The organism is Rhodanobacter sp. sgz306013 (genome assembly GCF_057031145.1).
Window position 1 is genome coordinate 563,274 of sequence record NZ_JBXCIJ010000004.1, and the last position, 53,240, is coordinate 616,513.

A 53,240-nucleotide genomic window follows, 5' to 3' on the forward strand; every position below is an offset into this window, starting at 1 on the left:
CTGCCCAACAGCGCCCAGCCGCCGGCCACCACCAGCGCGCGTCGCAAGCCGGGCAGGTCGCGGGCGCCGATCGCATGGCCGCACAAGGCTTCGATCGCGTTGGCCAGGCCGTCGAGGCCGAAGGCGGCGAGCAGCAGTCCGTTCATCAGCAGGGCGTTCGCAGCCACCACCGCGTCACCCAGCCGCGTGCCGAGCAGTGAGACGGAGAAGAACACCGCCTCCAGCACAAGCGTGCGCAGGAAGATGTCGCGGTTCACCGCCAGCAACGGGCGCCAGTGCTGCCAGCCACGCATCGCGGCCCAGTCCACCCGCCCGGCCACCGTGCGCAGCGCCTGGCGTGCCCGTGCCAGGCCGAACAGCGTGCCGCACCACTCGCCGGCGATCGAAGCCAGCGCAATGCCGGGCACGCCCAGCCTGAAGCCCAGTACGAGCAGCAGGTTCAGCGCGATGTTCGCCAGGTTGGTGACCAGCAGCAGCGCCAGCGTGGTGCGCGTGTCGTGCTTGCCGATGAACCATCCGGCGAGGGCGTAGTTCAGCAGCGCGGCCGGCAGCCCGAACAGGCGCAGATGCAGATAGTCCAGCCCCGACGCGCCCAACGCGGCGGAGGGGTGCATCTGGCCGATCAGCCCGGGCAGCAACGGCCACATCAGGCCGCCGGCCAGCAGTCCCGCGACCGCCGCCAGCAGCAGCGCCTGGGCCAGGATCGTGCGCAGCGCGGAACCGTCGCCGGCGCCGTGGGCCTGCGCGGCGAAGCCGGTGGTACCCATGCGCAGGAAGCCCAGGCTCCACACCGGCAGCGCGTACACGGCACTCCCCACCGCCACCGCAGCCAGGTCGCTGGCGTGCGGCAGGTGGCCGGCCACCGTGCTGTCCACCAGCGCCACCAACGGCACGCTGAGGTTGGACAGGATCATCGGCGCCGCCAGCGCCCACACGCGGCGATGCGTGGGGCGATGGCGCCAGTCGGCCAGGAGCGGCGACGCGGTCGGCGGCATGAGTCGGAGGCCTGCGGGGGACGCAGCATTCTGGCACGGGAATCGGCTGTTTTCGGGGCGCGCCGGGTTGATCTGCTAGGCTTTTCCATTCGTGCCGGTGCAAGACCGGCTCATTCATCGTTACCGGAACTCCTTATGCAGATCGCCACGAACACCGTCGCCACCTTCCACTACACCCTCACCGACGACGACGGCCAGGTCGTCGACAGCTCCGCCGGCCGCGAGCCGCTCGCCTACCTGCATGGCCAGGGCCAGATCGTGCCCGGTCTGGAGAAGCAGATGGCAGGCCGCCAGGCCGGCGACAAGTTCGACGCCCACGTGGCTCCGGAGGAGGGCTACGGCGTGCGCCACGAGGAACTGGTGCAGGAAGTGCCGCGCGAGGCCTTCCAGGGTGTGGCGGACATCCAGCCCGGCATGCAGTTCCAGGGGCAGGGCCCGCAGGGCGTCATCAACGTCACAGTGACCCGGGTCGAGGACGACAAGGTGCACATCGACGGCAACCATCCCCTGGCCGGCAAGGCCCTGCACTTCGCGATCGAGGTCACCGAAGTCCGCGAGGCCAGCCAGGAAGAGCTGGCGCATGGCCACGTGCATGGCGCGGGTGGCCATCACCACTGATCGCATTGCGGTGGCCCGCCGCCACCGCGCGACACGACCAGGGCCCGGCAGCGCACCGCCGGGCCCTGGTCGTCAGAGCAGCTTGCGGTAGACCACGAAGCCGGACTTTTCCGCCACCTGGTCGTAGAGCCGCATCGCGGCCGCGTTTGTCTCGTGGGTCTGCCAGTACACGCGCGGCGCGGCGGCCTCTCTGGCGCATTCGTAGACCCGCTCGATCAGCGCGCGGCCCACGCCGCGGCCACGCGCGGCGGCGACGGTGAACAGGTCCTGGAGGTAGCAGCTGGGCCCCAGCTGGATCGTGCTGCGGTGGAACAGGTAGTGCGCCAGGCCCAGCAGCGCGCCGTCGCGGTCGGCGACCAGGGCGTGCACCGGCTCGGCCGGGTCGTGGAAGCGCGCCCATGTCCTGCGGGTGATTTCCTCCGGCAGGGCGGTGGAGCCACTGCGGCCATAGAACGCGTTGTAGCCATCCCATAGCGGCTTCCAGGCGGCGTAGTCGATTGCGGTCGCTGGTCGGATCCGTATCGCGTCGTTCACGGCAGTACTCGCGTGCATGGGGAAGGGTGGGTGCGTTCAGTACCAGTCGAGCAGTGAGACGCCCACCCCCAGGTAGGTGGCGTTGTGGTTGTAGTCGATCAGGCTTTCGCCGTAGCCCTTGAACAGCTCCAGGTAGCCGCGCAGGTTGCCCGCGATGGGAAAGCTCCAGCTGAAGCGCGCGGCGCCGTGGCTGCGGCTGCCGCCGCGCAGCGAGTGGCGCAGCATCATGCCGAATTCCTGGCCGTGCCATTCGTGCACGATCTGCACGTCGGCGCGGCCCATGTAGTTGCTGATGTCGGGGTTGTTGTCGTCGCTGCGCGCTTCCGGGATGCGCCACCACGGGCGGAACATCACGGTCCAGCCTTCGCGCTCGAAGCCGAAATCCGCGACTACCCGGTTCCAGCTGCGCGACAGCGGATTGCCGCGACCGTTGGACTGGTGGTCGACGCCGATGCCGAGCAGGCGGCCATCCCAGCCCAGCACGCGGTAATGCGTGCCGAACACCAGCAGCGCCTCGGGCTCGTAGTCGGTCTCGCGGAACGGACGCGAGGCCTGCACGTTGTAGACCTGCCAGCGGGAACTCTGTGTGTAGCCCAGCCACAGGTCGCCGGCGTCGCCGAACACGCCCTGCCAGATCTTGGTCTTCAGGCTGAGCTGGAATTTGCCCTCGACGTTCTGCAATGGCTGGGGTGTCTGCACGGTGTTGTCGGGGTTCGGGCTTTGCGGCCTGGTGTTCTGACTGCTGGTGGCGAACAGCGGCAGCGCGTACACCGGCTTGTAGCCGCGCAGGTTGAAGGTGCCGAGCTTGCTTTCCGGCGACAACTCCCAGCGGCTGTCGAGCAGCGACAGCGGCGCGGCCACCTGCAGCGTGGCTGCGGCGGCGACTGAGACCTGCCGGTCGTGCGCGAACACGCCGTCGCTGGCCGCGGCGGACTGCTCGTTGCGCTTGCGCGCCGCCGGCAACTGGTCGCGCCCGGTGGCGCGGTCGTAGCACGCGAGTCGTTGCGCGTCGCTCTCGATGGCGGTACAGGCGCGGATATCCATCGGGTCGGGGTTCTGCGCATGGCAGACGCTGGCGGCAAGACAGCCGGCCAGCAGCAGGATGCGACACTGTTTCATGGAGACTCCGGCGATGCGGTCCGGCGGGGACGGCTGGAGTATAGGGATGGCCTGACCGGATCTGGCCATCCCCAGGCCAATGCATGGCCCCGGTTTCCGGCGGGCAATAAAAAACCGGCCACATCGCGATGTGGCCGGTTCCACGCGCAGTGCCTCAGTGGATCTGCTTGACCCAGGCTTCGTACTGCGCCTTGGTGATGCGCGTACCGTGGTGGCTGACGTTGAGGAAGTCGTTGGCCAGTGGCGGATAAGCCTCGGCCTGCTCCTCGGTGATCCACTTCTTGCCACCGGAAAGCTGGCTGAACGGCGGCGGCGGCGCGAACTGCGGCGCCGCGGGCGGCACGCTGCGCACGGTCACTTCGGGCGGCGGTGTCTGCGCGGGAGCGGATGTCTGCGCGGGGGCCGGCGCCTGCTGCATGGTGTCCTGCGCCGGTGGTGGGGTCTGGCCGTTGCTGTCCTGGGCGAAGCAGGCGCCGGCGAAGATCAGCGCACCGGTGGCGAGAACGGGCAACAACGTGTTGCGTGCTTTCATGATCGTTACTCCATGCCAGAATGTCCGAGGGAGTTCGAGCCTTCGGCGGCGGCGGGGAATTCGCTGCCAGCGAGTGACGCTAACAAAGGCTGCATAAATGTTGCCGCAACATTCTTGTCGAGCAGGTGTGAAGGCGGCGTGCCGTTGAACGCAGCTTCAGCGAACGCCGTGGAATTGAGCCTGTCGCAGGCACGCGCATTGCAATTGCATGCCCAGGGCCTGCTGCAGGCGCCGCGGCGCAAGCCGCGGCGCGACGACGTGGTGGCGGTGATCGAGCGCATGCGCCTGCTGCAGATCGATTCCATCCACGTGGTCGCGCGCAGCCCCTACCTGGTGCTGCACTCGCGCCTGGGCGATTACCCCATGGCGTGGCTGGACGAGGCGCTGGCCGGCGGCCGCATCGCCGAGTGCTGGGCGCACGAGGCCTGTTTCGTCGCCGCGCGCGATCTGGCCGGGCATCGCGCCTGGCGCGAGCGGGGCAGCCACTGGGCGCAGCGCCACGCCGAGCGCATGCATCGCGAGCACCGTCCCGCCATGGACGCGCTGCTCGCGCGCATCCGCGACGGCGGTCCGGTGCTGGCGTCGGATTTCCCGCGCGAGGACCGCGGCGTTTCCGGCTGGTGGGAGTGGAAGCCGGAGAAGCGCTGGCTGGAGGCCTGGTTCGCGCTGGGCGAACTGATGGTGCCGCGACGCGAGCGCTTCCAGCGCGTATACGACCTTGCCGAACGGGTACTGGCGCAGCTCGATCCGCCGTTCGTGCCCAGCCCGCTCGACCCGGCGCAATTGCGACGGCACTTCATCCTCGACAGCGTGCGAGCGCTGGGCATCGCGCAGGCGCGCTGGATCGCCGACTACTTCCGCCTGAAACCCGCGGTGACGGCGGGCGAGCTGGCGCCGCTGCTGGCCGAGGGCGAACTGCTGGAAGTGGCGGTGCGCGGCTGGGACGCACCGGGCTACGTGCACCGCGGGCATGCCGATGCGCTGGAGCGTGCGCGCGGCGGCCGATTGCGCGCCACGCATACCACGGTGTTGTCGCCGTTCGATCCGCTGGTATGGGATCGTGCCCGCGCACTGGCCATGTTCGGTTTCGACTACCGCATCGAGTGCTACGTGCCCGCGCCGAAGCGGCGCTACGGCTACTACGTGCTGCCGATCCTGCATCGCGGCATGCTGGTCGGCCGGCTGGACGCGAAGGCGCACCGCGACGCGGGCGTGTTCGAGATCAAGGCGCTGCACCTGGAGCAGGGCGTGGAGCCTGCTCCGCGGCTGGCGAGCGAGCTGGCCGCCGCGATCGCGCGCATCGCCCGTTGGCACGGCACGCCGCGGATCCGCCTCGCGCGGTGTCGGCCGACGGCGCTGGCGCCGTTGCTGCGAGCCGCGTGGAAAGCGGAGTCCGCCTGAATCAGCGCGTGTCCGGCATCATGGCCGCCGTACCGGGGGGACTCCCCTGCGGCGGGCGCTGGCTCAGCTGGCTGGACAACAGGCGGCAGCGCGCGTCCAGATAAGGCCGGATCTGCGGGTCGCGGGCAGCCTGCAGCAAGCTGTCGCGCATGGCCAGGTAATGTGCCTGCAACTGGTTGGCCGGGAAGACCGCCGCGGCGCGATGGCCGGCCACGTAGTCGGCCAGATAGGCATCGCAGGAAGGCACACCGGTGATCGCCGCCGATGCGGGCGGCGTGGCCGGGTGCCGCGGCCGGGTGGTGGCGCAGGCGGCCAGCAACAGGCCGGCACACAGCGGGAGCAGCGGGCGGGTGCTCATGCGGGGAGTCCTCGGGGAAGGGCGACACGACATGATATTCGCGCTCCTCGCATCCGGATATCCGCTGCGGTTATGATGCGCGGGCTGAGTTTGCCGGGGTCGCCAAGCACCGGTGACCCGATGCAGCCGATCCGCGATCTGCCTCATCAGTTCACCCCGGGGTTGTTTTCCTTTGCACACCAGTAAGCCGGCTGCCGCATTGGCGGCGGTCGAGTCTCCTTTCATGCAATACCCAGTGGAGTGATTCAATGTCTGATCGTCAGATCGGTACCGTCAAGTGGTTCAACGACGCCAAGGGCTTCGGCTTCATCGCCCGTGACAATGGCCCGGACGTGTTCGTGCATTTCCGCGCGATCTCGGGCAACGGCTTCAAGAGCCTGCAGGAAGGCCAGCAGGTCAGCTTCAAGGTGGTGCAGGGCCAGAAGGGCCTGCAGGCCGACGAAGTGATGCCGGCCTGAGCCAGCGCTCACGCGTCATCCGGAACCGGGCAGCGATGCCCGGTTTTTTTGTGCCCACCATTCACGGCAGGGGCCTGCCGGCCGTCGCCGCGCGATGGCGAATATCGCTCCCGGCGATTTTCCGCCCGGCATCCGCCGGTTGGCGGTGCGCCAGGTTTCCCATTTGCTGCATGGAGGGGCGTTTCAGCGGGCAAAGCCCCTTCCCGGCCCCCTGCCGGTAAAGGGGAGCCAGGGCCTGGGCGGATCGGCCCGGGTATTTCCGCGCAGCAGCAATGGCGTTTCCGGCGATTTTGTGTCCGCGGACACTATCTGGCGATGACGCTTGACATGTCGCTTGCATTCGTGAAATTCCGTTATGCTTTGCCCGCTGCGTTTGCTCGGCCACGTGCGTGCCCGGTATGGAACCCCTGTCGCTTCCATGTCGCTACACCCGACCCCGGCATGCCCAGTAAGCCGTCGACCCGCCAGGGCCGGCTCGTCTCAAGCGTCTGGAATGGATCGGAGTGAGTCATGTCGGATCGTGAAACAGGTACCGTCAAGTGGTTCAACGACGCCAAGGGGTTCGGCTTCATCAGCCGTGAGAACGGCCCCGACGTGTTCGTGCATTTTCGTGCCATCACCGGCACGGGCTTCAAGAGCCTGCAGGAAGGCCAGAAGGTGACGTTCAAGGTGGTGCAGGGCCAGAAGGGCCTGCAGGCCGAAGAAGTCGCCCCGGCTTGATGGCGATAGAGCAAGCGGAAAGGGCCGGCGCAAGCCGGCCTTTTCTTTTGTTTTTGCGGTCGACATTGCTTTTGCGATCGTCCGTGATCGCGAAGATCAAATGGGCGGCCATCCATGGCCGGGTCCTGCCATTGCGATCATCCATGATCGCGGAAGTCAAACGGGCGACCATCCATGGCCGCACTTCTCAATGAATACGATCGCCGCTCCGGAGCCCGCCGTGGTGCCGTTGACGATGGCGGACTGTGCACGCGCGGAGCTGTTGTGCGTGGCGCCGGACGGCGAGCCGCGGGCGGCGGTGTACTGGCTGCCGGCGATGGGCGTGCCGGCGAAGCATTACCTGCCGCTGGCCGGGGTGCTGGCGGCGCGGGGCGTGGCGGTGGCGTTGCACGAGTGGCGCGGCATCGGTTCCAGCAGCCTGCGGGCCGGCCGGCGCAGCGACTGGGGCTACCGCGAGCTGCTGGAGACTGACCTGCCCGCCGGCATGGCGGCGATGCGCTCGCGCTGGCCGCAGGCGTGCCCCTGGCTGGGCGGGCACAGCCTCGGGGGACAGCTTGCCTGCCTCCATGCCGCCCTGCACCCGGCCGAAGCGACGGGCATCGCCCTCGTGGCCTGCGGTGCACCGTACTGGCGATGTTTCCGTCGCGGCACCCTGGTCGGCCTCGCCTGCGTGCTGGCTCCGCTGCTGGCGGCGCTGCTGGGACATTTGCCCGGCCGCCGCCTCGGCTTCGGCGGCAACGAGGCGCGCGGCGTCGCCGCCGACTGGGCGTGCAGCGGTCGCCGCGGGCGTTACGCCGCAGCGGGCATGGCGACGGACTTCGAACAGCGGCTGGCCGCGCTGGAGTTGCCGGTGCTGGCGTTGCGCCTGCGCGACGACTGGCTGGGGCCGGCCGCCTCGCTGGACTGGCTGCTGGGGAAAATGCCGCGCGCATCGCGCCGCCACGAACTGGTCACCCCGACCGACCTGGGCGGCCAGCCGGCCGATCACTTCGGGTGGATGAAGGCACCGGGCGCGGTCGCCATGCGCATCGCCGACTGCATTGCCGCGCACGACACTGCGTTCGCGGCAATGCATCGCCTCGACCCTTGATGCGGCGTCGGCGCGTCGTCACTGTAAGGGTCTCCTTCCCCATGCCGGTCATCCGATGAAATTGTTCGAGCCCCTCCCGCAACGCAGCCTCAGCCTGCGCAACCGCGTCGTGGTGTCGCCGATGTGCCAGTACTCGGCCATCGACGGCGTGCCCGACAACTGGCATCTGGTGCATCTGGGCAGCCGGGCGGTGGGCGGCGCGGGCGCGGTGATCGCCGAGGCCACCGCGGTATCGGCGCAAGGGCGCATCTCGCCGGGCGATACCGGCATCTGGAACGACGCCCAGGTCGCCGCCTGGCGGCCGATCACCGCCTTCATCGCGGCGCAGGGCGCGGTTCCCGGCGTGCAGCTGGCGCATGCCGGCCGCAAGGCCAGCGCGCACCGGCCGTGGGACGGCGGCGGTGCACTCACCGCGGCCGAGGGGGCATGGACCACGGTGGCGCCTTCGGCGCTGCCGTTCGACGCCGGCTGGCAAACGCCCGTGGCGCTGGATGCGGCCGGCATGCGCCAATTGATCGGCGATTTCCGTGCGGCCGCGCAGCGCGCACTGGTGGCCGGCTTCAAATTGATCGAGCTGCACGCCGCCCATGGTTACCTGCTGCACCAGTTCCTGTCGCCACTCAGCAACCGGCGGGAGGACGAATACGGCGGCAGCTTCGAGAACCGCACGCGGCTGGTGCGCGAGGTGATCGGCGCCCTGCGCGAGGTATGGCCGGAAGAACTGCCGCTGTGGCTGCGCATCTCGGCCACGGACTGGGCCGAGGGCGGCTGGGACGTGGAGCAGAGCGTGCGGCTGGCGCGCGAGGTCAAGCCGCTGGGCGTGGACCTGATCGACGTGTCCAGCGGCGGCCTGGTGCCGCACGTGAAGATCCCGCTGGAGCCGGGCTACCAGGTGCCGTTCGCCGCGCGCGTGCGCCGCGAGGCCGGCATCGCCACCGGCGCGGTGGGCCTGATCACCGATGCCCGGCAGGCTGCCGCGGTCGTGGCCAACGACGAGGCCGATGTGGTGCTGATCGCCCGCGAAAGCTTGCGCGACCCGTATTTCCCGCGCCGGGCGGCGCAGGAGCTGGGTGCGCCGTTGCCCGCGCCGGCGCAATATCAGCGGGCATGGTGAGCGGGGAAAGCCGATGGAAGCGCAACCGATCCTGATCGACGGCCGCCTGCACGATCTCGGCGACGGCTTCACGGTGCGCCGGCTGCTGCCGGTGCTGCAGGCCCGCCACGTAGGTCCGTTCGTGTTCTACGACCACATGGGACCGGCGGATTTCGCACCCGGTCGCGGCATGGACGTGCGGCCGCATCCGCACATCGGCCTTGCCACGGTGACTTGGCTGTTCGACGGCACGATCCGCCATCGGGACAGCCTGGGCAGCCTCGCCGACATCCGGCCCGGCGCGGTGAACTGGATGACCGCCGGCCGAGGCATCGTGCATTCCGAGCGCACGCCGCCGGAGTCGCGCGCCGCTGGCCAGCGCCTGCATGGCATCCAGGTGTGGGTGGCGCTGCCGCGCGACCACGCGGAGATCGCGCCGGAGTTCCACCACCACGAGGCCGAGGCCTTGCCGCAAGTCCGCCATGTCGGCGTCGAGCTGGTGCTGATCACCGGCACCGGCTGGGGCGTGGCCTCGCCGGTGAAGGTGTACGCGCCGATGTATTTCGCCGAGGCGCAGCTGGCGGCCGGCGCCGGGCTGGCGTTGCCGGCCGAGCATGCCGAGCATGGCGTGCATGTGATCGAGGGTGAACTGGAGTGGGGTGGCGTGTCGCTGGAAGCGGGCGGGATGGCGGTGCAGGTGGATGGCGCCGCGCCAACCCTGCACGCCGTCCGGGCCAGCCGCGTGATGCTAATCGGCGGCGCACCGCTGGATGGCGAGCGCCACCTTTGGTGGAACTTCGTGGCCGCCGACCGCGAGCGCATCGAGCAGGCCAAGGCTGACTGGCGCGAGGGGCGGTTCCCCAAGGTGCCCGGCGACGAAGACGAATTCATTCCCCTGCCACCGGGCTGACGGAGTACGCATGAGCGAGTTCGCCAGTTTCCGCGCGTTCTACCCGTACTACCTCGGCGAGCACAGCCAGCGCCTGTGCCGCCGCTGGCATTTCATCGGCAGCTCGCTGGTGCTGCTGATCCTGCTGCTGGCGATCGCCAGTGGACGCTGGGCACTGCTGTGGCTGCTGCCGGTGGCCGGCTACGGCTGCGCGTGGATCGGCCACTTCGTCTACGAGAAGAACCGGCCGGCCACGTTCCGCCACCCGCTGTACAGCCTGCTGGGCGACTGGGTGATGTACGCGCAGATGTTGCGCGGCAGGGTGAGTTTCTGATGGCTCCTCCGCCCTCTGCCGGTGCGGGGAGGGGCTTTTCCCTCAGCGGTACTGCCGGTGACAGCTCTGGCAGGTCTCGCCCACCGGCTTGAGCGCCGCGGCCAGCGCCGCGCAGGTGGCCGGCGCGGACACGGTAGCCCGCTGCAGGCGAGTCTGCAGCTGGTTCGCGTCGTCGACGAAGGTTTTGTCCGCGATGCCAAAGGTGGGCACGATGTCGGTGGCGGTGGATTGCAGGCGCAGCAGGTGGTGCTGGATCGTCGCCGCGTCGCACTTCTGCGCCTTCATCGCCTGCTTCAGTTCGCCGATGTGGTAGCCCATGGTGTGCATCACCGCCTTGGGCATGGGATTGCGCGCGGCCAGCGCGTCCATCACGTTGACGGTGCCGATCACGCCGATGACCAGGCCGAGCAGGATCAAAAGTGCAGCGCGCATCGCGGGGTTCCCGGTGGAGGTCGATTCGCGAGGATAACCCGGTTCATCGGGGCGAGGCGATAGAATCGCGGTTTTGTGCAGTGCCACCCGGCAGGGTCTTCCGATGAGCGATCCGTCCTTCCCGCACGAACGTTTTGCCGGTATCGAGCGGCTGTACGGTGCCGGCAGCGTGGCCAAGCTGGCGCAACGCCACGTCTGCGTGGTGGGCGTGGGTGGCGTGGGCTCGTGGGCGGCCGAGGCGCTGGCGCGCAGCGGGGTGGGGCGGCTCACCCTGATCGACGCGGACGAGGTTTGCGTGTCGAATACCAACCGCCAGCTGCACGCGCTGGACGGCGAGTACGGCAAGCCCAAGGTGGGCGTGATGGCCGCGCGGCTGCACGCGATCAACCCGGCGCTGCGGCTGGAGGCGATCGAGCGTTTCCTCACCACCGCCACGCTGGACGAGCTGCTGGACCGAGGCTACGACGCGGTGCTGGATGCCTGCGACGCTTTCCGCGTGAAGCTGGAGATGATCGCCTGGTGCCGCCGGCGCAAGCTGCCGATCGTCACCGTGGGCTCGGCCGGCGGCCGTACCGACCCGACGCAGATCCGCGTGCGCGACCTCTCGCGCACCGAGCACGACGCGATGTTCAGCCTGATCCGCAAGAAGCTCCGCGCGGACTTCAACTTCCCGCGCAGCCCGCAACGCTACTTCGGCGTGCCGGCGGTGTATTCGCTGCAGAACGTGCAGTACCCGCAGCCGGATGGCAGCGTTTGCGGCACCCGGCCGCCCGGTGGCGACGCGCTCAACCTTGCCTGCGGCGGCGGTCTGGGCGCCGCGACGCATATCACCGGGGCGTTCGCGTTCGCTGCCGTGGGGAAGGTGATGGAGCGGCTGCTGCAGGCCGACAGCTAGGCGCGCCAGCGCCTCAGGAGCGCCCGCGGCCGGGAACGTCCACGGCTTCGACGGCACCCGCGAACCGGGCCTGGTCGCCGCCGGCCTGCTTGGCGCGGTACATCGCGCGATCCGCGGCGCGGGCCAGTTGCTCGCCGTCCTCGCCGTCGGCGGGAAAGACCGCCACGCCGATGCTCGCCGACATGCGGATCGGCTGCTCCGCGATCCGGAAGACCGGGCCGAGCGCGGCGCGGATCCGCTCCGCGATGTCCACGGCGTGGCCGGGCGATGCCAGCGTATCGAGCAGCACCACGAACTCGTCGCCGCCGATGCGTCCCGCGACGTCGTTTTCGCGCAGGCAGCCGCGGAGGCGGGCGGCGACCTCGCACAGCAACAGATCGCCGACGGGGTGGCCGTGCATGTCGTTGACCTGCTTGAAGCCGTCCAGGTCGATGTAGAGCAGCGCCACCAGCGTCTTGCGGCTGGCGGCACGCAGCAGCGTGGCGTCGAGCCGGCGGCCGAACAGGTTGCGGTTGGGCAGATCGGTCAGGGGGTCGTGCAGGGCGAGATGGTGCAGCCGCACCTGCGCCTTCTTGCGCTCGATCGCGGTGCTCAACTGGGTGGCGACGAACTGCAGCAGTTCGCTGTCGGCGTCGCTGTAGCCGGCCTTGCCGCGATGCTCGACCACCAGTGCGCCGATCGGGCCGTCTTTCGACTGCAGGGGCACACCGAGCCAGCGCGCGGCGCCATCCCCCGCCGTCGCGGCCAGCTGCACGGGCTGGCCGCTGCGGATCACCGCGGCGATGCGCGGATCGGCGGCAAGCACCTCCGGTTCGGGTACGGTCTCGTCTTCGCCGTACCTCACGCAGGGAAAGCGCAGGCGGTTCTCCGTGCGATCGTGCAGGGCGACGAGGAAGTTCGTCGCGGGCAGGATGCCGCCGATGATGCGGTGCACCTGCCCGAACAGCGCAGGCAGGTCCTGCGCCGCATGGGCCGCCTCGGCGACCGCGTGCAGCGCCAGCCGCATCGATTCGCCGCGCTTGAGCGCGGTGATGTCGTGGGCGACGGCGATCCTGACCCGGTCGGCTTCAGACCAGCGTGCCGACCACATGATGTGGACCACCCCGCCGTCCTTGCGCACGTAGCGGTTCTGGAAGTTCGATTCGGGCTTGCCGTCCATGATCGCCGCGGCGGTGCGCAGCGTCATTTCGCGGTCCTCCGGATGCACCAGCTCGATCATCGGCCGTCCGATCACCTCCTCCGGCGCATAGCCGAAGATGCGCTCGAACGCGGCGCTGACGAACACGTAGCGACCCTCGGCGTCGACGACGCAGATGGCGTCCAGCAGCAGATCCAGGATCTTGCCCAGCGGTGTGTTTGCGGTCGTTTCCATCGGGTCCGGAAGGGTCGCGGCATTCGCGCCGAATCGGCGGCATGCCTGGTGCCGTCGCCGCGCGGGATACGCCTCGACGCATCCCGCGGACGCGGCGATTACCAGCCCATGTAGTGCCCGCCGTTGATGGCGAGGTTGGCGCCGGTGATCCAGGCCGCTTCCTCGCCGGTGAAGAAGGCTACCGCGTGGGCGATTTCCTCCGGCTTGCCGAGCCGGCCCACCGGGATCTGCGCGACGATCTTCTCGCGCACTTCCTCCGGCACCGCCATCACCATGTCGGTGCCCACGTAACCGGGCGAGACGGTGTTCACGGTGATGCCGAACTTCGCGCTTTCCTGCGCCAGCGAGATGGTGAAGCCGTGCATGCCGGCCTTGGCGGCGGCGTAGTTGGCCTGGCCGTACTGGCCCTTCTGGCCGTTGATCGAGCTGATCTGCACGATGCGGCCCCACTTGCGCGCGCGCATGCCCTCGATCACCGGGCGGGTGACGTTGAAGCAGGCGTTGAGATTGGTGTTCACCACGTCCGTCCACTGCTGGTAGCTCATCTTGTGGAAGGTGGTGTCGCGGGTGATACCGGCATTGTTGACCAGGATCTCCACCGGGCCGCACTTCGCCTCGATCGCCTGGATCATTGCGGCGCAGGAGGCGGGGTCGGAGACGTCGCCGGAGACCATGCACACCTCGATGCCTTCGGCAGCCATCGCCTTGCGCCAGGCCTCGGCCTTGTCCGGGTTGCGGTAGTTGGTGGCGACCCGGTGGCCCTGCCGGGCAAGGTAGCGCACGATCGCGCTGCCGATGCCGCCCGTGCCACCCGTGACCAAAGCCGTGCGTTGCGTCATGTCCAGTCTCCTTGGGGTTCGCTGCAGGGCGCGCGTCGCGACGGTCGGCGACCGTCGCTGGCCCATGGAGAGATTTATAACCGCTCAGCCGGCAAAGCAACCGCCGCGTTTTGGAATAAGCGCCGGATCGAAGCGGGCTGCCGCGGCGGCCAGTAGCGCAGGCGCATCGGCGACGTCCGCGGGGGACGGCTGGCCGAGGAAGGCAAGGGCGCGGCGCAGCGCCGGCAGCGGATCGCCCGGGTCGACCGGCCAGGCCTGCGTCGACTTGGAGAGCTTGTGCCCCGCGCCGTCCAGCGCCAGCGGCAGGTGCAGGTAGCGCGGCGTGGGCAGGCCAAGCAGGCGCTGCAGCCAGATCTGGCGCGGCGTGGAGTCGAGCAGGTCGCAGCCACGCACCACCTCGGTGATGCCCTGGTGCGCGTCGTCCACCACGCAGGCGAGCTGGTAGGAATACAGGCCCTCGACGCGGCGTATCACGAAGTCGCCGGCGGCTTCGCGCAGGTTCTGCCGCTGCGGGCCCTGCACGGCGTCGTCGAAGGCGATGTCGCGGTCGGGTGCGCGCAGCCGCCAGGCCGGCTCGCGCCGCGGGTCAGGCGGCGCCACGCAGCGACCGTCGCGATGGAGCCCTGCGCTGGCGGCCAGTCCGCTGCGGCTGCACCAGCAGGGGAACACCGCGTCGATAGCGCGCAGCCGCGCGAACGCGGCGTCGTAGGCGGCCCGGCGCCGGGACTGGTACAGCACCGGTTCGTCCGCTGCGAAACCGAATGCCGGCAGGGCGTCGAGGATGGCGGCGGCCGCGCCGGGTACTTCGCGCGGCGGGTCGATGTCCTCCATGCGCAGCAGCCAGCGGCCACCGGCCTGGCGGGCGCGCAGCCAGCTGCCGAGCGCGGCGACCAGCGAGCCGAAGTGCAGCAGTCCGGTGGGCGAGGGGGCGAAGCGTCCACGGTATTCCATCGCCGAAGTCTGCCTGTCGGCCGCCCCGCTGGCGAGTGAAGCCGCGGCTTGAAAACATCCGGCAGCGCCTACACTCATCGGCAAGATTTCCATCCCCGTGACTGCCAACGAGACAGCCATGCGCCGCATCATCCTGTTCCTCGGCACCAACCTTGCCGTCCTCCTCCTGCTGGGCATCGTCTGCCACCTGCTCGGGGTGGACCAGATGGCGGCGGCGCAGGGGTTCGGCGGCAGCACCGGCCTGCTGATCTACGCCGCGGTGTTCGGCATGGGCGGCGCCTTCATCTCGCTGGCCATGTCGAAATGGATGGCCAAGATGACCACTGGCGCCCGGGTGATCGAGCAGCCGGCCAGCGAGACCGAACGCTGGCTGCTGGACACCGTGCGCCGCCACGCGCAGAACGCCGGCATCGGCATGCCCGAGGTGGCGATCTACGACGCGCCGGAGATGAATGCCTTCGCCACCGGCATGACCAAGAACAGCGCGCTGGTGGCGGTGAGCAGTGGCCTGCTGCAGCAGATGGACCGCGAGCAGATTGCCGCGGTGCTCGGGCACGAGATTGGCCACGTCGCCAACGGCGACATGGTGACCATGACCCTGATCCAGGGCGTGCTGAACACGCTGGTGATCCTCGCCGCACGCATCGTGGGGCGGTTGGTGGACAGCTGGTTGTCGGGCGGCCGCGACGACAACCGGGGCGGCAGCGGCATCGGCTACTTCGTCACCGTGATGGTGCTGCAGCTGGTGTTCGGCCTGTTCGCCTCGATGGTGGTGATGGCGTTCTCGCGCTGGCGCGAGTTCCATGCCGACGCCGCGGGTGCCAAACTCGCTGGCCGTGGCGCGATGATCTCCGCATTGCAGCGGCTGCAGATCGGGCACGGCGAGAACAGCCTGCCGAAGACCCTCGCCGCGTTCGGGATCTCCGACCGCATGGGTACAGGCTTCCAGCGCCTGTTCATGAGTCACCCGCCGCTGGAAGAGCGCATCGCCGCGCTGCAGAACGCTGCTTGATTTGTGCGCCTTGCCTGGGCGCAAAGAACAAACCGGCGTCCATGCCGGACTTTCAGGGAAGCCAGACCGATGAACGCATCCACCACCGAAACCCGCAAATTCGAGGCCGAAGTCGCCCAGGTGCTGCACCTGGTCACCCATTCGCTGTACTCGCACAAGGAGATCTTCCTGCGCGAGCTGGTCTCCAACGCCTCTGACGCCTGCGACAAGCTGCGCTTCGAGGCCATCGGCATGCCGGAGCTGCTGGCGGGCGAGGGCGAGCTGCATATCGACGTGAGCTGGGACGAAGCCGCGCGCACCATCACCGTGCGCGACAACGGCATTGGCATGACACGCGACGAGGTGGTGGCGAACATCGGCACCATCGCCAGCTCCGGCACGCGCCGGTTCCTGGAAGCGATGAGTGGCGAGCAGAAGGCCGACGCGCGCCTGATCGGCCAGTTCGGCGTGGGCTTCTATTCCGCCTTCGTTGTGGCCGACAAGGTCAGCGTGCTGACCCGCCGCGCCGACGCGGCGGCTGGCGACGGCGTGAAGTGGGAGAGCGACGGCAAGGGCGAATACCTGCTGGAGCAGGTCGAGCTGGCCGAACGGGGCACCGCGGTGGTCCTGCACCTCAAGGCCGACGAGGACGAATTCCTCAAGAGTTGGCAGCTGAAGTCGCTGATCCGTAAGTATTCCGACCACGTGGCCTTCCCGATCCGCATGCCGGTAGAGAAGGAGGGCAAGCTCACCGACGAGTGGGAGACCGTCAACGACGCTTCCGCGCTGTGGGCCAAGCCGAAGTCGGAAATTTCCGACGCGGACTACCAGGGCTTCTACAAGTCGCTGGGCCACGACTTCAACGATGCGCTGGCCTGGACCCACAACCGCGTCGAGGGCAGCCAGAGCTTCACCACGCTGCTCTATATCCCCGCGCAGCCGCCGTTCGACCTGATGATGGGCGGCCGCGACGAGCGCAAGGGGCTGAAGCTCTACATCAAGCGCGTCTTCATCATGGACGCGGCCGAGGAACTGCTGCCGAACTACCTGCGTTTCGTGCGCGGCGTGGTGGATGCCGACGATCTGCCGCTCAACGTCAGCCGCGAGATTCTGCAGCACAATCGCCAGCTGGAGCGCATCAAGGCTGCCTGCGTGAAGCGCGTGCTGGACCTGATCGAGAAGCTGGCCAAGGACGAGCCGGAGAAGTTCGCCACCTTCTGCAAGGCCTTCGGCAACACGCTGAAGGAAGGTATCAGCGAGGACGCCTCGAACCGCGAGCGCATCGCCAAGCTGCTGCGCTTTGCCTCCACCGGCACCAAATCACACCCGGGCGAGGGCGCCGAACAGAAGACCTCGCTGGACGACTATGTCGGCCGCATGGCGGTGGGCCAGGACGCGATCTGGTACATCACCGCCGACAGCTACAAGGCCGCCGCCGGCAGCCCGCAACTCGAAGCGTTCCGTGCCAAGGGCATCGAGGTGCTGCTGATGTTCGACCGCATCGACGAATGGATGGTCGGCTATCTCGGCGAGTACGAAGGCAAGAAGCTGCGCAACGTCGCCAAGGGCGAGCTGCCGCTGGACGAGGCCGAGAAGAAGCAGCAGGAGGAAGCGGCAAAAGAGGCCGGTCCGCTGCTGAAGAAGCTGAAGGAGCTGCTTGGCGAGCGCGTGGGCGAGGTCAAGGTGTCCGCACGTCTCACGGACTCGCCCTCCTGCCTCGCGCTGAACGACTACGAGATGGCGCCGCACCTGGCCCGCCTGCTGCGCGAGGCTGGCCAGGAAGTGCCCGAGAACAAGCCCGTGCTGGAGATCAACCCGGCCCACCCGCTGCTGAAGCGCGTGGAAGCCGAGGCCGACGAAGGCCGGGCGAAGGATCTCGCGAGCCTGCTGCTGGACCAGGCCGAGATCGCCGCCGGTGCCCCGTTGTCCGATCCCGCCGCCTTCGTGCAGCGGATGAACCGGGTGCTGCTGGGCGCGTAAGCCCTCGCCTTGGCCGGCCCGGGAAAGCAGAGGCCCGTCGCTTGCGACGGGCCTCTGGATTTGCGCGGGGAGATTTACCGGGTGCGGGGCGCCGGACTGGGCGTATTGGGCGTATTGCCGGACGTGCCGTGCATCGCGGGCGCCGGCGCCATGGCCGGTACCGGTTGGCTGCCGCCCTTGTAGGCCGGGCGGTAACCGTCGTTGTAGTTGCGGATGGGCAGATTCGGGCGCATGCCTCGGCGGAAGCGCATGTCCTGGCTGGCCAGCGCAAGGCGGTCGCCGTCCAGGTGCACCCAATACCAGGAGCCCGGCGGCACCGGTTTGGTCGATACATAGGCAAACCAGGCCTTGTAGTCGCCGTCCGCGCGCGGCTCGGTGCGCACGGCCAGGTTCATGATGAACTGGCTGGGCATCGGCTTGCCGTGCTTGTCGACGGCGGGCTTGCGGATCATCTCGTCCAGGTTCGCGCGCAGCAGGCGGCTGAACCTGGGCGTGAGCCGGTAGGCGGGAGAGGCCTGGGTGACCCTGCCCTGGGCGTTCACCTGCACCAGCACCGGCTCGACCCTGTGGGGGAACTGGTTGAGCGACATCGAATCGTCGGCGATGGCACCGGTGCTGCCCAGCATGGCGACGACGGCGACAGCGAGACACGTGGCGCGCATGATGCTCTCCTTGCGTGGGGGGGGTACCCATCACATACGCCCGTACCGATGGGCTTGTCAATTCAGCATTGCACGCGACCGCCGGCCAGCGTCGTGCAGTTCTTCACCCGCGGCTGATCCCGTGCCGGTGGCGGCTGGTGCGCATGCGGCTGGCCGGGCTGTGGGTGGTCGGGCCGCGATGGATGGAACCGGGGGTAGGGGCGTGATCCGGCCCAGCCGTAGGGCGGGAGCAGGAAGGTCGGCTGGCTCAGCTCGGCCTGGTAGGCCGCGTTCTGCTCGCGCAGCCTGTCGTTCTCTGCTTGCAGCTGCGCGCGTTCGTTGGCCTGCTCGGCCTGAGCATGCAGCGCGGCGGCCTGGCGGGCTTGCGCGCGGGCCTGTTCTGCCTGTTGCTGCGCGAGTTCGGCCGCCTGCCTGGCCTGCTCGGCGCGGGCCTCCTCGGCGGCCTGATGGATGGCCAGGCGCTCGCGGTAGAGCGCGTCCAGGTGGCGGGCCTTGGCCCAGGCCGCGGCGAGGCCGTCCTGGCCGAAGCGCAGGTAATGGTCGATGGTTTCGGCGGCGTCGGCCTGGTGCAGCAATTCACCGTTGCCGGCGGGGCAGGGTTGATCGGTGTAGGCGACCTGACCGCCTTGCATGCACTTGTAGATGTTTTGCGCGCCTGCGTCCGATGGCGCCACGGCCAGCAGCACAAGCAGCGCGGAAGCGACGGCGGGAAGGCGGTCCATGCCGCCATTCTGCATCGTGCGGATGTTGCCTGGGCGTGACCGCGATACGCCGGGCCGGTTCGGTGGTTCCGTCGCGCAGTGGCGGATTGGCGCCGGCTGCCGCCTGTCAGGTCGACGGGGCCTTCTTCCGTCGCCGCGGCTTCTGCTCCGCGGTCGCCAGCAACTGCTGCAGGTAGGCGATGCCTTCCTCCTCGGGAAAGAACGCCACCACGTCGGCCACGCCGAGCTGGTGGCGCGCGCGCAAGGCGAGGAATTCCTCGCGGGCACGGGCGAGGCGTTGGGCCTCGGCCGCCCTCTTGCCCAGGGGCCTGGCTTTCGCTGCAGGCACCGGCTGCGGTGCGGGCTTCGGTTCGGGCTTACCCTGGTCGAGTGCGGCGAGCTCGGCCTGGAACTGACGGAAGTCGTAGGACTTGGAACTCATGGTTCTCGCGTGGTTCGTAGACGGTGCCATTGTCGCATGCCCGTGGCGCCGGCTTCCGGCTACCGGCGGGATCGCGTCTAATGCGGTGCTGGGTCCCCCGAAACGTCCGTGATGAGTGCCTTGCTGCTGTTGTTCGCCTGCCTGGCGCTGGGTGCGCTGGTGCGCCATTTTGCGCAGCCGCCGGCCGGCATCGCGCACGGGCTGAACTGGTGGGTGCTCAACATCGCGCTGCCGGCCCTGGTGCTGGAGCTGATCCCGCAGGTGAGGATCGACGCGCAGCTGTGGTTCCTGGTGGCGGCGATGTGGCTCACGTTCTTCGGCGCCTGGCTGCTGTTCGCGTGGCTGGGGTCGCGGCTGGGCTGGTCGCGCGGGCGCATCGGCGCGCTGGCCCTGGTATGCGGGCTGGGCAACACCTCGTTCATGGGCTATCCGATGCTGCAGGCGCTGCACGGGGAGGCCGGGCTGAGGCTGGCGGTGGTGGCCGACCAGCTGGGTTGCTTCCCGCTGCTGGCCTCGGTGGGCGTGGTGGTGGCCTGCCTGTACGCGGGGCGGGATCCCGATCCGCGCCGGATCGCGCGGCGCATCGCCACGTTTCCCGCCTTCATCGCGCTGGTGGTCGGCATCATCGCCGGCGTGCTGGGCGGCTGGCCGACGGTGCTGGATGGCGTGTTCCATCCGCTGGGCGTCACGCTGACGCCGCTCGCGTTGTTCTCGGTGGGGCTGCAGCTCCGGCTGCGGGTGGGCGATCGGCAGCTTGGCGCGGTGGCGTGCGGACTGGGCTGGAAGCTGCTGCTGGCGCCGGGGCTGTGCTGGGCGCTGGGCGCCGCGGCCGGCGTGGGCGGGCTCACGCTCACCGTGGGCGTGCTGCAGGCGGCGATGGCGCCGATGGTCTCAGCCACCATCCTCGCCGACGAGTACGAGCTGGATCCGGAACTGGCGAACACCGTGCTGGGCGCGGGGATCGTGCTGTCGCTGCTCACGGTGCCGCTGGGCAACTGGCTGCTGGGTGCCTGACGGCACCGCCGGTGCGGCGATAATGGCGGCGATGAAAGACATCTATGGCAACGCCCCTGCCGAAGTACGCGCCGACGTGTGGCTGTGGGCCGCGCGCTTCTTCAAGACGCGCAGCCTCGCCAAGCAGGCGATCGACGGCGGCAAGATCGACGTCAACGGCGCCGGCTGCAAGCCGGCCAAGTCCCTGCACGCAGGCGACGTGCTGAAGATCAGCCGCGGCGAGGAGCGCCTGGAGGTCGAGGTATTGATGTTGGCGGACAAGCGCGGCCCGGCCAGCGTGGCGCAGGCGCTGTACCGCGAGAGCGAGGCGAGCCGGCTGGCGCGCGAGGCCAGGCGGGAACAGCACCGGCTGGTTGGCGTGCAGGCGCCGCGCCAGCGGCCCGACAAGCATGCGCGCAGGGAACTGCGCCGGTTGAAGGACCGGCATGAGACGTGATCGACATCTGCCGCGCGGGCTCTGAGCAGTGCATCGCAGATTGCGCCGCGGTTCTGCCGCACCATCCCCTGCAACAACAGGTCGCGCCAAGTCCGCGACCTTTACTGGACGGGGATGGCTTCGGGGAGCCTCACGATGAACGGCATGGGATTCTTCAAGCGATGGCTGGGCGGCGCCGACGCGTCGGCGCCGTCGATGGACAGCCGGCGGCAGGCGCCACTGGGCACGCGCATGCTGGTGGTGGACGATTCGCCCACGATCTGCGCGGTGCTGGGCCGCATGCTGGAGCAGGACGGCTACGCGGTGCAGAAGGCCGCCGACGGCGAGCGGGCGCTGGAGCTGGCGAAGACCGAACTGCCCGAGCTGATCTTCCTCGACATCGTGCTGCCGGGCATCAACGGTTTCGCGGTGCTGCGTGCGCTGCGCCACGACCCGCTCACGGCGCACATCCCGATCGTGATGATCAGCGGCAACCCGCAGGCCACCGAGCAGTTCTACGTGCAGCGCTACGGCGCCGACGACTTCATGAAGAAGCCGTTCGGCCGTGTCGAGGTGCAGGCCAGCATCGAGGCGCTGGTGCGCGCAGGGCGGCTGGCCGGCCGCAGAGTGGTCGTGGCACCGGCCGTTGCACCCGAGCTGACGCCACCGCCAACGCATGTGCAGGTGCTGCCGGCCTGAGTTTTTCCGGCGCCCGCGTGGGTGGGTCGCAAAGCGAGGAAGCCGGCGTCGCCAAGCGCCGGCTTCTTCGCTTGCACCGGCCGGTCAGGCCTGGTCGAACCGGTCGAGGTTCATCACCTTGGCCCAGGCCGCCACGAAATCGTGCACGAACTTCTCCTTGCCGTCGGCGCTGGCGTAGACCTCCGCCAATGCGCGCAGCACCGAGTTCGACCCAAACACCAGGTCCACCCGGGTGCCGGTGTACTTCATCGCGCCGCTCTTGCGGTCCCGGCCCTCGAACTGGTCGCCGGCCGGCTTCCACTCGATGGCCATGTCCAGCAGGTTGATGAAGAAATCGGTGCTGAGCACGCCAGGCCGGTCGGTGAACACGCCGTGCCGGCTGCCGTCGTAGTTGGCGCCCAGCACGCGCAGGCCGCCGACCAGCGCGGTCATCTCCGGTGCGGTCAGCGTGAGCAGCTGGGCCTTGTCGATCAGCAGGTGTTCGGCGGGCACGCTCGATCCGCCCTTGAGGTAGTTGCGGAAACCATCGGCGAAAGGCTCCAGGTGCCGGAACGATTCGACGTCGGTCTGCTGGGCGCTGGCGTCAACGCGGCCTGGCGAGAACGGCACCTCGACGTCGATGCCCGCGGCCTTGGCCGCCATCTCGATACCCACGCCGCCGGCCAGCACGATCACGTCGGCCAGCGAGGCCTTGCCGGAGGCCTGCTGGATGTCTTCCAGCTTGGGCAGCGCCTTGATGGCCTGCGCATTGACCGTCCAGTCCCTCTGCGGGGCGAGGCGGATTCGCGCGCCGTTGGCGCCGCCGCGCTTGTCGCCGCCGCGGAAGGTGGAGGCCGAGGCCCAGGCCAGCGAAACCAGTTGCGACACGCCGAGGCCGGAGCCGGCGATCCTCGCCTTGAGGTCGGCGATATCGGCGGCGCTGGGATGGTGCGTGGCCTCGGGCAACGGGTCCTGCCAGAGCAGGTCCTCCTGTGGCACTTCGGGGCCCAGGTAACGCGCCTTGGGACCGAGGTCGCGATGGGTCAGCTTGAACCACGCGCGTGCATACGCATTGGCGAACGCCTGCGGGTCATCGCGGAAACGGCGCGAGATCTTTTCGTAGGCGGGATCGAAGCGCAGCGACAGGTCGGTGGTGAGCATGGTCGGCCGACGCTTCGGCGAATCCGGCGAAGGTCCCGGAATAATCGCGTCGACGCCCTTGGCGACCCATTGGTGTGCGCCGGCGGGGCTCTTTTCCGGTTCCCACTCGAAGTCGAAAAGGAACTTGAAAAAGTCGTTGCTCCATTGCACCGGCGTGCGCGTCCAGGTGACCTCCAGGCCGGAGGTGATGGCGTCCTTGCCCACGCCGCTGCCGAAGGTGCTGGCCCAGCCGAGACCCTGCTCTTCGAGCGGAGCGGCCTCCGGGGCGGCGCCGACGTGGCTGGCCGGCGCGGCGCCGTGGGTCTTGCCCAGGGTATGGCCGCCCGCGATCAGTGCGACGGTTTCCTCGTCGTCCATGGCCATGCGCGCGAAGGTCTCGCGGATGTCGTGCGCCGCGGCGAGCGGATCGGGCTTGCCGTCCGGGCCTTCCGGGTTCACATAGATCAGCCCCATCTGCACCGCGCCCAGCGGGTTGTCGAGCGTGCGCTCGCCTGGCTTGCCGTGGGAATAGCGGCTGTTCGGCGCGTCGCTCGGCGCCAGCCACTCGGTCTCGCCGCCCCAGGACACGTCCTGGTCGGGCTCCCATACGTCTTCGCGCCCGGCGGCGAAGCCGAAGGTGCGGAATCCGGTGGACTCCAGCGCCACGTTGCCGGCCAGCACGATCAGGTCGGCCCACGAGATCTTCTGGCCGTATTTCTGTTTCACCGGCCACAACAGCCGACGTGCCTTGTCGAGGCTGACGTTGTCGGGCCAGGAGTTCAGCGGGGCGAATCGCTGCTGACCGCGCCCCGCACCGCCGCGGCCGTCGCCGACGCGGTAAGTGCCGGCGCTATGCCAGGCCATGCGGATCATCAAACCGGCGTAGCTGCCGAAGTCGGCCGGCCACCAGTCCTTCGAATCGGTCATCAGGGCCAGCAGGTCTTGCTTCAGCGCGGCGTAATCGAGCTTCGCGAATTCGGCGCGGTAGTCGAACGCTTTGTCCAGCGGACTGGATTTTTCGGAGTGCTGGCTCAGCAACTCGAGACGCAGCTGGTTCGGCCACCAGTCCCGGTTGGCGGTGCCGGTCGCGGCGGGATGGAAGGGGCACTTCGCTTCGGCTGACATGGTCTCTCTCTCCTGGGGTGGCGATACTGGCGTGCCGCATCGTCACGGCGATCCCTTGGGGTTTGCACGGAACCGTCCATGGACAACTTGGGTGCGGGGCACAGCCGGAGCACGCGGGGCGGCGAAGGAACAATCTACGCAGCAACCGCCATTGATTGAATTTGATTGTTCCAATGCCGGTGATAGGCAGCGGTTATCGAATGCCGGCTCGAAGAGCAGAATTTAGAACAGTGCCGAATGCACCGTGACCGTGAGGTGTCGGGAGCCTGGGCGAGCCCTCGACCGTACGCGGCGCAGCATGAATGTCTCTCCGGCTCAGTCGATCAGTTCGTGCGCCGTGGCGCGAGCCGCCGCGCGGATTTCCTCCCGGAAGGCCTCGTCCTCGATGGTGCGCGCCAGCACCATGCCGCCCACGCACAGTGCGGCGAGTGCCAGCCCGCGCTGGCGTGCGCCCTCCGCGCCGGTGGATGCTCCGGAGCCCTGCGCGAGCATGCCGGCCATGCGTTCCAGCAGTCCGTGGTAGGCCCGTTTCACGCCCGTGCCGGCGCGCGCCACGTCGGAGGGTAGGGCGATCATTGGGCAATGGCCGTCGATGTCGTCCAGATGCTCGCGCGAGAGGTAGATGTCGACCATCTGGCGGGCGAACGCGCTGCCGCCACGCGCGGGATCGAGATCCAGGTGCGGCCAGCGTTCGACCGGGTTGAAATCCCGGTAGGCCGCCACCGCCTCGACGTACAGGTCTTCCTTGGTCTTGAAGTGGTTGTAGAAGCCGCCCCGGGTGAGGCCGGCACCGGCCATGATCTCGTCGATCGAGACCTCGGCGAAACCCTTGCGGTTGAACAGCACGCGGGCGCATTCGACGATGCGCGCGCGGGTCTGCTGCTTGTGCTCGGCGCTGTACGGCATGGCGTTCTCCTGCAGTCGCGGCAAGCGTAGCGCCGACGCTGAATATGTTCTTGAACATATGTAGATGCGGCGCAGACTGCGCACGTCCATCACCGAGGAGTGCGCCATGAAGCTGTACTACGCCGAGACCTTCAATCCCCGCAAAGCCTGCGCGGTGGCGAAGCACCTGGAGTTGCCGGTCGACTACGTACGCGTCGACCTCGCGCGCGGCGAGCAGCGGCAGCCGCCGTACCTTGCGCTGAACCCGAACGGCAAGGTGCCGCTGCTGATCGACGGCGCACTGCGCCTGTGGGAGGCCGACGCGATCATGGTGCACCTGGCGAACAGGGCCGGCTCGGATCTGTGGCCGTCCGCGCCGGCGTCGCAGGTCGACGCGTTACGCTGGCTTTCGTGGAACCAAGCGCATTTCTCGCGGCACGGCGGCACGCTGTTTTTCGAGCACCTGATCAAGCCCCTGCTGGGCATGGGTGACGCCGATGCGGCCGCGGTGGCGGAGGCGGGCAGGTTCTTCCGGCAGTTCGCGGCGGTCCTCGATTCGCACCTGGCCGCGCATGAGTGGCTGGTGGACGACCGGCTGGGCGTGGCGGATTTCGCCGTGTCCACTCCGCTGGGCTGGGCTCGGGAGGCGCAGCTGCCGCTGGACGGTTTCGAGCACGTGGCGCGCTGGCACCGACAATTGCAGGCGCTGCCGGCATGGCGCGATCCGTTCCCGCAGGCGCCTGCCGCCAGCGCCGCCGCCTGACCACGCACGGGAGCCGGGATCATGCGCAGACTGATTGCCTTTGAAATGTTGACCCTGGACGGCTGCTATGCCAGCACGGACGGCGATTTCGGCTGGACCCACCGGCGCGAACGCGATGCGGAATGGGATGCCTTCGTGGCGGGCAACGCTGGCAGCGGCGGCGAGCTGGTGTTCGGGCGTCGCACCTACGAGATGATGGCGTCCTGGTGGCCCACGCCGGCGGCCGCGCAGAACGAACCGCAGGTGGCCGAAGCGATGAACGCGATGCCGAAGTACGTTTGCTCGCGCACCTTGCACGAGGCCGCGTGGAACAACACGACGGTGCTGCAGGGCGACGCGGCGTCGCGTCTGCAGGAGCTGAAGCGCAGCCCGGGCGCCGACCTGGTGATCCTCGGCAGCGGCGAACTGGTGGCCGCGCTGGCGCCGACCGGGCTGATCGACGAATACCAGCTGGTGTTCATCCCGGTGGTGCTGGGCCGGCGCGGCAAGCCGCTGTTCGGTGGCCTCGGGCACGGCATGGAGTTGCGTCTCGCCGAGTCGCGTCGCTTCGGCAACGGCAACATGCTGCTCTGTTACCGGCCGCGGCCGCCTGAGGCGTGAACCGTCCTGCTTGCGTCCGTCCGCGCTGGCACGGAAACTGCGCCGGCGCGGGCGCCTTCGCCGGCGGGGGGCAGGGGATGGCCGGTTTCGGTTTGTTGAAGCGCCTGGTGGCCGGCGGCGAGCGCCGCCACAGCGAGCCGCGGGTGCGTGCGGCGACCAGCACCCGGGTGCTGGTGGTGGACGACTCGGCGACGATACGCGCCGTGCTGGGCAAAATGCTCGGCCAGGACGGCTACGAGGTGCTCAAGGCGGCCGACGGCGAGAGCGCGCTCGAACTGGCGCGCGACGAACGGCCCGACCTGGTCTTTCTCGACATCGTGCTGCCTGGCCTGTCTGGCTTCGCGGTATTGCGCAAGCTGCGGCACGACCCGCTGACCGCACACATCCCGATTGTGATGATCAGCGGCAATGTGCAGGCTACCGAGCAGTTCTACGTGCAGCGCTACGGCGCCGACGATTTCATGAAGAAGCCGTTTGGCCGCGCCGAGGTATTCGAGCGCATCCAGCAACTGGTTCTGACGGGCCGCCTGACGGCACGCGCGCCGGCCGAGCCGGGCCGGCTGCCGGCCGGGGTGAGCCAGGCCGAGTGGGACGCGATTCCCGACATCGCGATGCCGGACGAAGCCCATGCCGCGCCTAGCTTGCCGCCGGAGCCGGACGAGCCGCCGCCGTCGGCTTCCGCGTAGCCCCTTCACCTTCGGCCGTTGCTTCCTGCATCGCCAGCGCGCCGGCATCACGCCCGCGCGTATTCGGGAATGGCGCACACCTAAATCACGGCTGAACTGATGCGGTCACCAGCGTTACCGCGGCGGTCAACTCGATGCGCGGGATGCCGTTCTTCGTCCCGTGCCAGTCAGACAAGCGACGATACGGATCGTTGCTCCGGGGGGGGGCGAAATGTCCAGCGCGGATGACCCGGCCTGCGGCCGCTGGTCGGGATGTGCGGATGCGACCTCCTGGCGTGCACGGTGTGGTTTCTTCCAGAACTGATTCAGCCCGCCAACTATCGACGAGGTTCCTGCTCATGAATGCAAAGACGACGTTCCGCAACGGCTTGATGGGTCTGCTGGTGTCTGCCGTGTTCGCCTCGGGTGTCGCGATGGCCCAGGCCGCGCCACAGACCAGCGTCCCGGGGCATCCCCGCGTCAACGAGGTCAACAACCGACTGGAAAACCAGCAGGACCGGATCCAGACGGGCGTGAAGGATGGCCAGCTCAACGCCAAGCAGGTCACGCGCGACGAAACCCGCGACAACAACATCGCGGCACGGGAGAGCGCCGACGAGGCGAAGCACCACGGCCATCTCACCAAGAAGGAAAAGCGCAACCTCAACAAGTCGCTGAACCGGGACAGCCACCAGATCCGTCGCCAGCGCGTGCGTTGATCCGGCGCGCGAACGGCCGGACGCGTTGGAGCCTCCCCGCACGCGCGGGGAGGCTTTTCATTGCGGCGTGGGCCGGCGGCCGGATGCGCCGGGCGGCGGTCAGCGCAGCGACTTCAGCCGGTATAGCGCGTCCAACGCCTCGCGCGGGCTCAGCGCGTCGGGGTCGATGGCGTCCAGCGCATGCTCCACCGCCGATGGCGCGGGCGGCGCAAACAGCCCCAGTTGCGGCGAGGCGTCGGCAGTGGGCGCCGGCGTGACGGCATGCGCGAACATGCCGCGCTCCAGTTCCGCCAGCGTGCGGCGCGCGTCGGCGATCACCGCCTTCGGCAACCCGGCCAGCGCCGCCACCTGCAGGCCGAAGCTGCGGTTGGCGGGGCCGTCCTTCACCGCATGCATGAACACCAGTTGCTCGCCGTACTCCACGGCGTCCAGGTGCACGTTGGCGATACCGAGGTACTCGCCGGCGAGTTCGGTCAGTTCGAAGTAGTGGGTGGCGAACAGGGTGAAGGCCCGGCTCGCCGTGGCCAGGTGCACCGCCGCCGCCCGCGCCAGCGCCAGGCCGTCGTAGGTGCTGGTGCCGCGTCCCACCTCGTCCATCAGCACCAGGCTGTGCTCGGTGGCGTTGTGCAGGATGTTGGCGGTCTCGCTCATCTCCACCATAAAGGTGGATTGGCCGCGCGAGAGGTCGTCGCCGGCGCCGATGCGGGTGAAGATGCGGTCGACCGGTCCGATCACGGCGCGGCTGGCCGGCACGTAGCTGCCGATGTGGGCGAGCAGCACGATCAGCGCGTTCTGCCGCATGTAGGTGGATTTGCCGCCCATGTTCGGGCCGGTGATCACCAGCATGCGGCGGGTGTCGTCCAGCATCAGGTCGTTCGGCTCGAACGGTTCCTCGCGCACCTTTTCCACCACCGGATGGCGGCCGCGTTCGATGGCGATGCCGGCTTCGTCGGCGAGTTCGGGCGCGCTCCAGTCCAGTGTCCCGGCGCGCTCGGCGAGGGTGGCCAGCACGTCGAGTTCGGCGATGGCGGCGGCGGCCTGCTTCAGCGGCTCGAGCTTTTCGGTGAGCGTATCCAGCAGTGCCTCGTACAGCGCGCGCTCGCGCATCAGCGAGCGCTCCTTCGCGCTGAGCACCTTGTCCTCGAACTGTTTGAGCTCTTCGGTGATGTAGCGCTCGGCGTTCTTTGTGGTCTGGCGGCGCGTGTAGTGGGTCGGCGCCTTGTCCGATTGCGCCTTGCTGATCTCGATGTAGTAGCCGTGCACGCGGTTGTAGCCCACCTTGAGCGTAGAAATGCCGCTGGCGGCCTTCTCGCGTTCCTCCAGTTCGACAAGGTACTGGTCGGCGTGGGTGGAAAGCCGGCGCAACTCGTCCAACTCGGCGTCGTAGCCGTCGCTGATGACGCCGCCGTCGCGCTGTAGCACCGGCGGCTGCGGCACGATGGCGCGGGCGAGCAGGTCGGTGCTGTCGGCGTGGTCGCCGATGCGTTCGACCAGCGAGTGCAGCAGCGGGCTATCCAGATCTGCGATGCACTTGCGCAGTTTCGGCGCCGCCAGAAGACCATCGCGCAGCGTGGACAGATCGCGCGGCCGCGCCGAACGCAATGCCACGCGGGCAAGGATGCGCTCCAGGTCGCCGATGCCGCGCAATTGCTCACGCAGTGCTTCATAGCGGCGGTTGTCGATCAAGGCACCGATGGCCTGGTGGCGGCCGCGCAGCACCTCGCGCGAACGCAGCGGCCGGTTCAGCCAGCGGCGCAGCAGGCGCGCGCCCATCGGCGTCACGGTCTCGTCCAGCACGCCGAGCAAGGTATGTTCGGTGCGGCCGCTCGGGTGGGTGTCCAGTTCGAGGTTGCGGCGTGTCGCGGCATCCAGCGCGATGGTTTCGCTCGCCGATTCCACCGCCATGCCACTCAGGTGCGGCAGCGCGCTCTTCTGAGTTTCCTCAACGTAGCCGAGCAGGCAGCCGGCCGCGCCGATCGCCAGCGGCAGGCCGTCCACCCCGAAGCCGGCGAGGTCGCGCGTGCCGAAGAAGCGGTTGAGTTCGCGACGTGCCGCATCGGTCTCGAAATGCCACGGTGGCCGCTTGCGCAGACCGGGCAGTGCGGCGACCAGTTTCGGCCAGGCCGCGCTTTCGTCCACGAGGGTCTCGGCGGGCTGCAGGCGCGCGAGTTCCGCCGCCAGCGCCTCGGCGTGCGGCACCTCGCTGAGCAGGAAGCGGCCGCTGGAGAGGTCCACCCAGGCGAGGCCATAGCCTTCCTTCGCACCGGCACCGATCGCCAGCAGCAGGTTGTCGCGGCGCTCCTCCAGCAGCGCGGCGTCGGTGACCGTGCCCGGCGTAACCACGCGCACCACCTTGCGCTCGACGATGCCCTTGGCCAGCGCCGGGTCGCCGATCTGTTCGCAGATCGCCACCGATTCGCCCAGCCGCACCAGTTTTGCCAGGTAGTTCTCCACCGCGTGGTAGGGCACGCCCGCCATCGGGATCGGAGCGCCTGCCGACTGCCCGCGCTGGGTCAGCGTGATGTCCAGCAGCCGTGCCGCCTTGCGCGCGTCGTCGTAGAACAGCTCGTAGAAATCGCCCATGCGGAAGAACAGCAGCACGTCGGGATGCGCCGCCTTGGCGGTGAGGTACTGGCGCATCAGGGGCGTGTGCAGGGAGAGATCGTCGTGGGTCATGCGTGGCTGCGCGCGGGTGGAACAGGATGGCCGATCCGCGTTAACGTGCCGGCTTCTAAGGTCGGGAGTCTCGCATGGAGTCGTCGTCTGTTCCTACCGATGCCGAATTGCACGTGCTGGCGCGGGCAGTGGCGGAGGAGACGCTGCGCCACCGCCTGATGCTGGTCACGGCCGAATCCTGCACCGGCGGCTGGATCGCCAAGACGCTCACCGACTTGCCGGGCAGTTCGGCGTGGTTCGACGCCGGCGTGGTCACCTACAGCTACGAGGCGAAGCAGGCGTTGCTCGGCGTGGACCCGCGCACGCTGGAACACACCGGCGCGGTGAGCGAGGAGACCGTGCTGGAGATGGTCTCCGGTGCGCTGGCCCGCTTCGGTGCCGGCGTGGCGGTGGCGGTCACCGGGATCGCCGGCCCCAGTGGCGGCACGCCGGGCAAGCCGGTGGGCACTGTGTGGATCGGCTGGAAGCGCCGCGGCGGCTACGCCCACGCGCAGCTGTTCCATTTCGCCGGCGACCGCGAGGCGGTGCGTCGGCAGACCGTGGCCGCGGCCCTCGCCGGCCTGCGGAAAACCCTGACGGAATGAGGCGCCACCGGCCGGCCGGGTGGCTTGACCGCTGTGGGATACTCGGGGTTCGTCGCTGATCGCAGCCCGTGAGACGCGAGCCGGGCATCATGCCCTCCAATCACAGCCCAACCGGAACCAAGACGATGGATGACAACAAGCGCAAGGCGCTCGCCTCCGCCCTCGGCCAGATTGAAAAGCAGTTCGGCAAGGGGGCCGTGATGCGCATGGGCGATCGCACCAACGAGGCGATCGAGACCGTGTCCACCGGTTCGCTGGGCCTGGACATCGCGTTGGGCGTGGGCGGCCTGCCGCGCGGCCGCGTGATCGAGATCTACGGCCCGGAATCCTCGGGCAAGACCACGCTCACCCTGCAGGTGATCGCGAACTGCCAGAAAAACGGCGGCACCGCGGCCTTCGTCGATGCCGAGCACGCGCTCGATCCCAGCTACGCCGCCAAGCTCGGCGTGAACGTGGACGATCTGCTGGTCTCGCAGCCCGACACCGGCGAGCAGGCGCTGGAGATCGCCGACATGCTGGTGCGCTCCGGCGCAGTGGACGTGGTAGTGGTGGACTCGGTGGCCGCGCTCACCCCCAAGGCAGAAATCGAGGGCGAGATGGGAGACTCCCACGTCGGCCTGCACGCCCGCCTGATGAGCCAGGCGCTGCGCAAGCTCACCGCCAACATCAAGAAGTCGAACTGCCTGGTGATCTTCATCAACCAGATCCGCATGAAGATCGGCGTGATGTTCGGCAGCCCCGAGACCACCACCGGCGGCAACGCGCTGAAGTTCTATGCCTCGGTGCGCCTGGATATCCGCCGCATCGGCGCGGTGAAGAAGGGCGAGGAAGTCATCGGTTCGGAAACCCGCGTCAAGGTGGTGAAGAACAAGGTGGCGCCGCCGTTCCGCCAGGCAGAGTTCGAGATCCTCTACGGCGAGGGCACCTCGCGCGAAGGCGAGATCATCGAGCTGGGCGTGGCGCAGAACCTGATCGACAAGTCCGGCGCCTGGTACAGCTACAAGGGCGACCGCATCGGCCAGGGCAAGGAAAACGTGCGTCAATTCCTGCGCGACAACCCCGCCGTTGCCAACGAGATCGACAGCGAGCTGCGCGCCCGCCTGCTGGTGGGCGGCGCCGGCAAGGCCGCCCCGGCGTCCGAGGAAGCGCTGGAAGAGGCGTGACAGTCCGCCGCTCCATTCCCTTCCCTGTGCGCAGGGGAGGGTTGAAGTGGAGCAGGGCTTCTGCATGAAACGCCGCGACGACGACTCCGGCAAACCCCGCCCCGGCGCCTACGACAAGGCGCTTGGGCTGCTCGCGCGCCGCGAGCAATCGAAGCGCGAGCTGCGCCGCAAGCTCGACCGGGGCGGCTACGCCGCCAACGAAGCCGATGAAGCCGTGGCCAGGCTCAGCGAGCAGCACTACCAGGACGACGAACGCTTTGCCGGGATGCTCCTGCGCAACCGCGCCGCGCAAGGCTACGGCCCCTTGCGCATCCGCATGGAACTGAAAACCCACGGCCTTGCGGATGCGACCGTCCGTCGCCTGCTCGACGAGGCCGAAGTGGATTGGGGCGCCAGCGCCGCCGCCCAGTTGCGTCGCCGTTACGGCGGCAAGCCCGCCACGGATCGCGTCGAGCAGGGCAAACGGGCACAATTCCTCCTGCGCCGCGGCTTTGCCGCCGCCACGGTAAGATACGCAACCCACGCCGAAGTGGACGAGGCCGACGAGGAAGACTGATCGCGGCGGAGTAGCGGCGTGCCTCCCGCAGCCATCGCCGCCACGCATGAAAACCGCCGACATCCGCTCCGCCTTCCTCGACTTCTTCCGCGCGAAGGGTCACACCATCGTGCCGTCCGCCTCGCTGGTGCCCGCCAGCGATCCGACCCTGTTGTTCACCAACTCGGGCATGGTGCCGTTCAAGAACGTGTTCCTGGGCAGCGAAAAGCTGCCCTACGTGCGTGCGGCCGACGTGCAGCGCTGCCTGCGTGCCGGCGGCAAGCACAACGACCTGGACCAGGTGGGCTACACCGCCCGCCACCACACGTTCTTCGAGATGCTGGGCAACTGGTCGTTCGGCGACTACTTCAAGCGCGAGGCGATCACCTGGGCGTGGGAGCTGCTGACCGGCGTGTTCAAGCTGCCGGCCGATAGGCTGTGGGTCACCGTCTACCACACCGACGACGAAGCCTTCGATATCTGGCACCAGCAGGTCGGCGTGCCGGTCGAGCGCATCGTGCGCATCGGCGACAACAAGGGCGCACCGTTCGCCTCGGACAACTTCTGGCAGATGGCCGACACCGGCCCTTGCGGCCCCTGCACCGAGATCTTCTACGACCACGGCCCCGGCGTGGCCGGCGGCCCGCCCGGCTCGCCCGACGAGGATGGCGACCGCTACATCGAGATCTGGAACCTGGTGTTCATGCAGTTCGACCGCGCGCCGGACGGCACGCTGTCGCCGCTGCCCGCGCCTTGCGTGGATACCGGCATGGGCCTGGAGCGCCTTGCCGCCGTGCTGCAGCACGTGCATTCCAACTACGAGATCGACCTGTTCCGGCACCTTGTCGAGGTGGCGGCCGGGCTCACCGCCACGAAGGACCTCGCCAACCAGTCGCTGCGGGTGATCGCCGACCACGTGCGCGCCTGCTCGTTCCTGATCGTCGACGGCGTGCTGCCCTCCAACGAAGGCCGCGGCTACGTGCTCCGCCGCATCATCCGCCGCGCTTTGCGCCATGGTTGGATGCTGGGGGTGCGCGGCGATTTCTTCTGGAAGATGGTGCAGCCGCTGGTCGAGGAGATGGGCGAGGCCTATCCCGACCTGAAACAGAAGCAGGGTTTCGTGGAAGATGCGCTGCGCACCGAGGAGCAGCGCTTCGGCGAGACGCTGGAGCACGGCATGCGCGTGTTCGACGAGGTGACCGGCAGGCTTGCCGGCAAGACCATCGCGGGGGAGGACGCGTTCCGCCTCTACGACACCTACGGCTTCCCGGTCGATCTCACCGCCGACATCGCGCGCGAGCGCGGCCTCGCCGTGGACATGGCCGGCTTCGAGGAGGCCATGAACGAGCAGCGCGAGCGTGCCCGCGCCGCGGGCAAGTTCGAGGCCAGGGGCCAGATGCCGGCGGAGCTCGCCAGCCAGCTCGCGCCCACCGCGTTCCTCGGTTACGAGGCGCTGGCGGCGACCGGCTGCAAAGTGCTGGGCATCGTGCGCGACGGCCGCGAGGTGCCGCAGCTCGGCGAGGGCGAGCAGGGCTACGTGATCCTCGAACGCACGCCGTTCTACGCCGAGTCCGGCGGCCAGGTGGGTGACACCGGCACGCTGTCCGACGGTGCGGGTCGCTTCGCCGTGGCCGACACGCTGAAGATGGGCGGCGTGTTCTTCGGCCATGCCGGCACCTGGCATGGTGCGCAGCCGCTGAAGTCCGGCGACGTGGTGGATGCGCAGGTCGACGCCGCGCGCCGCCAGGCCATCGTGCTCAACCATTCCGCCACCCACCTGTTGCACGCTGCGCTGCGCAAGGTGCTGGGCACCCACGTCACCCAGAAGGGTTCATTGGTGGCGCCCGATCGCCTGCGCTTCGACTTCGCCCACCACAAGCCGGTGAGCCGCGAGGAGCTGGCCGAAGTGGAGGCCATGGTGAACGCCGAGGTGCGCCGCAACGCGCAGGCCGACGTGCGCCACATGGCTTACGACGACGCGATCGCCTTCGGCGCAATGGCGCTGTTCGGCGAGAAGTACGGCGACGAGGTGCGCGTACTGAAGATGGGCGATTTCTCGACGGAACTCTGCGGCGGCACCCACGTGGTCCGCACCGGCGACATCGGCCTGTTCAAGATCGTCGCCGAGTCCGGTGTGGCCTCCGGCGTGCGCCGCATCGAGGCGGTCACCGGCGCCGGTGCGCTGGCCTACGTGGCCGGCGAGGAGCGTCGCCTTGGCGAGCTGTCGCAGCTGCTTTCCAGCGCCGGCGACGACGCCGTCGACAAGCTGCGCCAGCTGTTCGACAAGCAGAAGAAGCTGGAACGCGAACTGGAATCGCTGCGCGCGAAGGCCGCCGGCAACGCCACCGCCGAACTGGCCGGCAGCGCGCACGACGTGGACGGCATCAAGATGGTCGCCGCGCGCCTGGAAGGGCTGGATGCCAAGGCGTTGCGCGACAGCGTGGACCAGCTCAAGCAGCAGCTGGGCGACTGCGTGATCCTGCTGGCGGGCGCCGCGGATGGCCGCGTATCGCTGATCGCTGGCGTGCACGGCCGTGCACTGGGCCGCGTCAAGGCGGGTGACGTGGTGTCGCATGTGGCGAAGCAGATCGACGGCAAGGGTGGCGGTCGCCCCGACATGGCGCAGGGCGGCGGCACGGACGCGCCCGAACTGGCAGCGATCCTGGCGGGCCTGCCGTCCTGGATTGCCGACCAGTTGTCGGCCCGAACCTGACGTCAACCACAATCCCTGCGACAGGCCATGCCTGTGCGCATTGCGCCGATGCGGGTTGCTCGCTAGTATCGACTGAATACCGATGGGCGCCTGCCGCGCATGACCAAGCGGTTGTCGCGACAGGTAGCTGGATGGAGAGCCGGGAAGGCGGTAGGGCCTTCGACGGGTCGATCGTCGAACCGCGGTGATGGACGCTCAGGGGTGAGGCACCGTCGCCGCGGTCTGGAACCAGGAATTAATGGAGTAGTAACCATGTTGATTCTGACCCGCAGGGTTGGCGAGACCCTGATGATCGGCGACGAGGTGACCGTCACCGTTCTGGGCGTGAAAGGCAACCAGGTGCGCATCGGCATCAACGCGCCGAAGAACGTTGCCGTGCATCGCGAGGAAATCTACCAGCGCATCAAGGGCGAGCACGAAGCGGGCGGCGGCTCCACCTCCGGCGGCGACGAGCACTGATCGCGGCATCCAGGCTTTACCTCAAGCCGGTCGGCGGTTATCCTTGCCGACCCTGCCGCAGCACCACAAATCCGGAGAGATGCCCGAGTGGCCGAAGGGGCTCCCCTGCTAAGGGAGTATAGGGTCAAAAGCCTTATCGAGGGTTCGAATCCCTCTCTCTCCGCCAGATACGCAAAACGCCCCCGAGTGGGGCGTTTTGCGTATCTGGCGGAGTAGAGAGGCGTGGACCGACCTAAGGGTGGCTCGCCGCATCCCGCGCTTCGCCCTCCGGGTCGTCGTGGCCTGCCTTGCCGCTCCCTCCGGTGCTCAATGCGCCACCTCGCCGCTCCCATGATCAAGCCTCACCCAGTCGATGGCTTCGAGCACATACGGAGCGAACAGAAAGTCCCTGATCCGGGTGATCCGGTTTTCCGCCCAGTCGATCTGGACGAAATGCGCGGGACGCTCCATCGGGCCGGAGCTGTCGAAGACCAGCATGACGGGTTGTCCTTCGACTGCGCCGAGGGCGAACCGCCATTTCGTCACTTCCGCATAACGGGTGAAATACGGAGCGACGTTGCCGCGTCCGTCCAGTTGCAGCCGGTTCACCAGTTCGAGCTTCACGTCGTCGGCGAGCATGGCGCGGATCGCATCGAAGTCGCCGCTCCGGAACAGATCCACGTAGGCGGCGATCTTCCCCCGGGCAGCATCGGACATCAGCGGCAGCAGGGCATCTTCGGGTGACTGCGCGAGTTGGCGCAGCGCGGCGCGCCCGCGCTGCAGCGCCGACTTGGCGGCTGCGGGAGAGCACTGGGCGATGCCTGCGATCTCGTCGACCGAGTGGCCAAGGACGTCCTTGAGGATCACCGCGCAGCGCTGGAGTTCGGGCAGCCGCAGGAACGTCTGGAAGCTGACCGCGACGATGTCCGCCTCGGGCATCGGTGTCGCCTCGATATCCTCGGTGGGTGGGACGACCGTGCCCCGCGATCGGACGCGCAGGAAATCGAGGCTCGCGTTGTGGGCTATGCGGAACAGCCAGCCTTCGAGGTTGTCCACCGCGGCGCCCTGGCTCCGGGCCTGCACGGCCTTGACCAGGGCGTCCTGCAATACGTCCTCGCCATCGATCGCCGATCCGGTCATGCGTGCGCAGTAGCGATGCAGGCGTGGCCGCAGCGCTTTCAGGTGATCCTCGAATGCGTCCGTGTTCATGCTGGAACCTGCTGTGTCGGTGCGAACTGGCGGCCCAGGGACGGGATGTCGGCGAGTATCCGCGCGAGGGCGGCCGGTTGCGACAGAAAGGGCGAGTGGCTGCTCTCCAGGGTATGGGTGGTCGTCTTGTTGCCGATGGCGGCGTCCATCGCCGCAATCATGTGATCCTGGCCGGTCAGGGGGACGGCGCAATCCTGCGTGCAGCGGATGTAGTGGCGCGGCACCGAGCCGAACCGCCCCCGGGTGACCGCCGATGGCGCTAACGCGCCAGCGTTCGATTCGTCGCAATGGAGCTGTGATGCGGCGTGCGTGAAATCCGCAGCGGTCACATCGTGGTAGAACGCGGCCTTGAGCAGCGCCCGGTAGGCGGGGTCGGTCGAACCGGGATGAATCCGGGTGGCGCCTAGGGTGGCGGGGTTGCCCACGAACAGCCGCGGCGCCAGTGCTGAAGACAGCGTTTCGTGCTGGAGCATTTCGAGCAGGGTCATGCCGTTTGGCACCATGAAGCCGGCGAGGTACACCACCGCGTGCAGCAGCGCCGGCACCTGCTCGGCTACCGCCGAAATCGTCATGCCGCCGGCCGAATGCCCGACCAGCACGACCTTGCCCCGCGAGGCGGCCTCCTTCACCAGTGCGACGACCGCCTGTGTCCGCTGCTCTTGCGTCACGCCGGCGTTTGGCGACCGCTCGGTGGCGAACGCGACGGGGTCGAACGGCGTGCGATCCACCGATATCGGCGCGACTGCATGAGCCCCGGCACCGGGGAGATCCAGCGTCAGGGCCTCGAAGCCGCCGGCTTCGAGCAGGGGTGCAACGCGGCCCCACGCCGATCGGTTGTGCCAACCGCCGTGGACCAGGACAAAAACCGTCTTGCTTGCCGACATGGATGGGCTCTCCTGGTTTGTTGCCGTCGCGGGGTTGCTCAAACGTCCCTGCTGGCGAAAAGAAACATCTGGACACCCGAGTCGTCGGGGGCGAAAAGCCGGCGATCCGCCCCGGCGGCCCGCCCCTCCGGGCTTGCGAATGCCTTTTCGATCGCCGCGAGGTCGTCGAAATGCAGGGTACCTATCCGGTGGACGCTGGAAGCGCCCACCGGCGTCGCGATGCGGCCGTCGCTCACCTCGTATCTCCTCAGGCCTGGAATCTTCCAGGCGAGCGGCACGTGGACATCGAAGTAATGGCGGTCGAACGCCTCGGCGTCCTTCGGTGTACGGTAGATCACCAACATCCTGGCCACGGCGGCTCTCCTCGTTGGCTTGCGTGACGCGGGTTCTGGCAGGCGCGTTCAACGGGCTTCGTTCGCCACCGTCGAGCCGATGACCGAATCCAGGCTCGCCAGCTCGGCGATCTTCGGGAAGTAGGCCTTCATGCGCGGATCGTTGCGCATGGCCTCGACGGCGGCGGGGCTCTCCCATTCGGAGTAAATCACGACGCAGGCCCCATCCGCGGCTGCGATCAGCCGGGTCGTCCTCCAGCCGTGGAGCGTGCGGATCACGCTATCGATGTTCTGTTTCAGGATCGCGATCAGTGCCTGCTGCTTGCCGGGTTCGGTCTTCAGCAGGTTGATCAGGACAACGGATTTGTCGGACATGGCATGCCTCCTTCTGTTGGGGACACACCAAGGACGATCCGGGGGCCGGAAACGGATCGCGACGCGGCCACTTTTTGAAAGGATCCGATTTGCTCCCTCATCCCGCCGGTGCCGCGATGCGGCATGCAGGCGGTCCCAGGAGTGCTGAGGCCGGCGCGCGGGTGAGAGAATTTGCGAAACCGCGGGCCAGGGCACGCCAGCGGGGTGGCTGCAGTGACTTGGGTCATGGATGCGCGACCGCATGGCGGCGACGATGGCCACGGTCGCCAGCCCTGGCGGCGAGCATCTACTATCCGCGCATGTCCGAACCGACCCACCCCGTTTTCCGCCCGGCCACCCCGGCCGACGTCCCCGCCATCGTGGCCCTGGTCGAATCCGCCTACCGCGGCGATTCCGGCCGCCGCGGCTGGACCACCGAATCCGACCTGCTGGACGGCCAGCGCACCGACGCCGCCGGCGTCTCGGCACTGCTTGACCAGCCCGGCAGCATGCTCCTGCTGGCCGAGCGCGACGGCGTGCTGCTGGCCAGCTGCCACATCGAGCGGCGTGGCGATTCCGGCTACTTCGGCATGTTCGCGGTCGATCCGGCACAGCAGGGCGGCGGCCTCGGCAAGGCGATGCTGGCCGAGGCCGAACGCATCGTGCGCGAGTCGTGGCAGTGCCGCGCGATGCACATGACGGTGATCGTGCAGCGTGCGGAGCTGATCGCCTGGTACGAGCGCCGCGGCTATCGCCGCACCGGCGAATACCAGCCGTTCCCCTACGGCGACGAGCGTTTCGGCATACCGCGCCGCGACGATCTTCGCTTCGAGGTGTTGCGCAAGGAACTCGCCGGGGTGCCGGCATGAGCCTGGCGGGCGAGGGTTGGGTGCGCGTCGGCACGCGCAGCGAAGTGTTGCCGGGCGAGTTCAAGGTGGTGTTCGATGGCGACACGCCGATCGCGGTGTACAACATCGATGGTGACCTCTACGCGATCGAGGATGTCTGCACCCACGACGGTGGCGACCTCGCCGGTGGCGAGGTACTCGGCTTCGAGGTGGAGTGCCCGCGCCACGGCGCGCGCTTCGACCTGCGCAGCGGCGCGGTGACGCGTCCGCCCGCGGTGGAGCCGGTGGCCAGCTTCCCGGTGCGCGAGGAAGAGGGCGCGATCTGGACCCGCGACGACCGTTGACGGCCGCGGCCTCGCCATGATGCGTGGTCCGGCGAAGGGGAAGCGATGAAACATGCGTGGCGTATGGTGCCGGCGTTCGCGATCCTGTGGCTGCTTTACCAGTCCGCCGAGGGCGTGGGTACACACTGGCTGCACAACACGCTGGTGCGCGATGTGCTGATGACGGCCAGCGTATTGGCGGCGTGGCCGTTGTCGCTCTGGCTGGGCTGGCGCGGCTTTGGCGCGTATGCGCTGGACGGCGGTGGATGGCGGTGGTTGCCGGTCGGTTTGCTGCTGACCGTGCTGGCGAAGTTCGGCGCGGTGTGGCTGGGGCTGCGGCTTGGCGTGTACGTGCCGGATGCGCAGACGCCTGCGGATGCGCCGGTCAGCCTGTTGCCGGCCCTGCCGATGCTGTTGCTCGCCACTTTCGTGCCCTCGCTGGCCGAGGACATTCTCACGCGCGGTTTCTGGTATCGCGCAACCGGCATCCGCTGGCGCAGCGGCATGCTGTTCGTGCCCGTCTCCGCCGGGATCTTCGTGCTCAATCACATCTACCGGCTGGGCAACGGGCCAATGGAATGGCTGCTGCTGTTCGCCTTCGGCTTGCCTTACGCGGCGGCGTTGTGGCGCAGTGGCAGCCTGTGGGCGGCACTGGGGTTGCACTGGGGCTGGAATCTGGGCAACGGCCTGCAGGCGGCGCTGGTGCCGGTGGAACTGCGCGACGCCCACGGTGGCGCCGGTCTCTCCATCGTGGCGCATCTGGTGATGTTGGCCGTGGTACTGCGGGTGCCGCGGCGGCCGTCAAAAATGGTAGACGAAGGCCAGTGATTCGGTGAGCTGGCTGCGCGAGCCGTACTGGCGCACCAGCGGGCTGGCGGCAGCGTTGCCGAGCAGGTAGCCGTATTCCAGCGAGGCGGCCAGGCCGGTGTGCTTGCTGGTCGGCACGAACAGGTCGTACTCCAGCGTGGCGAGCTGGCTGCCGCCGCCCGGCTGCCATACCGGCACGCCCAGTGCCTGCGCCGAGCCAGGCGTGACACCGAAGAAGCGCCGCATCGCTGCGCCGTTCATCGATTGCCAGCGCAAACGCAGCGACTGTTCCAGCAGGCCCAGCTTGGGCGGGTCCCACTCCGCATAGAACTCCAGGTAGGCGCCGGCGCCACTGACGTCGTGGCTGAGGTGCATGCCGGCGTCGAGTTGCGGGTTGAAGTCCCACTCCAGATAGCCGCCGCCGGTGGCGCGCGACGCCAGCGAGGGGATTTTGCCGGCCAGCGCGTGGAGGTCGTCGCGGTCGCGGCCCCACTGGAAATTGCCATAGAGACCGCCGTGCAGGTGCGCGTCACGGATCAGGTCCCACTGCAAGCCGTCGTCGGTGGACAAACTGAAGCCGTACTGCGGCAAGTCGATGTCCACAAACGGGATCGGGTCGTCGCGGTGGGTGCGTGCACCGGCCCAGCCGGGCATGCGCTGCATGCCGGCACCGACTGCCAGCATCGTCGTGTCGCCGGTGTCGGCCATGGCTGAGAATGGCAAAGACAGACACAACAGGGCGGGCAGCAGGCGCGAACGGGCGAAGGGCATCGGGCGGGAGCAACGAGGGAACCGGGTCAGCTTAACGGTCGTCCGCCCGTCCGGTTGTCAAAGGCCGGATGTGCGCTCAGCCGCGGTTTGGTTCGCGCCCCGCTGGCGGTCAGGGGGAAAGGGCGCCGAAAGGCAGCTTGCCTACCGTGGCATCCATGACTGCTGTGAGTGCGCCACTGATGCCCGTTTCCGGCTGGACCATCCTCTGCGATTTCGACGGCACCATCTCCGTCGAAGACGTGATCGACTCGCTGCTCGACCGTTTTGGCCGCCCGGGCTGGGAAGTGCTGGAGCAGGACTGGCGCGCCGGTCGCATCGGCTCGCGCGAGTGCATGGCCGGCCAGGTCGAACTGCTGCAGATGACCCGCGCCGAGCTGGACGAGCACCTGCGCGAGCTGTGGATCGACCATGCCTTCCCGGGCTTCGTGGCGAAGGCCCGCGAGCTCAACGTGCCGATCCGCATCGTCAGCGACGGCCTCGATTACGCGATCCACCAGATCCTCGGCCGCTACGGCCTGGACGACCTGCCGCTGGCAGCCAACCACCTGGCGCCGGCCACGCCGCCGAAGCAGTGGCAGCTCACCTCGCCATTCCAGGCCGAGGGCTGCCGCAGCGGCACCTGCAAGTGCGCCTGCGTGGCGCAGGCCCGCACCACGGGCGCGAAGACCCTGCTGATCGGCGACGGTGCATCGGACTTCTGCGCCGCCGACCGTGTGGACTTCGTGTTCGCCAAGCACCGCCTGATCGAGCACTGCCGCGCCGCCGGCATCCCCTACATGCCGATCACCGGCTTCGAGGATGCGCTGGAATACCTGCCGCGCCTGCTCGACGGCACGCTGGCGCAGCACGCGCGCTATCACGAGGCGGCAGCGGCCTGAGCGGCCTCCCCGCCGGTTTGACCGGAACTCCCTAATACCCTCCGCAACCGTTCCCCCGGAACCCGACCCATGATCATCGACAAGAACGCCGTCGGTTTCATCGACGACGCGCAACTGCTCGCCGACGAGGCCAAGTACAGCTCCTTCGGCGACACCGTGCATTACGTGGACCCGCCGAAGATCTTCCGCCACGGCGAAGGCAGCTACATGTACGACACGGCCGGCACGCCGTTCCTCGATCTGCAGATGTGGTACTCGGCGGTCAACTTCGGCTACGGCAACAAGCGCCTCAACGATGCGCTGAAGAGGCAGATCGACGTGCTGCCGCAGGTAGCCAGCCAGTACCTGCACCAGACCCGCATCGAGCTGGCCAAGACCATCGCGCTGGATGCGAAGAAGAAGTTCGGCCTCGACGGCCGCGTGCACTTCAACGTGGGCGGCGCGCAGGCGATCGAGGATTCGCTCAAGCTGGTGCGCAACTTCAAGAACGGCAAGAGCCTGATGTTCGCCTTCGAGGGCGGCTACCACGGCCGCACCCTGGGCGCCTCGTCGATCACCTCCAGCTACCGCTACCGCCGCCGCTTCGGCCACTTCGGCGAACGCGCGATGTTCCTGCCGTTCCCGTATCCGTTCCGCCGCCCCAAGGGGATGACCGCGGAAGAGTATTCCGACAGCTGCGTACGCCAGTTCGAGCGCCTGTTCGAGACCGAATACAACGGCGTGTGGGACCCCAAGACCAACCAGTGCGAATACGCCGCGTTCTACGTCGAGCCGATCCAGGGCACCGGTGGCTACGTCGTCCCGCCGATGGGCTTCTTCAAGGGCCTGAAGAAGGTGCTCGACCAGTACGGCATCCTGATGGTGTCCGACGAGATCCAGATGGGCTTCTGGCGCACTGGCAAGCTGTGGTCGATCGAGAACTTCGGCGTGACGCCGGACATCGTAGTGTTCGGCAAGGCGCTCACCAACGGCCTCAATCCGCTGTCCGGCCTGTGGGCACGCGAGGAGCTGATCAACCCGACCATCTTCCCGCCGGGCTCCACCCACTCCACGTTCAACTCCAACCCGCTGGGTACCTCGCTGGGCCTGGAAGTGATCAAGATGGGCTACGAGCTGGACTACGAGACCAGCGTGCCGAAGAAGGGCGCGCACTTCCTCGAAGGCCTGCGCGAGCTGCAGAAGAAGCACAAGGAAATCGGCGACGTCGACGGCCTCGGCCTGGCGCTGCGCGCCGAAATCTGCACCGACGACGGCTTCACCCCGAACAAGGCGCTGCTCGACAAGATGGTCGACATCGGCCTGGCCGGCGACCTGGAACACAACGGCAAGAAGATCGGCCTCGTGCTCGACGTGGGCGGCTGGTACAAGAACGTGATCACCTTCGCGCCGTCGCTGGACATCACGCACGAGGAGATTGATCTGGCGATGTCGTTGCTGGATCAGCTGCTGACGAAGGCGAAGAAGGGCTGATAGCCAGTCGCACGCTGCAACGAAAGGCCCGACGGGAAACCGCCGGGCCTTTTGCTTTTCTCCCTCGCCCCTTTGGGGAGAGGTTGGGAGCTCGCGACAGCCTTTTTCTTTCCTCGCTCGCTCGCGGGAGAGGGGGAGTGCCTGCGCGAGCGACAAAGCGATTTCGTGCGCCTGCCTGCGCCCGAGCTACTTCTCTTTTGCTTGTCCAAAAGAGAAGTAGCCAAGAGAAAACGACACCCCGGTTGGCGCTTGCCGGGCATCCATGCCCGGCAAGTCCGTGAGGTGGGGCCGGGCTTTTCGAGCGGGCTCCTGCCCGCGCGAAAAGGCGTTGCCGTCTATGGCAACGCCCGCTGCGCGGCCTTTTCGTCCCCACCTCACCGCCGCCCAAGGGCCCTGGAAAAGCAGGCGCGCATCCTGCGCACCAGAGGCCAAGGCAAAGGCCCTGCTGTGCGTATTTCAGAGGCGCATCGCATTGCCGGTTGATGCTCGAAGCCAGGCTCTGCCGCGGAGCGGCGCAGATTTGGATGGGTAGTCCGACGTCCCCCATTGGCGAGCGCTTGTTTCGCATGTCGAGCGGTATGTGCGTGCGTTGCCTCGACGGAAGCAATGTGTCTGCATTTGGTTCCTGGCGAGCAGGATGCGCGCCTGCTCTTCGGGGCCCCTCGGCGGCGGTGAGGCGTGGACGATCAGGCCGCGCAGCGGGCATCGCCAGGGAGGGCGATGCCTTTTCGACCGGGCAGGAGGCCCGGCCGAAAAGTCCGGCCGCGACTCGCGGACTTTCCGGCCATGGAAGGACGGAAAGCGACGCTGCGGGGTGCCGTTTCTCTTTGGCTACTTTCTCTTTGGGCACGCAAAGAGAAAGTAGCTCGGGCGCCCGTAGGGCGCCCGAAACCGCTTTGATAGCTCAGTGGAATCCTTCGACTCCGGCCCTGCAGGCCTACGCTCAGAGTGAACGGGCGCCGGGGTTACGGCGCCCGCTTCAACGCCAATACGGCGTTCAACCCGCCAAACGCGAACGAGTTGCTGAGCACCGCCCGCACCGGCATCGCGCGCGCGGTGTTCGGCACGTAGTCGAGGTCGCAGGCGGGATCGACCTTGTCCAGGTTCGCGGTGGGCGGCACCACGTTCTCGCGCAGGGCGCCGATCGCGGCCACGAGTTCCAGCGCGCCGGAGGCGCCCAGTGCGTGGCCGTGCATGGACTTGGTGGAGGTCACCGCGAGGCGGTTGGCGTGCTCGCCGAAGGCGAGGCGGATGGCGCGGGTTTCGGTGACGTCGTTGGCCTGGGTGCCGGTGCCGTGGGCGTTGATGTAGTCGACGTCTTCCGGGTTCAGTCCGGCTTCTTCCATTGCCTGGCGCATCGACGTCGCGGCGCCTTCGGCGCTGGGCATCACGATATCGCTGGCGTCGGCGCTCATGCCGGTGCCGGCGAGTTCGGCGAGGATGGTGGCGCCACGCGCGCGGGCGTGCTCCAGCGACTCCAGCACGAAGATGCCGGCGCCTTCGCCCAGCACGAGGCCGCGGCGATTCGCGCTGAACGGCCGGCAGGTGTCGTCGGACAGCACGCGCATCGCTTCCCATGCACGCAGCGCGCCGTAGCTGAGGCAGGCCTCGGTGCCGCCGGTGACGGCCACCTCGGTCATGCCGAAGCGGATCATCTGCGCCGCCTGGATGATGGCGTGGTTGGCCGAGGCGCAGGCGCTGGCCACCGCGTAGGTGGGGCCGCGCAGGCCGTAGGCGATGCTGATCTGGCTGGCCGAGGCGTTGGTCATCAGCCGCACGATGGTGAGCGGATGGGTGCGGCTGGCCTTCTCGGCATAGAGGCGGCGGCTCTGCTCGTCCTGGGTGGTCTCGCCACCCACGCCGGTGCCCACCACCACGGCGGTGCGCCGGCCCAGGCCGTCGCGGGCGAAGTCGATGCCGGAGTGCGCGATCGCCTCGCGCGCCGCGTGCAGCGCGAATTCCGAGGTGCGGTCGAGCAGGGGCAGGGTGCGCTCGTCGATGCCGGTGGCCGGGTCGAAGCTTTCCGGCACCTGGGCGGCGATCTTCACGCGCAGCGTGTCGCTGTCGCGGTGGCGCAGCGGGCCGATCGCGCTGCGTCCCTCGCGCAGGCCCTGCCACAGCGCGCGGGCGCCCACGCCCAGCGGGCTGATCGCGCCCATGCCGGTGATCACCACCCGGCGTGTCTCGATGGTGGGCATTACTGGCCGCCTTCGCCCGCTGCAGCCTTCTCGTCCATCGCCTTCTGCACGGCTTCGACCAGGCTCTGTGCGGTATCGCTGTCGAAATTGGCACCCTGCTGCTCGGGGAAGTGGATGTCGAAGTGCTCCTCGATGTCGAAGATCAGCTCGATCGCCTCCAGCGAGGCGATGCCTAGGTCCTTCAGCGTGGATTCGGGCTTGACGCTCGCCACGTCGACCTTGGCCTGCTTGGCGATGATCTCGAACACTTGCTGCTGGGTCGTTCCGGTCATGACGGATCCTTGGTGGCAGGCGACAATGGGCGTGCCTGAACCGGCTGGGCCGGTGCAGGCTACCCCCATAGTCTAGGCAAACCCGCTTACTCATGCCTTTCATTTCGCAACTGGAACCGGACGCGCTGCTCACTGCGTTCATGGACGAGCCACCGATCGGCTTCACGGTGGCGCGTTCGCCGCAGGGCATGCCGGGCTTCGTGGCGCCGTTCGACCTGCTGACCACGGCCGATGACGCGTTGCGCCGCCGCCTGGCCGCACTGCCGCTGGCGCGCCACTGGCGCCGCCTGCTCACCTGGCGCACCCGCTTTGCCGGCACCACGGTGTCCGAGTACGCGCCGCTGCCCGCCGAGGTGGCGCCCGCGGCCCTGGCGAAGGGCCTGAAGGACGCCTGGGGGCGCGAGTGCCGGTTGTTGATCGTCAAGGACATCGCGCAGGATTCACCGCTCCTTGACGAGGCCGGCAACGCCCATGCGCGCGCCTTCGCCGCTGCCTGCGAGGCGGAGGGCTTCGTGCTGCTGGAAGGCCAGGCGCTGGCCTACGTGCCGGTCGACTTCGCCACGGAGGACGAGTACCTGGCCAGGCTCAGCTACAGCCGCCGAAAGAACCTCCGCCGCAAGCTGCGCGCGCGCGCGCAGCTCGACGTCGAGGTCGTGCGTACCGGCGACGCGCGTTTCCACGACGAGGCGACGCTGGCGGCGTATTACGCGCTGTTCGACGCCGTGTACGCGCAGAGCGAGATCCACTTCGACCGGCTGAGCCTGGACTTCTTCCGCCGCGTGCTGAGCGACGCCGCGAGCGGCGGCGTGCTGTTCGTCTACCGGCACGCGGGCGAGCTCGTCGGCTGGAACCTCTGCTATGAACACCGCGGCAAGCTGATCGACAAGTACGTCGGCTTCGCCTACCCCGCGGCGCGCGAGCACAACCTCTATTTCGTCAGCTGGATGCACAACCTGGGCTATGCGCGCGAGCGCGGCCTGACCCATTACGTGGCCGGCTGGACCGATCCCGAAGTGAAATCCTTCCTCGGCGCCAGCTTCACCTTCACCCGCCACGCGGTGTACGCGAGGAACCCCTTGTTGCGCGCGCTGTTGCGCAGGCTAGGCGGCCATTTCGAGAGCGACCGCCAGTGGCATGTCGCCTCGGAGAAAAACGATGAATGAATGTCACGCGGCGAGATGCGGCCAGATGAATCCCTCTCCCTCCGGGAGAGGGTGCCGGGAGGCGGGTGAGGGTGCGCCCGGAGCGCGGCGTTGCGGCCTTGCCGAACCCTCACCCCAACCCCTCTCCCATGGGAAGAGGGGCTGTGCCATGAGGTGCGCATGAACGCTCAGGCCCAACACCCCGTGGTGCTGGACATCGACGGCTCGGTGGGCGATCTGCCGAACCGCCTCGTGCTGCCTTTGGCCGATTGGCAGGAAGCGATCCGCTTCGGCTGCTCACTGGCCACGATGCGCCGCTTCCGTGCGTTGCTGGACGCGCAGCTGCCGGCGCAATACGGCACCGTGTTCACCGGCTCGGGCGATTTCCACCACCTGAGCTGGCCGCTGATCGCACGGCTGCAGCCCGCGGCTCCGATCCAGGTCGTGGTGCTGGACAACCACCCCGACAACATGCGCTTCCCGTTCGGGGTGCACTGCGGTTCCTGGGTGCGCCGCGTGGCCGCGCTGCCCTTCGTCGAACACGTCCACGTACTGGGCATCACCTCGCACGACATCGGCGCGGGCCACGCCTGGGAGAACTACCTCACGCCGCTGCTGCGCGGCAGGCTCAGCTACTGGAGCATGGGCGTGGATACCGGCTGGTCGCGCCGACTGGGCATCGCGCGCGCGTTCCATGGGTTCGACACGCCCGATGCGCTGGTCGACGCGTTCGTCGAGCAGCAGCGCATGCAGCGACGGCCGACCTACCTCACCATCGACAAGGATGCGTTCGCGCCCGAGGTGGCGCACACCAACTGGGACCAGGGACGCCTGCAACTCGACCACGCGCTGGCCCTGATCGGCAGCCTGCGCAACGGCCTGGCCGGTAGCGACATCAACGGCGAGGTCTCGCACTACCGCTACCGGGCGTGGTGGAAGCGCAAGCTCTCCGCGATGGACGAGCAGCCGGAGATCGATCCCGCCCAGCTCGCTGGCTGGCAGGCGCAGCAGCATGCGCTGAATCTCGAATTGCTGGACGCGATCGCCGCGCGCGGCTGACTCAGGCAGTGGCTTCCAGCACGCCGCAGATCGCGTCCATATCCGCATCCGCCAGCCATTCGCTGTTGCCTATGCTGAGGCTGCGCGCGGCGAGGTCGCGGGCGTTCGGCACGCCGGTCGAGGGCACGATGCCGTCGAGGTAGGCGTAGTCGGGCAGGGCGTGGATGAACAGGCGGCTGACGCCGTAGCCGGCTTGCCAGAGCTGGTCCAGCGCGGCATCGCGGCGGCGCGGGTCGGGCAGCAGCAGCATGAAGAACGGCCACGTGCCGTGCGCGCCGGTCGGATCGTCCAGCACGGTGACGCCGGGGAGTGCGCGCAGGCGTGGCAGGTAGTGCTGCGCGCGCGCGGTGCATTGCGCGATGAAGGCAGGCAGGCGCCGGGCGGCATGCGCGCCCACGGCCTGGCGCCAGCGGCCCACGGCGTGCAGGGGCAAGGGCAGGGAGAAGTCGTCGCCCACCGCGGCCACCGCATCGCCATCGCGCAGCGCGCGGCGCAGCGGATCGCCGTAGGCGAGGCGTAGGCCGCGTGGGCGGTACAGTGCGGCGTAACCCAGCAGTTCTGCGCTGCGGCGCAGTTCCCAGCCAGGCCGGTATGGCGCGATGCGCGCGGCGGTGTGCGCCAGTCGTTCGCGCAGCTCCGGGTCGCGCGCGGCCAGCAGGCCGCCTTCGTAGATGGAGAGGCCCTTGCCTGCGGCGAGGCTGAAGAAGCCGATGTCGCCGGCAAGGCCTACGCTGCTGCCGTCGCGGCGCGCGCCCAGCGCCTGGGCCGCGTCTTCGATCACGTAGGCGCCCACGTTGTTGGCCACGGCCAGCGCGTCGTCCACGTCGGCGACGCGGCCGGCGAGGTGCGTGGGCAGGATGGCCAGCGTGCGTTCGTCGCAGGCGACGCGCAGCGCGGCCGGGTCCATGTCGTAATGGCCCGGGCGCAGGTCGCACGGCACGGCTTCCAGCCCGGCCTGGTGCACGGCCAGCGGCACCAGTGGGCAGGTATAGGCGGGCATCACCACGCGGCGGCGCGCGGGTTTCAGTTCGCGCAGCGCGGCGAGCGCGACCAGCAGCGCCGCGGTGCCGGAACAGGTGAGTGCCAGCGGCGGCGTACCCAGTTGCGCGGCGATGTCTGCAGCCAGCGTGGCCCGCCCGGGCCGCAGATCCGCCAGCCTCAGCGGCAGGCCGGCAGTGGGGGGCAGTTCGTGGTGGCGACGGGGAAGCATGCGCGGCGGCGTGCAGGCTCAGGCCGGAGCCGGGCCCTCGTCCGCTTCCGGCGCATGCTCGCGGCTCTCGGCGAGACCGAGGCAGACGATGCCGGCGACGATGGCGACGGCACCCAGCACGCGCGGCAGGGTGAAGTGCTCGTCGAACAGCCACACCGAGAGCAGCATGACCGAGACCACCTCCAGGTGCGAGGCGGCGAAGGCGGGGCCGATCGGCGCATGCTTGAGCAGGCTCATCCAGGTGAAGAACGCGCCGACATAGCCGATCACGGCGCCGTATACCCACGGCGCGCCGAATACGCGCAGCACCCACGCCGCGTCCGCCGTCACCGGCAGCGCATGGGTGCCGGCATACTTGAAGCTGACCTGCGCCAGGGTATCGAAGCCCATCAGCAGCGCGAAGCCGATCAGGTAGAACCAGCCGCGCTTCATCCGGCTACTCCCACGATGGCCACGCCCAGGGTCACCAGCAGGATGCCGGCGGCGCGCAGGCGGGTGAGTTTCTCGCCGAACAGGAAGCGCCCGGCCACCATGATCGCCACGATGTTGATCGAGCCCAGCAGCACGCCCTCGGACAGTGGCACCAGCGAGAGGAAGGCGATCCACACCAGGAATTCGATCACGTAGCTGCCGATGCCGATCCACAGCCAGGGGCGCGACGCCATGTGTTTCCAGCGGGCCAGGCCGTCGCCGGCATCCCTGTCGCCGGCGGCGGCCTTGAACGCGAGCTGCCCGCCGGTGTCGAGCACCACGTTGAGTACCCACAGCAGCGCCACCAGCGGCGAGATCGAACCGGTGGGCACAGTCAGGCCGCCGCGCGCTGGGGCATGTCGGCCGCGGCGATGCGGTCGAAGAACGCAGCGGAACGCTCGACCAGCGTGCGGCGGTCGCGGTCGATGGTGATCATGTGGTAGCTGTCGTCCAGCAGCAGCAGCTCGACCGGCGCGCTGACCTCGCGCATCACCAGCTCGGCGTTCTTGATGCTCGCCACGTCGTCCTCGCTGGCATGCGCCACCAGGCAGGGCGCGGTGACCTGCGAGAGCTGGCGGCGCACCGCCGCGGACAGCCCGTACATCTCGGCCAGCGAATACCAGGGGTTGCCGGGCAGGCCGGCGGCGGCGCTGTCGCCACCCAGCATCGCGGCGCTGACCTGGGCGCGCAGGCGCTCGTCGCGGATGCCGTAGGGCGGCTGTTCCATGAAGCTGCGCCGGCGCCCGATGCCGAGCCTCTTCAGCAGCGGCAGCATGAAGGACATGCGCGCCAGCCGCGGAATGCTCCAGCCGTCATAGCGGAAGGTGGCGCCGTACACGCCCACGCCGGCGATCTGGTCGGGGCGGTCGGCGGCGAGCTTGAGCGAGAGCAGGGCGCCCATCGACAGGCCGCCCACGAACAGGTGGTCGACCTTCTTGCTCAGCGCGTCGGCGGCCTGTTCCACGCTGGCATACCAGTCGCGCCAACCGGTGGCGAGCAGGTCGTCGGCGTTGCCGCAGTGGCCGGCCAGCTGCATGCCGTGCACGGTGTAGCCAGCCCGGTTCAGGCCCTTGCCCAGCAGCTTCATTTCCATCGGCGTGCCGGTGAGGCCGTGGATCAGCAGCACGCCACTGCGGCCACCTTCGAAGAAGAAATCGGTTTGCTGGATCACGCGCGACACCCGGGGCGATGCGAGCCGCATCGGCGGCTTTTCAGGTTCGCAGCTTCGCAGCGGGCGGTTTCCCCAGTCTTTCGACTGGAATGTCGCGTGTTTTGCTTGGCTTTCCGCGAGCGTCAAAGCGGTTTCGTGCGCCCTTTGGGCGCGCGAGTTCCTTTTCTCTGAATGGCCAGACAAAAGTAACCACACGCGCGCCTGGAGCGCGCGTGACCGGCGGCCGACCCGAAGGGCGAAGTGCAGGATGCCCGGAGTAAAAGAGAGGCCACCCCGATGGCGCGCCCTCCAGGCATCCTGCCTCCCGGGTGCGCGGGCGGGCTACGGGGTTTTCCGACGGCACATCCGTGTACCGGCGGAAAACTGGCCCGCATCCCTGCGGGCCATCCTGCGGACTTTCCTTCGCCCGCCCGCCGCGCCATAGGGGCCCCGGAAAAGCAGCGCGCTCCAAGCGTGCAGAAACAACGGCCAGAGCACCCCACCCCGACCCTCCCCTGCAAGCAGGAGAGGGAGGTGGCGGGAGCGCCGTTTTGCCTCGGCAGTTGCGGTTGCTTCTGGCGCGCACGATGCGCGCCCGCTCTTCCCGGGGGCCCTTGCGCGGCGGTGAGGCTGGGACGAGAAGGCCGCGCAGCGGGCGAGTCCATGGATGGCCTCGCCTTTTCGCGCGGGCAGTAGGCCCGCTCGAAAAGCCCGGCGCCGCCTCACGGACTTGCCGGGCAGGAGCCCGGCAAGCGCCAACCGGGGTGGCCTTCTGTTTGGGTTACTTTTCTCTTGGCCACACAAGAGAAAAGTGACTCGGGCCCCGGCAGGCGCTCGAAACCGCTCTGAAACTCGCGAATACGCAGAAGCAGAGCCTGCTCTCCCCAACCCCTCCCCCGCAGGCGGGAGAGCAGTGCTGACGAAAGAGGGGGCTACGCGAATCAGCGCTTGCCGTCAGGCAAAAACCGCACGATCACCCGCTGCCCGATGCGCAGCTGCTGCTCCGGCTGGTCGAAGGCGAGCACGCATTCCACCGTACGCGCGTTGGCGCGGATCTGCGGATCGTTCTCCAGCGTGGCGGGGCCGTAGACCTGGCCTACGCGCAGCACGTGGGCGCTCCAGCGGCCGGTCTCGGCGTCGTCGTTGGCGACCACCTCGGCGCGCATGCCGGGGTGCACCGCCGTCACGAAGCTCTCGTTGAGTTCGGCGCGCACGATGCGCGGCTTGTTCGGCAGCAGGGTGAACAGCGGGCCGGAGGCGGGCGAGACGCTGGCGCCGGGCTGGGCTGCCGCGTGCACCACCACCGCGTCGAACGGGGCGTGCAGGCTGCGCTGGGCCAGTTCGTATTTCGCCTCGGCCAGTTTTTGCGCGGCCATGTCCACCGCGGCCTGGTCGGCGTCGCGCTCGGCGCCAAGCTGGTCGCTGGCTTCGCGCGCATCGTCCGCGCTCTGGCCGTCGCCGGCGCCGGCGTTGGCGGCTTCCGTGAGCCGCTGCGCGCGCTGCTTGGCGGCGGCCTGCTTGATGGCCAGCAGCTTGAGTTGTGCCTGCGCCTGCTCCAGCTGCGCCTGGGCGGCGTCCACCGCGAGCTGGGCGGGGCGGGTGTCCAGCGCGGCCAGCAACTGGCCCTGCTTCACCGTCTCGCCCTCGTGCACGGCGACGCTGGCCAGCGTGCCCTCGCGCGGCATCGCCAGCGCGAGCAGGCCACCTTCGATGTCGACCCGGCCGCGTGCCACCGCGGCATAGCCGGGTGCCGCCGCCGTGGTGGCGGGCGGCTCCGCGTGCCTGGAACAGGCGGCGAACAACAGGGAGGCGGCCAGTGCGAGCCCGGCAGGCCGCAGCAGCGCCGCGAGGTGCGCGGGCGAGGACGGGCGGGAGGCGGTCGGCTTCATGGCGGGGTTTCCTTGGGGGCGTCGGCGGCGGGGCGCCGGTCGCTGAGGATGCGGCCGTCTTCCATCGCCAGCACGCGGTCGGCATGCGCGACCAGGCGCGGGTCGTGGCTCACGCACAGCACGGTGGTGCCGTGGGTCCGGGCGATGGTGTGCAGGATGTCGATGATGATCTGGCCGTTGGCGGCGTCCAGCGCACTGGTGGGCTCGTCGGCGAACAGCAGCTCCGGCTCCTTGGCCAGCGCGCGGGCGATCGCCACGCGCTGCTTTTCGCCGCCGGAGAGTTCCGAGGGGCGCAACTTGATGCGGTGGGCCAGGCCGACTTCCTCCAGCGAGCGGCGGGCGCGCTCGCGCGCTTCCTGCTTCGACAAGCCCATGTGGTTGAGCGGCAGCTCCACCTGTTCCAGGGCGGTCAGCGCGGGGAACAGGTTGAAGCCCTGGAACACGAAGCCGGTGT

At 68.6% G+C, this 53,240-nt stretch carries 58 protein-coding genes and 1 tRNA gene (2 of these 59 cut by a window edge); 31 read left to right on the forward strand and 28 right to left on the reverse strand.

Going from position 1 to position 53,240, the window contains the following annotated elements:
- Positions 1-995: the 5' portion of an MATE family efflux transporter gene (locus tag AC2EWF_RS15560; protein ID WP_483640281.1), read on the reverse strand. 370 nt of this gene lie to the left of the window's left edge; the window shows 995 of its 1,365 coding nt (coding positions 1-995); the start codon lies at positions 993-995; the stop codon falls past the left edge of the window.
- Positions 996-1,130: 135 nt separating this feature from the next.
- Here AC2EWF_RS15560 and AC2EWF_RS15565 point away from each other — a divergent pair, with 135 nt between their 5' ends.
- Entirely contained in the window at positions 1,131-1,613 is a 483-nt protein-coding gene (locus AC2EWF_RS15565; RefSeq protein ID WP_483640282.1) for an FKBP-type peptidyl-prolyl cis-trans isomerase, read from the forward strand.
- Positions 1,614-1,685: 72 nt separating this feature from the next.
- On the opposite strand, the gene AC2EWF_RS15570 is transcribed toward AC2EWF_RS15565, so the two are convergent.
- From AC2EWF_RS15570 to AC2EWF_RS15580, 3 genes are all read right to left on the reverse strand, one after another.
- Positions 1,686-2,147: an N-acetyltransferase family protein gene (locus AC2EWF_RS15570; RefSeq protein ID WP_483640283.1), complete on the reverse strand. Its 462-nt coding sequence runs from the start codon at positions 2,145-2,147 to the stop codon at positions 1,686-1,688.
- Between the two features lie 36 nt (positions 2,148-2,183).
- Positions 2,184-3,266, reverse strand: a complete 1,083-nt coding sequence (locus AC2EWF_RS15575) for a phospholipase A (protein WP_483640284.1) — start codon at positions 3,264-3,266, stop codon at positions 2,184-2,186.
- A gap of 154 nt (positions 3,267-3,420) precedes the next feature.
- Positions 3,421-3,798, reverse strand: coding sequence for a hypothetical protein (locus AC2EWF_RS15580; RefSeq protein WP_483640285.1), 378 nt, complete (start codon positions 3,796-3,798; stop codon positions 3,421-3,423).
- A gap of 144 nt (positions 3,799-3,942) precedes the next feature.
- On the opposite strand from AC2EWF_RS15580, the gene AC2EWF_RS15585 reads away from it, so the two are divergent.
- On the forward strand, positions 3,943-5,199 hold the full coding sequence (locus tag AC2EWF_RS15585; RefSeq protein ID WP_483640286.1) for a winged helix-turn-helix domain-containing protein: 1,257 nt from the start codon (positions 3,943-3,945) through the stop codon (positions 5,197-5,199).
- A 1-nt stretch (position 5,200) separates the two neighbouring features.
- On the opposite strand, the gene AC2EWF_RS15590 is transcribed toward AC2EWF_RS15585, so the two are convergent.
- Positions 5,201-5,557, reverse strand: a complete 357-nt coding sequence (locus AC2EWF_RS15590) for a hypothetical protein (RefSeq protein WP_483640287.1) — start codon at positions 5,555-5,557, stop codon at positions 5,201-5,203.
- A gap of 248 nt (positions 5,558-5,805) precedes the next feature.
- Here AC2EWF_RS15590 and AC2EWF_RS15595 point away from each other — a divergent pair, with 248 nt between their 5' ends.
- The 6 genes from AC2EWF_RS15595 (at position 5,806) to AC2EWF_RS15620 (ending at position 10,141) form a co-directional block, all read left to right on the forward strand.
- Positions 5,806-6,015 (forward strand): cold-shock protein, encoded by a 210-nt coding sequence (locus tag AC2EWF_RS15595; protein ID WP_077482568.1) that lies wholly within the window; start codon positions 5,806-5,808, stop codon positions 6,013-6,015.
- Positions 6,016-6,525: 510 nt separating this feature from the next.
- Positions 6,526-6,735 (forward strand): cold-shock protein, encoded by a 210-nt coding sequence (locus tag AC2EWF_RS15600; RefSeq protein WP_077482570.1) that lies wholly within the window; start codon positions 6,526-6,528, stop codon positions 6,733-6,735.
- Between the two features lie 190 nt (positions 6,736-6,925).
- Positions 6,926-7,825 (forward strand): alpha/beta hydrolase family protein, encoded by a 900-nt coding sequence (locus AC2EWF_RS15605; RefSeq protein WP_483640288.1) that lies wholly within the window; start codon positions 6,926-6,928, stop codon positions 7,823-7,825.
- A 55-nt stretch (positions 7,826-7,880) separates the two neighbouring features.
- Complete coding sequence (locus AC2EWF_RS15610; protein ID WP_483640289.1) at positions 7,881-8,939, forward strand: NADH:flavin oxidoreductase/NADH oxidase; 1,059 nt, start codon at positions 7,881-7,883, stop codon at positions 8,937-8,939.
- A 13-nt stretch (positions 8,940-8,952) separates the two neighbouring features.
- Positions 8,953-9,828 carry a pirin family protein gene (locus tag AC2EWF_RS15615; RefSeq protein ID WP_483640290.1) on the forward strand — a complete coding sequence of 292 codons (876 nt, stop codon included), beginning with the start codon at positions 8,953-8,955 and terminating at the stop codon, positions 9,826-9,828.
- A gap of 10 nt (positions 9,829-9,838) precedes the next feature.
- Complete coding sequence (locus AC2EWF_RS15620; protein WP_483640291.1) at positions 9,839-10,141, forward strand: Mpo1-like protein; 303 nt, start codon at positions 9,839-9,841, stop codon at positions 10,139-10,141.
- A 42-nt stretch (positions 10,142-10,183) separates the two neighbouring features.
- On the opposite strand, the gene AC2EWF_RS15625 is transcribed toward AC2EWF_RS15620, so the two are convergent.
- Positions 10,184-10,573 carry a cytochrome c gene (locus tag AC2EWF_RS15625; protein WP_483640292.1) on the reverse strand — a complete coding sequence of 130 codons (390 nt, stop codon included), beginning with the start codon at positions 10,571-10,573 and terminating at the stop codon, positions 10,184-10,186.
- 103 nt (positions 10,574-10,676) lie between these two features.
- Between AC2EWF_RS15625 and AC2EWF_RS15630 the strand changes: the two genes are divergently transcribed.
- Entirely contained in the window at positions 10,677-11,468 is a 792-nt protein-coding gene (locus tag AC2EWF_RS15630) for a tRNA threonylcarbamoyladenosine dehydratase (RefSeq protein ID WP_483640293.1), read from the forward strand.
- 13 nt (positions 11,469-11,481) lie between these two features.
- Here AC2EWF_RS15630 and AC2EWF_RS15635 read toward each other — a convergent pair whose 3' ends face one another.
- The 3 genes from AC2EWF_RS15635 to gluQRS form a co-directional block, all read right to left on the reverse strand.
- Positions 11,482-12,840: a diguanylate cyclase domain-containing protein gene (locus AC2EWF_RS15635; RefSeq protein ID WP_483640294.1), complete on the reverse strand. Its 1,359-nt coding sequence runs from the start codon at positions 12,838-12,840 to the stop codon at positions 11,482-11,484.
- A gap of 98 nt (positions 12,841-12,938) precedes the next feature.
- Complete coding sequence (gene phbB, locus AC2EWF_RS15640) at positions 12,939-13,679, reverse strand: acetoacetyl-CoA reductase (protein ID WP_483640295.1); 741 nt, start codon at positions 13,677-13,679, stop codon at positions 12,939-12,941.
- 84 nt (positions 13,680-13,763) lie between these two features.
- Positions 13,764-14,630, reverse strand: a complete 867-nt coding sequence (gene gluQRS / locus AC2EWF_RS15645; RefSeq protein WP_483640296.1) for a tRNA glutamyl-Q(34) synthetase GluQRS — start codon at positions 14,628-14,630, stop codon at positions 13,764-13,766.
- A gap of 118 nt (positions 14,631-14,748) precedes the next feature.
- On the opposite strand from gluQRS, the gene htpX reads away from it, so the two are divergent.
- On the forward strand, positions 14,749-15,642 hold the full coding sequence (gene htpX / locus AC2EWF_RS15650; protein ID WP_483640297.1) for a protease HtpX: 894 nt from the start codon (positions 14,749-14,751) through the stop codon (positions 15,640-15,642).
- A 69-nt stretch (positions 15,643-15,711) separates the two neighbouring features.
- The gene (gene htpG / locus AC2EWF_RS15655; protein ID WP_483640298.1) at positions 15,712-17,601 is read left to right on the forward strand and encodes a molecular chaperone HtpG; all 1,890 of its coding nucleotides are present in this window, start codon (positions 15,712-15,714) and stop codon (positions 17,599-17,601) included.
- Between the two features lie 74 nt (positions 17,602-17,675).
- Here htpG and AC2EWF_RS15660 read toward each other — a convergent pair whose 3' ends face one another.
- The 3 genes from AC2EWF_RS15660 to AC2EWF_RS15670 form a co-directional block, all read right to left on the reverse strand.
- Entirely contained in the window at positions 17,676-18,263 is a 588-nt protein-coding gene (locus tag AC2EWF_RS15660) for a hypothetical protein (protein ID WP_483640299.1), read from the reverse strand.
- A gap of 62 nt (positions 18,264-18,325) precedes the next feature.
- Complete coding sequence (locus tag AC2EWF_RS15665) at positions 18,326-18,985, reverse strand: DUF4124 domain-containing protein (protein ID WP_483640300.1); 660 nt, start codon at positions 18,983-18,985, stop codon at positions 18,326-18,328.
- A 106-nt stretch (positions 18,986-19,091) separates the two neighbouring features.
- The gene (locus tag AC2EWF_RS15670; RefSeq protein ID WP_483640301.1) at positions 19,092-19,406 is read right to left on the reverse strand and encodes a 2-hydroxyacyl-CoA dehydratase; all 315 of its coding nucleotides are present in this window, start codon (positions 19,404-19,406) and stop codon (positions 19,092-19,094) included.
- 111 nt (positions 19,407-19,517) lie between these two features.
- Between AC2EWF_RS15670 and AC2EWF_RS15675 the strand changes: the two genes are divergently transcribed.
- From AC2EWF_RS15675 to AC2EWF_RS15685, 3 genes are all read left to right on the forward strand, one after another.
- Entirely contained in the window at positions 19,518-20,420 is a 903-nt protein-coding gene (locus tag AC2EWF_RS15675) for an AEC family transporter (protein ID WP_483640302.1), read from the forward strand.
- A 31-nt stretch (positions 20,421-20,451) separates the two neighbouring features.
- Positions 20,452-20,856, forward strand: a complete 405-nt coding sequence (locus tag AC2EWF_RS15680; protein WP_483640303.1) for an RNA-binding S4 domain-containing protein — start codon at positions 20,452-20,454, stop codon at positions 20,854-20,856.
- Positions 20,857-20,991: 135 nt separating this feature from the next.
- Complete coding sequence (locus tag AC2EWF_RS15685; protein ID WP_483640304.1) at positions 20,992-21,534, forward strand: response regulator; 543 nt, start codon at positions 20,992-20,994, stop codon at positions 21,532-21,534.
- A gap of 84 nt (positions 21,535-21,618) precedes the next feature.
- On the opposite strand, the gene katG is transcribed toward AC2EWF_RS15685, so the two are convergent.
- On the reverse strand, positions 21,619-23,778 hold the full coding sequence (katG, locus tag AC2EWF_RS15690; RefSeq protein ID WP_483640305.1) for a catalase/peroxidase HPI: 2,160 nt from the start codon (positions 23,776-23,778) through the stop codon (positions 21,619-21,621).
- A gap of 315 nt (positions 23,779-24,093) precedes the next feature.
- Complete coding sequence (locus AC2EWF_RS15695; protein WP_483640306.1) at positions 24,094-24,684, reverse strand: TetR/AcrR family transcriptional regulator; 591 nt, start codon at positions 24,682-24,684, stop codon at positions 24,094-24,096.
- A 106-nt stretch (positions 24,685-24,790) separates the two neighbouring features.
- On the opposite strand from AC2EWF_RS15695, the gene AC2EWF_RS15700 reads away from it, so the two are divergent.
- From AC2EWF_RS15700 to AC2EWF_RS15715, 4 genes are all read left to right on the forward strand, one after another.
- On the forward strand, positions 24,791-25,426 hold the full coding sequence (locus tag AC2EWF_RS15700; RefSeq protein WP_483640307.1) for a glutathione S-transferase family protein: 636 nt from the start codon (positions 24,791-24,793) through the stop codon (positions 25,424-25,426).
- 21 nt (positions 25,427-25,447) lie between these two features.
- On the forward strand, positions 25,448-26,026 hold the full coding sequence (locus tag AC2EWF_RS15705; protein ID WP_483640308.1) for a dihydrofolate reductase family protein: 579 nt from the start codon (positions 25,448-25,450) through the stop codon (positions 26,024-26,026).
- Positions 26,027-26,103: 77 nt separating this feature from the next.
- Positions 26,104-26,712 (forward strand): response regulator, encoded by a 609-nt coding sequence (locus tag AC2EWF_RS15710; protein WP_483640309.1) that lies wholly within the window; start codon positions 26,104-26,106, stop codon positions 26,710-26,712.
- Between the two features lie 338 nt (positions 26,713-27,050).
- Positions 27,051-27,410, forward strand: a complete 360-nt coding sequence (locus tag AC2EWF_RS15715; RefSeq protein WP_483640310.1) for a hypothetical protein — start codon at positions 27,051-27,053, stop codon at positions 27,408-27,410.
- 99 nt (positions 27,411-27,509) lie between these two features.
- Here the strand turns inward: AC2EWF_RS15715 and mutS are convergent, their stop codons facing one another.
- A complete protein-coding gene (gene mutS, locus AC2EWF_RS15720; protein WP_483640311.1) occupies positions 27,510-30,086 on the reverse strand; it encodes a DNA mismatch repair protein MutS in 2,577 nt (858 codons plus the stop codon).
- Between the two features lie 74 nt (positions 30,087-30,160).
- Between mutS and AC2EWF_RS15725 the strand changes: the two genes are divergently transcribed.
- The 6 genes from AC2EWF_RS15725 to AC2EWF_RS15750 all read left to right on the forward strand — a co-directional run bounded on the left by AC2EWF_RS15725 (position 30,161) and on the right by AC2EWF_RS15750 (position 35,706).
- Positions 30,161-30,670, forward strand: coding sequence for a CinA family protein (locus tag AC2EWF_RS15725; RefSeq protein WP_483640312.1), 510 nt, complete (start codon positions 30,161-30,163; stop codon positions 30,668-30,670).
- Positions 30,671-30,795: 125 nt separating this feature from the next.
- A complete protein-coding gene (recA, locus tag AC2EWF_RS15730) occupies positions 30,796-31,833 on the forward strand; it encodes a recombinase RecA (protein WP_483640313.1) in 1,038 nt (345 codons plus the stop codon).
- A gap of 64 nt (positions 31,834-31,897) precedes the next feature.
- The gene (locus AC2EWF_RS15735; RefSeq protein ID WP_483640450.1) at positions 31,898-32,389 is read left to right on the forward strand and encodes a regulatory protein RecX; all 492 of its coding nucleotides are present in this window, start codon (positions 31,898-31,900) and stop codon (positions 32,387-32,389) included.
- 46 nt (positions 32,390-32,435) lie between these two features.
- The gene (gene alaS, locus AC2EWF_RS15740; RefSeq protein ID WP_483640314.1) at positions 32,436-35,081 is read left to right on the forward strand and encodes an alanine--tRNA ligase; all 2,646 of its coding nucleotides are present in this window, start codon (positions 32,436-32,438) and stop codon (positions 35,079-35,081) included.
- A 252-nt stretch (positions 35,082-35,333) separates the two neighbouring features.
- The gene (gene csrA, locus AC2EWF_RS15745; protein WP_483640315.1) at positions 35,334-35,540 is read left to right on the forward strand and encodes a carbon storage regulator CsrA; all 207 of its coding nucleotides are present in this window, start codon (positions 35,334-35,336) and stop codon (positions 35,538-35,540) included.
- Between the two features lie 73 nt (positions 35,541-35,613).
- Positions 35,614-35,706: transfer RNA gene (locus AC2EWF_RS15750), tRNA-Ser, on the forward strand.
- Between the two features lie 140 nt (positions 35,707-35,846).
- Here the strand turns inward: AC2EWF_RS15750 and AC2EWF_RS15755 are convergent.
- The 4 genes from AC2EWF_RS15755 to AC2EWF_RS15770 are packed head-to-tail and all read right to left on the reverse strand — an operon-like array spanning position 35,847 to position 38,319.
- The gene (locus AC2EWF_RS15755) at positions 35,847-36,728 is read right to left on the reverse strand and encodes a sigma-70 family RNA polymerase sigma factor (protein ID WP_483640316.1); all 882 of its coding nucleotides are present in this window, start codon (positions 36,726-36,728) and stop codon (positions 35,847-35,849) included.
- Positions 36,725-37,612, reverse strand: a complete 888-nt coding sequence (locus AC2EWF_RS15760; RefSeq protein WP_483640317.1) for an alpha/beta fold hydrolase — start codon at positions 37,610-37,612, stop codon at positions 36,725-36,727. The genes AC2EWF_RS15755 and AC2EWF_RS15760 overlap by 4 nt, the downstream gene beginning before the upstream one ends.
- Positions 37,613-37,650: 38 nt before the next feature.
- Complete coding sequence (locus AC2EWF_RS15765; protein ID WP_483640451.1) at positions 37,651-37,956, reverse strand: EthD family reductase; 306 nt, start codon at positions 37,954-37,956, stop codon at positions 37,651-37,653.
- Between the two features lie 57 nt (positions 37,957-38,013).
- Positions 38,014-38,319: a putative quinol monooxygenase gene (locus AC2EWF_RS15770; protein ID WP_483640318.1), complete on the reverse strand. Its 306-nt coding sequence runs from the start codon at positions 38,317-38,319 to the stop codon at positions 38,014-38,016.
- A 299-nt stretch (positions 38,320-38,618) separates the two neighbouring features.
- Here AC2EWF_RS15770 and AC2EWF_RS15775 point away from each other — a divergent pair, with 299 nt between their 5' ends.
- From AC2EWF_RS15775 to AC2EWF_RS15785, 3 genes are read left to right on the forward strand one after another with little or no spacing between them, the layout of a single operon-like run.
- Positions 38,619-39,167 (forward strand): GNAT family N-acetyltransferase, encoded by a 549-nt coding sequence (locus AC2EWF_RS15775; RefSeq protein WP_483640319.1) that lies wholly within the window; start codon positions 38,619-38,621, stop codon positions 39,165-39,167.
- Positions 39,164-39,490, forward strand: a complete 327-nt coding sequence (locus AC2EWF_RS15780; RefSeq protein ID WP_483640320.1) for a non-heme iron oxygenase ferredoxin subunit — start codon at positions 39,164-39,166, stop codon at positions 39,488-39,490. Before AC2EWF_RS15775 ends, AC2EWF_RS15780 begins: the two co-directional genes overlap by 4 nt.
- A 45-nt stretch (positions 39,491-39,535) precedes the next feature.
- The gene (locus AC2EWF_RS15785) at positions 39,536-40,297 is read left to right on the forward strand and encodes a CPBP family intramembrane glutamic endopeptidase (protein WP_483640321.1); all 762 of its coding nucleotides are present in this window, start codon (positions 39,536-39,538) and stop codon (positions 40,295-40,297) included.
- Here AC2EWF_RS15785 and AC2EWF_RS15790 read toward each other — a convergent pair.
- Positions 40,271-40,984 carry a MipA/OmpV family protein gene (locus AC2EWF_RS15790; RefSeq protein WP_483640322.1) on the reverse strand — a complete coding sequence of 238 codons (714 nt, stop codon included), beginning with the start codon at positions 40,982-40,984 and terminating at the stop codon, positions 40,271-40,273. The two genes, AC2EWF_RS15785 and AC2EWF_RS15790, sit on opposite strands and share 27 nt — an antisense overlap.
- A 242-nt stretch (positions 40,985-41,226) precedes the next feature.
- On the opposite strand from AC2EWF_RS15790, the gene AC2EWF_RS15795 reads away from it, so the two are divergent.
- The gene (locus AC2EWF_RS15795) at positions 41,227-41,925 is read left to right on the forward strand and encodes an MtnX-like HAD-IB family phosphatase (protein WP_483640452.1); all 699 of its coding nucleotides are present in this window, start codon (positions 41,227-41,229) and stop codon (positions 41,923-41,925) included.
- Positions 41,926-41,994: 69 nt separating this feature from the next.
- On the forward strand, positions 41,995-43,395 hold the full coding sequence (locus tag AC2EWF_RS15800) for an aspartate aminotransferase family protein (protein ID WP_483640323.1): 1,401 nt from the start codon (positions 41,995-41,997) through the stop codon (positions 43,393-43,395).
- A gap of 965 nt (positions 43,396-44,360) precedes the next feature.
- On the opposite strand, the gene AC2EWF_RS15805 is transcribed toward AC2EWF_RS15800, so the two are convergent.
- Complete coding sequence (locus AC2EWF_RS15805) at positions 44,361-45,593, reverse strand: beta-ketoacyl-[acyl-carrier-protein] synthase family protein (protein WP_483640324.1); 1,233 nt, start codon at positions 45,591-45,593, stop codon at positions 44,361-44,363.
- Positions 45,593-45,865 (reverse strand): acyl carrier protein, encoded by a 273-nt coding sequence (locus tag AC2EWF_RS15810; protein WP_483640325.1) that lies wholly within the window; start codon positions 45,863-45,865, stop codon positions 45,593-45,595. Before AC2EWF_RS15810 ends, AC2EWF_RS15805 begins: the two co-directional genes overlap by 1 nt.
- 92 nt (positions 45,866-45,957) lie before the next feature.
- On the opposite strand from AC2EWF_RS15810, the gene AC2EWF_RS15815 reads away from it, so the two are divergent.
- Together AC2EWF_RS15815 and AC2EWF_RS15820 are read left to right on the forward strand one after the other, a co-directional pair.
- Positions 45,958-47,028 carry a GNAT family N-acetyltransferase gene (locus AC2EWF_RS15815; protein WP_483640326.1) on the forward strand — a complete coding sequence of 357 codons (1,071 nt, stop codon included), beginning with the start codon at positions 45,958-45,960 and terminating at the stop codon, positions 47,026-47,028.
- Positions 47,029-47,187: 159 nt separating this feature from the next.
- Positions 47,188-48,066, forward strand: coding sequence for a hypothetical protein (locus AC2EWF_RS15820; protein ID WP_483640327.1), 879 nt, complete (start codon positions 47,188-47,190; stop codon positions 48,064-48,066).
- A 1-nt stretch (position 48,067) separates the two neighbouring features.
- Here AC2EWF_RS15820 and AC2EWF_RS15825 read toward each other — a convergent pair whose 3' ends face one another.
- From AC2EWF_RS15825 to AC2EWF_RS15850, 6 genes are all read right to left on the reverse strand, one after another.
- Positions 48,068-49,276 carry a DegT/DnrJ/EryC1/StrS family aminotransferase gene (locus tag AC2EWF_RS15825; RefSeq protein WP_483640328.1) on the reverse strand — a complete coding sequence of 403 codons (1,209 nt, stop codon included), beginning with the start codon at positions 49,274-49,276 and terminating at the stop codon, positions 48,068-48,070.
- An 18-nt stretch (positions 49,277-49,294) separates the two neighbouring features.
- A complete protein-coding gene (locus AC2EWF_RS15830; protein WP_483640329.1) occupies positions 49,295-49,708 on the reverse strand; it encodes a DMT family transporter in 414 nt (137 codons plus the stop codon).
- Complete coding sequence (locus AC2EWF_RS15835) at positions 49,705-50,079, reverse strand: EamA family transporter (protein WP_483640330.1); 375 nt, start codon at positions 50,077-50,079, stop codon at positions 49,705-49,707. Before AC2EWF_RS15835 ends, AC2EWF_RS15830 begins: the two co-directional genes overlap by 4 nt.
- Before the next feature lie 2 nt (positions 50,080-50,081).
- Positions 50,082-50,918 carry an alpha/beta hydrolase gene (locus tag AC2EWF_RS15840; protein ID WP_483640331.1) on the reverse strand — a complete coding sequence of 279 codons (837 nt, stop codon included), beginning with the start codon at positions 50,916-50,918 and terminating at the stop codon, positions 50,082-50,084.
- Between the two features lie 920 nt (positions 50,919-51,838).
- A complete protein-coding gene (locus tag AC2EWF_RS15845; RefSeq protein WP_483640332.1) occupies positions 51,839-52,786 on the reverse strand; it encodes an efflux RND transporter periplasmic adaptor subunit in 948 nt (315 codons plus the stop codon).
- Positions 52,783-53,240, reverse strand: the 3' portion of a protein-coding gene (locus tag AC2EWF_RS15850) for an ABC transporter ATP-binding protein (protein ID WP_483640333.1). Its footprint extends 289 nt past the window's final position; 458 of the gene's 747 nt are visible here — the last part of the coding sequence; its start codon lies off the right edge, out of view; its stop codon occupies positions 52,783-52,785. The genes AC2EWF_RS15845 and AC2EWF_RS15850 overlap by 4 nt, the downstream gene beginning before the upstream one ends.

What these genes read in the sequence shown, in the direction of transcription:
- AC2EWF_RS15565 (WP_483640282.1), top strand. Translation starts at nt 1,131, where the DNA reads ATGCAGATCGCCACGAACACCGTCGCCACCTTCCACTACACCCTCACC.
- AC2EWF_RS15575 (WP_483640284.1), bottom strand. Translation starts at nt 3,266, where the DNA reads ATGAAACAGTGTCGCATCCTGCTGCTGGCCGGCTGTCTTGCCGCCAGC.
- AC2EWF_RS15580 (WP_483640285.1), bottom strand. Translation starts at nt 3,798, where the DNA reads ATGAAAGCACGCAACACGTTGTTGCCCGTTCTCGCCACCGGTGCGCTG.
- AC2EWF_RS15590 (WP_483640287.1), bottom strand. Translation starts at nt 5,557, where the DNA reads ATGAGCACCCGCCCGCTGCTCCCGCTGTGTGCCGGCCTGTTGCTGGCC.
- AC2EWF_RS15595 (WP_077482568.1), top strand. Translation starts at nt 5,806, where the DNA reads ATGTCTGATCGTCAGATCGGTACCGTCAAGTGGTTCAACGACGCCAAG.
- AC2EWF_RS15600 (WP_077482570.1), top strand. Translation starts at nt 6,526, where the DNA reads ATGTCGGATCGTGAAACAGGTACCGTCAAGTGGTTCAACGACGCCAAG.
- AC2EWF_RS15605 (WP_483640288.1), top strand. Translation starts at nt 6,926, where the DNA reads ATGAATACGATCGCCGCTCCGGAGCCCGCCGTGGTGCCGTTGACGATG.
- AC2EWF_RS15610 (WP_483640289.1), top strand. Translation starts at nt 7,881, where the DNA reads ATGAAATTGTTCGAGCCCCTCCCGCAACGCAGCCTCAGCCTGCGCAAC.
- AC2EWF_RS15615 (WP_483640290.1), top strand. Translation starts at nt 8,953, where the DNA reads ATGGAAGCGCAACCGATCCTGATCGACGGCCGCCTGCACGATCTCGGC.
- AC2EWF_RS15620 (WP_483640291.1), top strand. Translation starts at nt 9,839, where the DNA reads ATGAGCGAGTTCGCCAGTTTCCGCGCGTTCTACCCGTACTACCTCGGC.
- AC2EWF_RS15625 (WP_483640292.1), bottom strand. Translation starts at nt 10,573, where the DNA reads ATGCGCGCTGCACTTTTGATCCTGCTCGGCCTGGTCATCGGCGTGATC.
- AC2EWF_RS15630 (WP_483640293.1), top strand. Translation starts at nt 10,677, where the DNA reads ATGAGCGATCCGTCCTTCCCGCACGAACGTTTTGCCGGTATCGAGCGG.
- AC2EWF_RS15635 (WP_483640294.1), bottom strand. Translation starts at nt 12,840, where the DNA reads ATGGAAACGACCGCAAACACACCGCTGGGCAAGATCCTGGATCTGCTG.
- phbB (WP_483640295.1), bottom strand. Translation starts at nt 13,679, where the DNA reads ATGACGCAACGCACGGCTTTGGTCACGGGTGGCACGGGCGGCATCGGC.
- gluQRS (WP_483640296.1), bottom strand. Translation starts at nt 14,630, where the DNA reads ATGGAATACCGTGGACGCTTCGCCCCCTCGCCCACCGGACTGCTGCAC.
- htpX (WP_483640297.1), top strand. Translation starts at nt 14,749, where the DNA reads ATGCGCCGCATCATCCTGTTCCTCGGCACCAACCTTGCCGTCCTCCTC.
- htpG (WP_483640298.1), top strand. Translation starts at nt 15,712, where the DNA reads ATGAACGCATCCACCACCGAAACCCGCAAATTCGAGGCCGAAGTCGCC.
- AC2EWF_RS15660 (WP_483640299.1), bottom strand. Translation starts at nt 18,263, where the DNA reads ATGCGCGCCACGTGTCTCGCTGTCGCCGTCGTCGCCATGCTGGGCAGC.
- AC2EWF_RS15665 (WP_483640300.1), bottom strand. Translation starts at nt 18,985, where the DNA reads ATGGACCGCCTTCCCGCCGTCGCTTCCGCGCTGCTTGTGCTGCTGGCC.
- AC2EWF_RS15670 (WP_483640301.1), bottom strand. Translation starts at nt 19,406, where the DNA reads ATGAGTTCCAAGTCCTACGACTTCCGTCAGTTCCAGGCCGAGCTCGCC.
- AC2EWF_RS15675 (WP_483640302.1), top strand. Translation starts at nt 19,518, where the DNA reads ATGAGTGCCTTGCTGCTGTTGTTCGCCTGCCTGGCGCTGGGTGCGCTG.
- AC2EWF_RS15680 (WP_483640303.1), top strand. Translation starts at nt 20,452, where the DNA reads ATGAAAGACATCTATGGCAACGCCCCTGCCGAAGTACGCGCCGACGTG.
- AC2EWF_RS15685 (WP_483640304.1), top strand. Translation starts at nt 20,992, where the DNA reads ATGAACGGCATGGGATTCTTCAAGCGATGGCTGGGCGGCGCCGACGCG.
- katG (WP_483640305.1), bottom strand. Translation starts at nt 23,778, where the DNA reads ATGTCAGCCGAAGCGAAGTGCCCCTTCCATCCCGCCGCGACCGGCACC.
- AC2EWF_RS15695 (WP_483640306.1), bottom strand. Translation starts at nt 24,684, where the DNA reads ATGCCGTACAGCGCCGAGCACAAGCAGCAGACCCGCGCGCGCATCGTC.
- AC2EWF_RS15700 (WP_483640307.1), top strand. Translation starts at nt 24,791, where the DNA reads ATGAAGCTGTACTACGCCGAGACCTTCAATCCCCGCAAAGCCTGCGCG.
- AC2EWF_RS15705 (WP_483640308.1), top strand. Translation starts at nt 25,448, where the DNA reads ATGCGCAGACTGATTGCCTTTGAAATGTTGACCCTGGACGGCTGCTAT.
- AC2EWF_RS15710 (WP_483640309.1), top strand. Translation starts at nt 26,104, where the DNA reads ATGGCCGGTTTCGGTTTGTTGAAGCGCCTGGTGGCCGGCGGCGAGCGC.
- AC2EWF_RS15715 (WP_483640310.1), top strand. Translation starts at nt 27,051, where the DNA reads ATGAATGCAAAGACGACGTTCCGCAACGGCTTGATGGGTCTGCTGGTG.
- mutS (WP_483640311.1), bottom strand. Translation starts at nt 30,086, where the DNA reads ATGACCCACGACGATCTCTCCCTGCACACGCCCCTGATGCGCCAGTAC.
- AC2EWF_RS15725 (WP_483640312.1), top strand. Translation starts at nt 30,161, where the DNA reads ATGGAGTCGTCGTCTGTTCCTACCGATGCCGAATTGCACGTGCTGGCG.
- recA (WP_483640313.1), top strand. Translation starts at nt 30,796, where the DNA reads ATGGATGACAACAAGCGCAAGGCGCTCGCCTCCGCCCTCGGCCAGATT.
- AC2EWF_RS15735 (WP_483640450.1), top strand. Translation starts at nt 31,898, where the DNA reads ATGAAACGCCGCGACGACGACTCCGGCAAACCCCGCCCCGGCGCCTAC.
- alaS (WP_483640314.1), top strand. Translation starts at nt 32,436, where the DNA reads ATGAAAACCGCCGACATCCGCTCCGCCTTCCTCGACTTCTTCCGCGCG.
- csrA (WP_483640315.1), top strand. Translation starts at nt 35,334, where the DNA reads ATGTTGATTCTGACCCGCAGGGTTGGCGAGACCCTGATGATCGGCGAC.
- AC2EWF_RS15755 (WP_483640316.1), bottom strand. Translation starts at nt 36,728, where the DNA reads ATGAACACGGACGCATTCGAGGATCACCTGAAAGCGCTGCGGCCACGC.
- AC2EWF_RS15760 (WP_483640317.1), bottom strand. Translation starts at nt 37,612, where the DNA reads ATGTCGGCAAGCAAGACGGTTTTTGTCCTGGTCCACGGCGGTTGGCAC.
- AC2EWF_RS15765 (WP_483640451.1), bottom strand. Translation starts at nt 37,956, where the DNA reads ATGTTGGTGATCTACCGTACACCGAAGGACGCCGAGGCGTTCGACCGC.
- AC2EWF_RS15770 (WP_483640318.1), bottom strand. Translation starts at nt 38,319, where the DNA reads ATGTCCGACAAATCCGTTGTCCTGATCAACCTGCTGAAGACCGAACCC.
- AC2EWF_RS15775 (WP_483640319.1), top strand. Translation starts at nt 38,619, where the DNA reads ATGTCCGAACCGACCCACCCCGTTTTCCGCCCGGCCACCCCGGCCGAC.
- AC2EWF_RS15780 (WP_483640320.1), top strand. Translation starts at nt 39,164, where the DNA reads ATGAGCCTGGCGGGCGAGGGTTGGGTGCGCGTCGGCACGCGCAGCGAA.
- AC2EWF_RS15785 (WP_483640321.1), top strand. Translation starts at nt 39,536, where the DNA reads ATGAAACATGCGTGGCGTATGGTGCCGGCGTTCGCGATCCTGTGGCTG.
- AC2EWF_RS15790 (WP_483640322.1), bottom strand. Translation starts at nt 40,984, where the DNA reads ATGGCCGACACCGGCGACACGACGATGCTGGCAGTCGGTGCCGGCATG.
- AC2EWF_RS15795 (WP_483640452.1), top strand. Translation starts at nt 41,227, where the DNA reads ATGCCCGTTTCCGGCTGGACCATCCTCTGCGATTTCGACGGCACCATC.
- AC2EWF_RS15800 (WP_483640323.1), top strand. Translation starts at nt 41,995, where the DNA reads ATGATCATCGACAAGAACGCCGTCGGTTTCATCGACGACGCGCAACTG.
- AC2EWF_RS15805 (WP_483640324.1), bottom strand. Translation starts at nt 45,593, where the DNA reads ATGCCCACCATCGAGACACGCCGGGTGGTGATCACCGGCATGGGCGCG.
- AC2EWF_RS15810 (WP_483640325.1), bottom strand. Translation starts at nt 45,865, where the DNA reads ATGACCGGAACGACCCAGCAGCAAGTGTTCGAGATCATCGCCAAGCAG.
- AC2EWF_RS15815 (WP_483640326.1), top strand. Translation starts at nt 45,958, where the DNA reads ATGCCTTTCATTTCGCAACTGGAACCGGACGCGCTGCTCACTGCGTTC.
- AC2EWF_RS15820 (WP_483640327.1), top strand. Translation starts at nt 47,188, where the DNA reads ATGAACGCTCAGGCCCAACACCCCGTGGTGCTGGACATCGACGGCTCG.
- AC2EWF_RS15825 (WP_483640328.1), bottom strand. Translation starts at nt 49,276, where the DNA reads ATGCTTCCCCGTCGCCACCACGAACTGCCCCCCACTGCCGGCCTGCCG.
- AC2EWF_RS15830 (WP_483640329.1), bottom strand. Translation starts at nt 49,708, where the DNA reads ATGAAGCGCGGCTGGTTCTACCTGATCGGCTTCGCGCTGCTGATGGGC.
- AC2EWF_RS15845 (WP_483640332.1), bottom strand. Translation starts at nt 52,786, where the DNA reads ATGAAGCCGACCGCCTCCCGCCCGTCCTCGCCCGCGCACCTCGCGGCG.